Source organism: Brevibacillus borstelensis, assembly GCF_036700025.1.
In the GTDB taxonomy this organism is placed as follows: Bacteria; Bacillota; Bacilli; order Brevibacillales; family Brevibacillaceae; genus Brevibacillus; species Brevibacillus borstelensis.
Window position 1 is genome coordinate 4398788 of record NZ_CP144922.1, and the last position, 57671, is coordinate 4456458.

Annotated in this window: 50 protein-coding genes and 1 other annotated feature (2 of these 51 running past the window's edge); of the genes, 9 read left to right on the forward strand and 41 right to left on the reverse strand. The window is 54.2% G+C overall.

From position 1 onward, the window contains the following. From V5G20_RS21105 to V5G20_RS21125, 5 genes are all read right to left on the reverse strand, one after another. Positions 1-805, reverse strand: the 5' portion of a protein-coding gene (locus V5G20_RS21105) for a sugar ABC transporter permease (protein ID WP_338462081.1). The gene continues 143 nt to the left of window position 1, outside the view; the window shows 805 of its 948 coding nt (coding positions 1-805); it begins with the start codon at positions 803-805; its stop codon lies beyond the left edge, outside the window. A 75-nt stretch (positions 806-880) separates the two neighbouring features. After that, positions 881-2203, reverse strand: coding sequence for an ABC transporter substrate-binding protein (locus tag V5G20_RS21110; protein WP_122958637.1), 1323 nt, complete (start codon positions 2201-2203; stop codon positions 881-883). A gap of 38 nt (positions 2204-2241) precedes the next feature. Continuing rightward, positions 2242-3288: a serine hydrolase domain-containing protein gene (locus V5G20_RS21115; RefSeq protein ID WP_338462084.1), complete on the reverse strand. Its 1047-nt coding sequence runs from the start codon at positions 3286-3288 to the stop codon at positions 2242-2244. Positions 3289-3305: 17 nt separating this feature from the next. Continuing rightward, positions 3306-4157: a MurR/RpiR family transcriptional regulator gene (locus V5G20_RS21120; protein WP_024983159.1), complete on the reverse strand. Its 852-nt coding sequence runs from the start codon at positions 4155-4157 to the stop codon at positions 3306-3308. Positions 4158-4301: 144 nt separating this feature from the next. Further along, on the reverse strand, positions 4302-5561 hold the full coding sequence (locus V5G20_RS21125; RefSeq protein WP_024983158.1) for a PQQ-binding-like beta-propeller repeat protein: 1260 nt from the start codon (positions 5559-5561) through the stop codon (positions 4302-4304). A 297-nt stretch (positions 5562-5858) separates the two neighbouring features. Here V5G20_RS21125 and V5G20_RS21130 point away from each other — a divergent pair, with 297 nt between their 5' ends. Continuing rightward, entirely contained in the window at positions 5859-7151 is a 1293-nt protein-coding gene (locus tag V5G20_RS21130) for an amidohydrolase (protein WP_122958636.1), read from the forward strand. 202 nt (positions 7152-7353) lie between these two features. Here the strand turns inward: V5G20_RS21130 and V5G20_RS21135 are convergent, their stop codons facing one another. After that, positions 7354-8616: an MFS transporter gene (locus V5G20_RS21135; protein WP_243014681.1), complete on the reverse strand. Its 1263-nt coding sequence runs from the start codon at positions 8614-8616 to the stop codon at positions 7354-7356. A gap of 161 nt (positions 8617-8777) precedes the next feature. On the opposite strand from V5G20_RS21135, the gene V5G20_RS21140 reads away from it, so the two are divergent. Beyond that, the gene (locus tag V5G20_RS21140) at positions 8778-9557 is read left to right on the forward strand and encodes a MerR family transcriptional regulator (RefSeq protein ID WP_171506218.1); all 780 of its coding nucleotides are present in this window, start codon (positions 8778-8780) and stop codon (positions 9555-9557) included. 93 nt (positions 9558-9650) lie between these two features. Here the strand turns inward: V5G20_RS21140 and V5G20_RS21145 are convergent, their stop codons facing one another. Then, on the reverse strand, positions 9651-10109 hold the full coding sequence (locus tag V5G20_RS21145; protein ID WP_003388042.1) for a TspO/MBR family protein: 459 nt from the start codon (positions 10107-10109) through the stop codon (positions 9651-9653). Positions 10110-10195: 86 nt separating this feature from the next. Further along, a complete protein-coding gene (locus tag V5G20_RS21150) occupies positions 10196-10927 on the reverse strand; it encodes an ankyrin repeat domain-containing protein (RefSeq protein ID WP_422387983.1) in 732 nt (243 codons plus the stop codon). Positions 10928-11049: 122 nt separating this feature from the next. On the opposite strand from V5G20_RS21150, the gene V5G20_RS21155 reads away from it, so the two are divergent. Further along, a complete protein-coding gene (locus V5G20_RS21155) occupies positions 11050-11919 on the forward strand; it encodes a LysR family transcriptional regulator (RefSeq protein ID WP_039071192.1) in 870 nt (289 codons plus the stop codon). Positions 11920-11923: 4 nt separating this feature from the next. On the opposite strand, the gene V5G20_RS21160 is transcribed toward V5G20_RS21155, so the two are convergent. From V5G20_RS21160 to V5G20_RS21175, 4 genes are all read right to left on the reverse strand, one after another. Further along, the gene (locus tag V5G20_RS21160; protein WP_311067697.1) at positions 11924-12616 is read right to left on the reverse strand and encodes a metal-dependent hydrolase; all 693 of its coding nucleotides are present in this window, start codon (positions 12614-12616) and stop codon (positions 11924-11926) included. Between the two features lie 106 nt (positions 12617-12722). Next, positions 12723-13358 (reverse strand): cyclase family protein, encoded by a 636-nt coding sequence (locus tag V5G20_RS21165; RefSeq protein WP_024983150.1) that lies wholly within the window; start codon positions 13356-13358, stop codon positions 12723-12725. Between the two features lie 223 nt (positions 13359-13581). Then, positions 13582-13794: a hypothetical protein gene (locus V5G20_RS21170; protein ID WP_039071194.1), complete on the reverse strand. Its 213-nt coding sequence runs from the start codon at positions 13792-13794 to the stop codon at positions 13582-13584. Positions 13795-13944: 150 nt separating this feature from the next. Continuing rightward, positions 13945-14778: a sugar nucleotide-binding protein gene (locus V5G20_RS21175; RefSeq protein WP_171506192.1), complete on the reverse strand. Its 834-nt coding sequence runs from the start codon at positions 14776-14778 to the stop codon at positions 13945-13947. Between the two features lie 157 nt (positions 14779-14935). On the opposite strand from V5G20_RS21175, the gene V5G20_RS21180 reads away from it, so the two are divergent. Further along, the gene (locus V5G20_RS21180; protein WP_003388050.1) at positions 14936-15610 is read left to right on the forward strand and encodes a MerR family transcriptional regulator; all 675 of its coding nucleotides are present in this window, start codon (positions 14936-14938) and stop codon (positions 15608-15610) included. 131 nt (positions 15611-15741) lie between these two features. Here V5G20_RS21180 and V5G20_RS21185 read toward each other — a convergent pair whose 3' ends face one another. From V5G20_RS21185 to V5G20_RS21230, 10 genes are all read right to left on the reverse strand, one after another. Next, entirely contained in the window at positions 15742-17217 is a 1476-nt protein-coding gene (locus tag V5G20_RS21185; RefSeq protein ID WP_003388051.1) for a sodium:solute symporter family protein, read from the reverse strand. Continuing rightward, on the reverse strand, positions 17218-17415 hold the full coding sequence (locus V5G20_RS21190; protein ID WP_003388052.1) for a DUF3311 domain-containing protein: 198 nt from the start codon (positions 17413-17415) through the stop codon (positions 17218-17220). 76 nt (positions 17416-17491) lie between these two features. Then, entirely contained in the window at positions 17492-18673 is a 1182-nt protein-coding gene (locus tag V5G20_RS21195; protein ID WP_003388053.1) for a M20 family metallopeptidase, read from the reverse strand. Between the two features lie 34 nt (positions 18674-18707). Then, positions 18708-19937 (reverse strand): Zn-dependent hydrolase, encoded by a 1230-nt coding sequence (locus tag V5G20_RS21200; RefSeq protein ID WP_251255766.1) that lies wholly within the window; start codon positions 19935-19937, stop codon positions 18708-18710. A gap of 314 nt (positions 19938-20251) precedes the next feature. Further along, complete coding sequence (locus V5G20_RS21205) at positions 20252-21046, reverse strand: CPBP family intramembrane glutamic endopeptidase (protein WP_003388055.1); 795 nt, start codon at positions 21044-21046, stop codon at positions 20252-20254. Beyond that, positions 21043-21690, reverse strand: coding sequence for an SdpI family protein (locus V5G20_RS21210; RefSeq protein ID WP_003388056.1), 648 nt, complete (start codon positions 21688-21690; stop codon positions 21043-21045). The genes V5G20_RS21205 and V5G20_RS21210 overlap by 4 nt, the downstream gene beginning before the upstream one ends. A gap of 5 nt (positions 21691-21695) precedes the next feature. Then, positions 21696-21971, reverse strand: coding sequence for an autorepressor SdpR family transcription factor (locus V5G20_RS21215; protein ID WP_003388057.1), 276 nt, complete (start codon positions 21969-21971; stop codon positions 21696-21698). 144 nt (positions 21972-22115) lie between these two features. Further along, positions 22116-22586 (reverse strand): hypothetical protein, encoded by a 471-nt coding sequence (locus tag V5G20_RS21220; protein ID WP_003388058.1) that lies wholly within the window; start codon positions 22584-22586, stop codon positions 22116-22118. Between the two features lie 72 nt (positions 22587-22658). After that, a complete protein-coding gene (locus V5G20_RS21225) occupies positions 22659-23957 on the reverse strand; it encodes an ArsR family transcriptional regulator (RefSeq protein WP_243014673.1) in 1299 nt (432 codons plus the stop codon). Between the two features lie 128 nt (positions 23958-24085). Then, positions 24086-24634 (reverse strand): HXXEE domain-containing protein, encoded by a 549-nt coding sequence (locus tag V5G20_RS21230; RefSeq protein WP_172921056.1) that lies wholly within the window; start codon positions 24632-24634, stop codon positions 24086-24088. A 142-nt stretch (positions 24635-24776) separates the two neighbouring features. After that, positions 24777-25039: a binding site (T-box leader), on the forward strand. Positions 25040-25098: 59 nt separating this feature from the next. Here V5G20_RS21230 and trpS point away from each other — a divergent pair. Both trpS and V5G20_RS21240 read left to right on the forward strand, forming a co-directional pair. Continuing rightward, entirely contained in the window at positions 25099-26085 is a 987-nt protein-coding gene (gene trpS, locus V5G20_RS21235; RefSeq protein WP_003388062.1) for a tryptophan--tRNA ligase, read from the forward strand. Positions 26086-26384: 299 nt separating this feature from the next. Continuing rightward, entirely contained in the window at positions 26385-28097 is a 1713-nt protein-coding gene (locus V5G20_RS21240; RefSeq protein ID WP_024983142.1) for a hypothetical protein, read from the forward strand. Between the two features lie 332 nt (positions 28098-28429). Here the strand turns inward: V5G20_RS21240 and V5G20_RS21245 are convergent, their stop codons facing one another. The 6 genes from V5G20_RS21245 to V5G20_RS21270 all read right to left on the reverse strand — a co-directional run bounded on the left by V5G20_RS21245 (position 28430) and on the right by V5G20_RS21270 (position 38510). Continuing rightward, positions 28430-29266, reverse strand: a complete 837-nt coding sequence (locus tag V5G20_RS21245; RefSeq protein ID WP_338462100.1) for a helix-turn-helix transcriptional regulator — start codon at positions 29264-29266, stop codon at positions 28430-28432. A 185-nt stretch (positions 29267-29451) separates the two neighbouring features. Next, a complete protein-coding gene (locus tag V5G20_RS21250; protein ID WP_338462102.1) occupies positions 29452-33870 on the reverse strand; it encodes a lamin tail domain-containing protein in 4419 nt (1472 codons plus the stop codon). Positions 33871-34176: 306 nt separating this feature from the next. Continuing rightward, positions 34177-34665, reverse strand: a complete 489-nt coding sequence (locus V5G20_RS21255) for a ferritin-like domain-containing protein (protein ID WP_024983139.1) — start codon at positions 34663-34665, stop codon at positions 34177-34179. Between the two features lie 83 nt (positions 34666-34748). Then, positions 34749-36122, reverse strand: a complete 1374-nt coding sequence (locus V5G20_RS21260; protein ID WP_024983138.1) for a class II fumarate hydratase — start codon at positions 36120-36122, stop codon at positions 34749-34751. A 198-nt stretch (positions 36123-36320) separates the two neighbouring features. Further along, positions 36321-36635 (reverse strand): antibiotic biosynthesis monooxygenase family protein, encoded by a 315-nt coding sequence (locus V5G20_RS21265; RefSeq protein ID WP_024983137.1) that lies wholly within the window; start codon positions 36633-36635, stop codon positions 36321-36323. A gap of 579 nt (positions 36636-37214) precedes the next feature. After that, complete coding sequence (locus V5G20_RS21270) at positions 37215-38510, reverse strand: NCS2 family permease (protein WP_338462106.1); 1296 nt, start codon at positions 38508-38510, stop codon at positions 37215-37217. A gap of 133 nt (positions 38511-38643) precedes the next feature. On the opposite strand from V5G20_RS21270, the gene V5G20_RS21275 reads away from it, so the two are divergent. Both V5G20_RS21275 and V5G20_RS21280 read left to right on the forward strand, forming a co-directional pair. Next, positions 38644-39528: a LysR family transcriptional regulator gene (locus V5G20_RS21275; RefSeq protein WP_003388071.1), complete on the forward strand. Its 885-nt coding sequence runs from the start codon at positions 38644-38646 to the stop codon at positions 39526-39528. Positions 39529-39682: 154 nt separating this feature from the next. Then, positions 39683-41206, forward strand: coding sequence for a glycine betaine uptake BCCT transporter (locus V5G20_RS21280; protein ID WP_338462108.1), 1524 nt, complete (start codon positions 39683-39685; stop codon positions 41204-41206). Between the two features lie 88 nt (positions 41207-41294). Here V5G20_RS21280 and V5G20_RS21285 read toward each other — a convergent pair whose 3' ends face one another. The 8 genes from V5G20_RS21285 to V5G20_RS21320 all read right to left on the reverse strand — a co-directional run bounded on the left by V5G20_RS21285 (position 41295) and on the right by V5G20_RS21320 (position 50438). Then, on the reverse strand, positions 41295-41744 hold the full coding sequence (locus V5G20_RS21285; protein ID WP_338462110.1) for a DUF523 domain-containing protein: 450 nt from the start codon (positions 41742-41744) through the stop codon (positions 41295-41297). A gap of 22 nt (positions 41745-41766) precedes the next feature. Continuing rightward, on the reverse strand, positions 41767-42702 hold the full coding sequence (gene coaA / locus V5G20_RS21290; RefSeq protein ID WP_338462112.1) for a type I pantothenate kinase: 936 nt from the start codon (positions 42700-42702) through the stop codon (positions 41767-41769). A gap of 597 nt (positions 42703-43299) precedes the next feature. Further along, positions 43300-43740: a Dps family protein gene (locus V5G20_RS21295; RefSeq protein WP_338462114.1), complete on the reverse strand. Its 441-nt coding sequence runs from the start codon at positions 43738-43740 to the stop codon at positions 43300-43302. A 120-nt stretch (positions 43741-43860) separates the two neighbouring features. After that, positions 43861-44790 carry a S66 peptidase family protein gene (locus V5G20_RS21300; protein WP_024983132.1) on the reverse strand — a complete coding sequence of 310 codons (930 nt, stop codon included), beginning with the start codon at positions 44788-44790 and terminating at the stop codon, positions 43861-43863. A gap of 144 nt (positions 44791-44934) precedes the next feature. Beyond that, a complete protein-coding gene (locus V5G20_RS21305; RefSeq protein WP_422387984.1) occupies positions 44935-46638 on the reverse strand; it encodes a peptide ABC transporter substrate-binding protein in 1704 nt (567 codons plus the stop codon). A 160-nt stretch (positions 46639-46798) separates the two neighbouring features. Continuing rightward, complete coding sequence (locus V5G20_RS21310; protein ID WP_039071201.1) at positions 46799-48166, reverse strand: sigma-54 interaction domain-containing protein; 1368 nt, start codon at positions 48164-48166, stop codon at positions 46799-46801. 28 nt (positions 48167-48194) lie between these two features. Continuing rightward, complete coding sequence (locus V5G20_RS21315) at positions 48195-48953, reverse strand: response regulator (protein WP_003388082.1); 759 nt, start codon at positions 48951-48953, stop codon at positions 48195-48197. Between the two features lie 6 nt (positions 48954-48959). After that, the gene (locus V5G20_RS21320; RefSeq protein ID WP_003388083.1) at positions 48960-50438 is read right to left on the reverse strand and encodes an ATP-binding protein; all 1479 of its coding nucleotides are present in this window, start codon (positions 50436-50438) and stop codon (positions 48960-48962) included. A 235-nt stretch (positions 50439-50673) separates the two neighbouring features. On the opposite strand from V5G20_RS21320, the gene V5G20_RS21325 reads away from it, so the two are divergent. After that, positions 50674-51879 carry a TRAP transporter substrate-binding protein gene (locus V5G20_RS21325; RefSeq protein WP_039071202.1) on the forward strand — a complete coding sequence of 402 codons (1206 nt, stop codon included), beginning with the start codon at positions 50674-50676 and terminating at the stop codon, positions 51877-51879. A gap of 68 nt (positions 51880-51947) precedes the next feature. On the opposite strand, the gene V5G20_RS21330 is transcribed toward V5G20_RS21325, so the two are convergent. The 5 genes from V5G20_RS21330 to V5G20_RS21350 all read right to left on the reverse strand — a co-directional run. Next, entirely contained in the window at positions 51948-54056 is a 2109-nt protein-coding gene (locus V5G20_RS21330; protein WP_338462119.1) for an ABC transporter ATP-binding protein, read from the reverse strand. A 5-nt stretch (positions 54057-54061) separates the two neighbouring features. Beyond that, positions 54062-55813, reverse strand: coding sequence for an ABC transporter ATP-binding protein (locus V5G20_RS21335; protein ID WP_251255154.1), 1752 nt, complete (start codon positions 55811-55813; stop codon positions 54062-54064). A gap of 284 nt (positions 55814-56097) precedes the next feature. After that, positions 56098-57066: an MraY family glycosyltransferase gene (locus V5G20_RS21340; RefSeq protein ID WP_024983124.1), complete on the reverse strand. Its 969-nt coding sequence runs from the start codon at positions 57064-57066 to the stop codon at positions 56098-56100. A gap of 155 nt (positions 57067-57221) precedes the next feature. Continuing rightward, positions 57222-57536, reverse strand: coding sequence for a DMT family transporter (locus tag V5G20_RS21345; RefSeq protein ID WP_003388089.1), 315 nt, complete (start codon positions 57534-57536; stop codon positions 57222-57224). After that, positions 57536-57671: the 3' end of a DMT family transporter gene (locus V5G20_RS21350; protein ID WP_003388091.1), read on the reverse strand. It continues 212 nt past the right edge of the window; only the last 136 of its 348 coding nucleotides appear in the window; the start codon falls outside the window, past its right edge — the gene reads right to left on this strand; its stop codon occupies positions 57536-57538. Before V5G20_RS21350 ends, V5G20_RS21345 begins: the two co-directional genes overlap by 1 nt.

The window sequence follows — 57671 nt, forward strand, 5'->3', positions numbered from 1 at the left end:
GATAAAAGTAGACCGCGAGCGTATCGGTAGAGTGGAACGGCTCTCCCATCGAGCCTTGCATCGCATATACCAGCTCAAAAGCTTCAAACGCCTGAATAAACGTGAAAATGGTCATGATCGTGATCGACGGCATCATCAGCGGCAAAATGATGCGTCCCAGCATAGTGATCCCCTTGGCTCCATCCAGCCTCGCCGCCTCGATCAGCTCCTCCGGGATGGATTGCAGGCCCGCGAGGAAGATCAGAACGGCAAAGCCGATCCCGAACCAGCAATTGACCAATATAATCGCAAGCAGTGCTGTATCCGGGTCCCCCAGCCATGGCTTGGCCCACTCCTCCAGCCCCAGCTTTGCCAGGAACGTATTGAGCGCCCCGTAGTTCGGATTCAGGATCAATTTCCACAAAAACCCAACCACAATGACGGAAAGCAGCTGCGGCATGAAGTACGCAATCTTGAGAAAGCCCGCTCCGCGAATTTTGCGATAAATCAGAAAGGCGAGGATAAACGCAATTCCGTTCTGGACGACCATCTCGACGAGAAAATAGATGACGTTGTGTCCAAAGGCATTCCAGAACAGTTTGTTAAACGGCTCCACCTGAAACAGCGTCAGGAAATTTTGCAGGCCGACAAACGCTCCCCGGGCTATCCCTTTCCACTCGTACATGCTGTAGGTAAAGGCAGAAAGGATCGGATAGACAACGAACAGTGTATACAAAATGAAAGCAGGGAGAGGGAACAGATGCAGCAGCCAGCGCGCCTTCGATTTCCTTTTTGGCTGTACATGCTCCCGCTCGGGTACGCCCATGACGACCACCCCTTGTATGTCGGCGGCAAAGGGCTGAGTGACCAGCCCCTCTACCGGCCGAATCCATTCTCTTTGTTATTTTTTGAATGTGGGGAACCAGCTCGCCGCCGATTTCTGCACCTCTTGGCTCACCTGCTCCGGTGTCAATTTGTTCAAGTACATGCCTTGCAGCGCGTTTTCAAGCGTTTGCTTGGTCGTCGGATTGCCTTCTGCAAAGTGGACCACCATCAGGTAAGGGGTCGAGCTGCTGGCTGACAGCTCCGCCATTTTGTTGACGAGCGGATCGCTTGTCGTTACACCGGGGATGGCACTGATGCGTTTGAATTCGTTGGCAAACAGCTCACCGAACTTCTTGCTGGCCATAAACTCGAGAAACTTGAGCGCTTCCGCTTTATGCTTGGACTTTGCGTTGACCGCGTAAGAACCGTCTACCCACGTCGTCAAAACGGTTTTTCCGTCATCCGTCGGCATCGGGAAGAAATCGAGCGGCAGATCGGGATTCATTTTCTGCAATCCTTCCAGCTCAAAGCTTCCGTTAATGAACATAGCGGCTTTCTCCGTGAAGAACATCGTCCGGGTGTCATTCAAATCAAGTCCAACAAAATTTTCCGGGAAATAAGGAACCAGCTCTTGCATGCGCTGAATGGATTTGACGAATTCAGGGCTGGTAAAGTCAGCTTCTCCATTCAGGATTTTACCTACGAAAGCATTGCCATTGTACGTTCCGGGAGCGATGACGCCGTGGCTAAGCGAGAGCAGCCAGCCTTCCTTGGCTCCGAAGGCAAATGGCACCACACCTTTGTCTTTCAGCGTCTTGGCCGTATTGATCAGTTCGTCCCAGGACTTCGGTTCACTCAAACCGTTCTGTTCAAACAGTTTCTTGTTGTAATAAATTTGTGTCGAGTTGAGTGAGAGGGGAACGCCGTACACTTTTCCATCTTTGCCGGTAGAAGCTGCAAGTACGTCCTTCGAGAAATTCTCGATGCCTGGCAGTTGATCCAGCGGCTCCAGATGCCCTGCTTCGGCAAGAGAAATTCCGGGAGCGTACGGGCGAAGCTGCAAAATGTCAGGGCCGCTGTCGCTCTGCAGAGCAGTGTTGAGTATGGTGTTGTACTCCGTTGCCTTGAACGGCTTGAAGTCAATCTTGATGCCGGGATTCTCTGCTTCGAAAGCCTGAATGATTTTTTTGTAGCCCTCAGCGTCCTCCACGCGCCAGCTGTGCATGGATAACGTCACTTGCTCAGCCCCGCCGCCAGCGCTGCTGCCTGGATTGCCGGTCTGCCCCCCGCTCTGTCCATCTCCGGCAGGCGAACTATTCGTCCCTCCGCTGCATCCGGCGAGCACCAGCATAGCAGTCAGCATAGCGGAAACAAATGCGCGAGATCGGTACCTCCTCATCCTCTTTCATCCCCCTTTTTTCCACTGCTTTGGCTTTATTAGGTCAGGCTCTTTTTGAGTTGAGCCGTGACTGCGTCATGCAGAACAGGACGAAGCTTGCGCAGGCTGTGGTCCCGTCCCAAATGAACCGCATTGGTCAAAAAGACGACTGCCAGCTCCTGTTCCGGATCGATCCAGAGACTCGTTCCGGTAAATCCCGTATGCCCGTAGCTGGAGGGAGAAAAGCCGGAGCCGCAACTGTTGCCGCCCTCATGACCGTTTATCTCCCAGCCGTACCCGCGGTTTCCTCCCTTGCCTTCCGTGTGGTTGCGGATCGCTTGGCTTCGGATTTCCCCGGAGATTAGCGGCGGTGCGCCGGTCATCCACATCTGTGCATAGCGGCAAAGGTCATCCGCCGTCGCGAACAGGCCGGCGTGGCCTGCTACCCCGCCCATGACAAAGGCTTTTTCGTCATGAACCTCACCGGAAATGTACCGGTTTGTCAGACGGCAAAACTCTGTAGACGCAATATTCGGAAAAAACTTGGCATACGGACGGAAACAAGTCTGTCTCATCTGGAGCGGCGTCCATACCCTTTTCTCGAGAAACTGGTCAAAAGGCTCATGGGTGATCTTCTCGATCAACAGCCCCAGCCAGATCATGCCAATGTCGCTGTAGACGACGCGCTTTCCCGGGGCGTGTGCCAACGGAATTTCATAGAGCAAGTCCGGCAACGCGATAGAGCCGTCACGCCTGCGCTCCGCAAGGTCTGCGGGCAATCCGGACGTATGCGTCAACAACTGGGCGATCGTAATTTCCCGCTTTTCTTCCGGGCAATCAGGGAAGTATCGGGAAAGCGGATCGTTTTCGTGAAGCAATCCTTCCTGCAGCAAAAGCAGTACGGCAGGTAGCGTCGACGTCACCTTGGTAAGAGACGCCAAATCGAACAAGGTATCCGCTGAAACGGGCCGCCCCTGCGGGGTACAGCTTGTTTTGCCGACATCGGCGGCATAGATTACTCGTCCTTTTCGCATAATGCGCAAGGCAGCGCCCGGCACTAGTCCTTCCTCCACCCACGTCCGCAGCAATTGTCCAACCGCTTCCATCCTCTGCTCCCCTTTTCTCACGACCGCTTGGTACGGCTGACAGCCAACCGGGTCTTTTCCAGTAGTGGAATCACTTCTTCCTGCTGTCTGCTGACGAGGGTAATAAACAAAATATCAATCACATTCAGCTGCGCAATGCGGGACGCCATGGCCCCGCTGCGGATGCTTTTCTCCACGGAGCTGGTGAACAGCCGGATATCGGCCAGCTCCGCGACCGGCGAGGGACCGAATTTTGTCAGCGTAATAATCGTCGCGCCCTGCTGCCTGGCCTCCGTGAGCGATTGGATGATGTCCTCTGTTTGTCCCGAATAGGAAATGCCGAAGGCCACGTCCCTCTCGGACAGTGTGACTGCCGAGGTCAGCTGCGCGTGAAAATCGGAGTATGCTTCGCACCACAGATTGATGCGGGAAAACTTTTGCCGAATATCGGCGGCGATGACGGCAGATGCGCCGACTCCGTACACGTCAATCTTGCGGGCTTTCGCCAGCGCATCGACGGCCCTGGCAACCTCTTCTCCCGACAGAACGGAAAGCGTATCCTGAATCGACTGGATATTGTTCCAACTGACCGCCTGCATGATCGACTCTACCGAGCCTTCCATCATGATTTCCTTATAGCTGCCCGTCGCCGTCTGTTTATTCAGATCACCGGCGATGCGCAGCTTCAACTCCTGGTAGCCCTTCATGTTCAGAGAACGTGCCAGCCGGATAATCGTCGCCTCCGAAACACCGCTCAACTCCGCAAGCTTTTGTACCGAAAGCTTGACCACCTCTTCCGGATGGGCGAGAATAAAATCCGCCACTTTCCGTTCGGATGGCTTCAAGTCCTCCAAAATGGCCTGCAAACTGACAAGACCTCCATGTAGCATCCTCACACCGACCTTTTACCAAATCTTACCTACATTGTATGAAATTTTATTTCCATCGTCAATTAGTCGATAATAAATAATATTACAGCACCGAACAAAAAATGTCCCTCTTTATCAAACGCAGAGGGACATTTTTTCGCTATGCTAGTTTCTTTTTTGTTGGATCGAAATGATCCCCATGCCATCCGCAGTCATGAGCACCGCGCCGTTTTTCCCGGGCCAGACTTTGCTGAAAACAAACTCCGGATCGTTTCGCACCAGAATAAACCTCTCCTTGCCATCCTTGTCGAGTCCGTACAAGTTTCCGCCGTAATCGGCAAAGTAGAGATTTCCCTCTGCATCCGAAAATCGTTCCCAACTGACGAACCCTGTCTCTCCCTCAGGTGTGTGATAGCTCCACAACACCTTTCCCGTCCGGTCTATTTTTCCTATGGTGTTATTGCTGAGGGGAATGTAGTAACCGCCCGTTCCATCATTCGGGATGCCCAGCTTGGACAGGATGTCATGATCTACGGGTGCCTCAGCGATATCCTTGCCGTCGGCGGCGTTAAAGAAGTGAAGTCCTTTTTCCCCCAGTACGTAAACGATACCATCGGACGAATAGTACTGGTCTCCCCAGTCGAGCCCTTCTCTTTTCCACCTGATCTTGCCAGCTTCGTCCAACCCGATAAACGTTCGCCCGTCCAACCCGACGACCAGCGTGCGCTTGGACTCAACCCAGTCGATACTGTGCACGCTTGGGAACAGTGCTCCCTCCTGCAATGGGACTGTACTCAGAATTTCTTTGTTGCTCCAGCGTACGTTTCCTTCCTTGTCCACTGCCGTAACGCCTTGATCGGTGAGCAAAAAGAACGTGCCGTTACTGGCCACATCGAAATCCCGGTAGCTGCGGCTGAGCATATATGGAAACTCGATCGCCCGAAGCTCTTTTCCTGTTTTATCCACTACAATCACATAGCCGGGCGCTTCCCATTCGTACTCCAGCGTGTTGTCCCAGATGACGTACAGCAGTCCGTCACGCCCCATCTCCAGATAATGGGCCCAGTACATCCACAGATCGCTTTTGCCCAGCAGCTTTCCTTCTTGATCGAGACGATAGAGAAAACCGTCCGCCCCGGTCACATACATGATCCCTTGTTCGTCGGTAACCACGTTGGAGAGATATTCGTTTTCCAGCGAGTTTTGCCACTTTACTTCGTACTTGTCCCCACCCTTGAGAATTAGCGCCTTGCTTTCTCCATTTTGCGAGACGATAACGGAGGTCTTCACCTCGGGCAAAGAGACCGTTTCCGCAGTTTGCGGCTGCCCTGCTTGAGTCTGGCCGTGTGCAGCAGTCGGCAGAATCAAGGCGAGCGCAAGCGCGAGCAGTGCGACTTTTGTCTTTGCCCCTGTCCTTATGTTCATCAACGCAGCCCCCAATGCCAAAAATTTCCGTTCCTTACTCCATCTTACTTTCCTCCCGGTTTGCTTTATTCCTGCTTTGCTTCCTCTTACTTTTGCTTTTCCGCTCCTTTCCTCCTGGTTTGCTCCCGTTTTTTTCCTGGTTTGCTCCTGGTTTATTCCTGCTTTGTCCCTATTTGTCCCTGCTTTATCCCAGCCGGCTAATCCGGCGCAAAAACCCGATTTTTCCGATACTCTTGACCTTTCCGCCGCGTCAACCCTTACACTTGAGCTCGCAGAATGGACGAAGGAGGAAATGGAATGAAACGTATCTTGATTAAAGAAGGCACCATTTTGAGCATGAAGGAAGGCGAGCAGGCCTTTACCGGCGATCTGCTGATTGAAGGGGATAAAATCGCGATGGTGGCCCCGATGATCGACCAACCCGCGGATCAAGTGATCAGCGCCAAAGGCATGGCAGTCATGCCCGGTCTGGTCAATGCCCACAATCACGGGGCGATGTCGCTTCTGCGCGGCTTTTCCGACGATCTGAAGCTGATGGATTGGCTGGACAAAAAAATGCTTCCGGCCGAAGCGAGGATGACGGAGGAAGACGTCTATTGGGGGACGAAGCTGGCGATCGCGGAAATGATCCGCTCGGGCACCACCACGTTTGCCGACATGTACGTCTGCATGGATGCTGTAGCGAATGCGGTCGTGGAAAGCGGCATGCGGGCCTCGCTCACTCGCGGGCTGGTGTTCCTGCAGGATGACGGAGGCAGGAGAATGAGGGAAGGAATCGATCTGGTGGAAAAATGGTCTGGTGCCGGAGATGGCCGCATCACCACCATGTTCGGTCCGCATGCCCCCTATACCTGCCCTCCTGAACCTTTGCGCGAGGTAATTGCGCTTGCGCGTCAGCGGCGCATCCCGCTTCACATCCACCTCGCGGAAACCAAGGAGGAGACCGTGAAGATTCGGGAAAATTACGGCGAGACCCCTACCGAATACCTCTACCATCTCGGCATGTTCGAGCATACGCACGTCCTGTTGGCCCACGCCGTCCATCTCACCCGCAAGGATATCGGGTATTTGCGCGGCATGCGCGGCGGTGTCGCCCACAATCCGGTGAGCAACCTCAAGCTTGGCTGCGGCATCGCGCCAGTCATGGAGTTCAAGCGGCAAGGCATCACGGTCGGGATGGGCACAGACGGGGCGGGCAGCGCCACGACACTCGACATGTTCGCCGAGATCAAGGCAGCCACCTGGATGCAAAAGCTCGACTACGGCGATCCGACTCAGCTTTCGGCAGAGGAAGCGCTCCGCATGGCGACGATTGAGAGCGCCAAGCTGCTCGGCATCGACCATGAGGTTGGGACGCTGGAAGCGGGGAAAAAGGCCGACCTGATCCTGATCGACTTGAATCAGCCGCACCTGCAGCCCATTCACAATCTGTTTTCACTAGTTGCCTACAGCGTCAATGGCTCAGACGTCGACACCGTTATCGTAAACGGACAAATTCTGATGAGACAGCACCAACTGACGACCCTCTCCTGGGAGGAGATTCAGCGGGAAGCCGCCAGTCGGGCTGCCCGGTTGGTAGAAGGGCTGTAGGGGAAAACGAGAGAACGAAACAATGCCGTCCTGTCGCGGGACGGCTTTTTTCATTTATGATGGCGGTATTAATATATGGCCTCACCCTTTTCCTCTCTCCCGACGGTACCGGCTCGGGCCATGCTATTCTCGATATCCCGTTTTTTGGTTTTGCTTTTGCACGGACGTTTGTTTGACTCCGATGATCTGCTTGTTCCCGTCGTTATTCTCGGGATCGGCATGGTGCTGAAGCTGCTCGTCCATCTTCTCTATTTGCAGTGGCAGGCCTCGCTTTGCAAAACGGCAAAACGATCAGTGCTGCCAACAGAAAGCATATCCCTGCCGCGCCATAGATGAGTTCCAGCGGGAGCGTCCTGGCTGCTATGCCGGATACGCTCATCATCACTACCATCGAACCGGTCATCAGCGGCGTCCGAATGCCGGTAACCCGGCCGATGTATGCTTGTTCGGTGTGCATCATGACCAGAGCGTTGTTCCCGATGAAAATGGCAGGCTGCAGAAGCGCGATCAAAAACTGGGCCGCCATCGTCAGCCATAATACAGTAGACAAGCCAGACAGGATGATGCCAGCCGCATTCACAGCCAGCCCAAGCATGAGAAATCGCTGAGGCGCTATCTTGGCGGCCAAGCGAAAGGTCAACAGCCCTCCGATGATTTCGCCGACACCGTATGGGATTGTCATCCATTGCAAATCCTGTGCGGACAAACCCAGTCTTTCCGTGACGAGAAAGATTCCGAGCGGAGATATCAAACCGGCGCCGAGTCCAACTGCCAAGAAGCACAGGTTTAAGGAGACGAGAACTTTTTTCGCCGCGACGTAACGGATACCGTCCACCATGTCTTGCATCACCGATGTCTGCATGCCCCTCTCGCCAGCGCCAGCCTGGTTGTCAGGCGGGATAAAAACCATCGCACACGCCGAGAAAAGAAAGGCTATCCCCGTCAGCAGGATAGAAAGGTAGATTCCGAGAGCTTGATACGCGATTGTGCCGAGAATCGGCCCGAGAACCATAAAGATGGAAAATACGGTTTGCAATAGCGACATGCCAGCCTGGGCCTGTTCGGCCGGCACGTGCAGCTTGAACAGCTTCATCCCGGCAGGCTGCGTGATTTGCGATAGGACAGCGGAGCCGCATGTCGCAAAAAACACAGCCGCCCACATCCCTGATTCGAGTGCAAGCAGCACGACGCCAACTGAAAGGGCGCTTGCCAGTTCAGACCAAATGATCGTCTTTTTCGGACGCCACCGATCCGCCAGCACCCCGCCAATCAACGAAAAAAGAAAGATGGGCGCGTATTCGGCAACCGAGATCATGGATACGGCAAAAGCGTCTCCGCCGGTTCTCTCCATGACATAAAAGAGGATGGCGAAATTTCGTATCCATATTCCGAGCTGGGAAAACACGTTTGCGATGAGGACCATCCGTATAAACGGGTTGCGCTGCAGCATTCCGAAAGTCGGCATGTTCATATTCCTCCCCTTGCTGCCATCTGGCAGGTGAATGTCGCATTCACTCTACCTCCTCCTGCAGCAGGAGAGTCAAACGTTTTTTTCCGTATTCAGAATGTCTTGACTCTGACCTAGGAGGAGCCTTTACGCTATGAACAGAGAGGAGTGGGATGAAAATGCTCTACACGGTAAAAGAAATCGCCGCGCTGTCAAACGTAACGGTAAAGACTTTGCATCACTATCACTCCATCGGCCTGCTGCTGCCATGTGAGATTAGCGAAGCGGGGTACCGCCTGTATGGAACAAAAGAGCTGGAGCGTCTGCAGCATATTTTGTTTTACAAGGAGCTTGATTTCCCGCTGGAAAAAATCAAGCAACTGCTCGAAGGCGCCCCTGATCGGCTGTCCATTCTGGCCAGTCAGAAGGAGCTTCTGCTCGCCCGCAAGCAACGGCTGGAAAGAGTCATTCAAACGCTGGACGAATCGATTTCACATGCAGAGAACGGTGAACAGATGAATCAGGCAGAGATGTTCAAGGGGTTTTGTGACGAAGAGGAGTGGATGGAGGCACTGGCCGAACAAAAACGGTATTTGGAGGAGACCTATGATTTTTCTCTTCCTTCCATCGACTCGTCCGAGGTCCCGGCGATGAACCAAATGGCGCGGGAAGCGAAGCGATTTACGGATGGAATGGCGGATTTTCTGGCGAAGGGCGTCAAATTTGACGATGAGAGTGTACACAGGCTGATTTCCGAGCATATCGCCTTCTTGAATCAGAGCGGACATGCGACCAGCGCTGACGATTTTGCGGCACGAACGCGCTTTTTCCTGGATGACGACTTTCACCGAAAGATGCTTGAGGAACAGCAGACAGGTCTTGCTTACTATTTATCCACTGCTGCGGAATCATTTGCAGCCAAGGAAAAAAGTACGACTGAAGCGAAAAAGTACGACTGAAGCGAAAAAACCGCCGCAACGACTGATCGTTGCGGCGGTTTTCCATGCTTCCAAGCATCCATGCAATATTCAAACAAGGTGAGAAACATCCACCTATCGATTGAGCAAAAAGACCCCCCAAGACAGATACACCGTGTACAATGCCCACAGCAAATAGGGGATGAGCAGATAGGCCGCCGCCCGCTTGCGGGGCCGGATCATTTTGATCAGCAGCCAGGTGGAATAAGCGACAAGCACGGTGTCTGCCGCCGCTGGCAAGAGCAGATGCTTCTCTACGAAAAGCCAGGTAAACACCTGAACGACTGCCCAGTTGATAAAAAACAGCAGCAGGGTTTCTCCATCCATTTGCCGGCTTCTGGCCAATTGGACAATCGATAACGATATAAGTGCATATAAGATTCCCCACACGACGGGAAAGACGCTGGCGGGTGGAGTGCCTGGCGGTTTGGCAAGCGCCTCGTACCAGGCCCCACCCTCCGGATAAAGAAAGCCTGCCCATGAGTATATCGCATAGAGGGCGAAAAACAACAGCGCGGAGGTACCGATTTTCACCGCACATCCCATCCTTTGACATCTGATCTTCTTGCCATAGTTTATGAGACGTGCCTTCGTTTCATCACGATTTGTCCAACGGGATTTTAACGTCCTCCGGCTTTGATCAGCATCTCTTCGATTTCGCGGTATCCGCGCTTTTTCGCATGGGCAAGCGGCGTTACCCCGTCCTTGTCGGGAATATTCACGTCGGCTCCGTGATCGATCAGCAGCTGCACGATCTGCTGATGGGCCTCTCCTCCGTCGCTGAGCACGATCGCTTCCATCAGCGCTGTCCAGCCCAGATTGTTCACGTGATTGACATCTACACCAGAGCGGGCGAGCAGCTCCTGTACAACTTCTACATGCCCTCTTTCCGACGCAGGGATCAGAGCTGTCCCGCCGTATCTGTTGGTGAGCTTCGGATCGGCACCCGCATCAATGGCCAGCTTGACGATATCCAGAAGTCCCTCTGCCCCCGCATACAAAAACACGTTATCCAGGCGGTTGTCCCGGATATGAATATCGGCCCCGGCTTCGATGAGCGCTTTGACCGTTTCCGCGTGATTGCCATGCGTAGCTGCCAGCACCGCCGTCCGTCCTTTTTCATCCGCAGCATTGATGTCCGCACCTTTTTTGAGCAGCTCCAGCACCGCAGCCGTTTCCCCTTTTTCCGCCGCCTTGATGAGCTCCTGGCCCATTTTTTCCTGCATCACTTTTTGCACACTCTCCTTTGCCATATTCTGTGCATCTTGCAGAACTTCCCCTGTGCTGGCAGGCTCCTCGCAGCCTGCCAGTATCAATAAAGAAGAAAAGAAGGTCACAGCCAGACGGATCATGAATCCTTCCCTCCCTTTGCTCGTTCGCTTCCTTAATGCTATCATGGCAATTGATATACGAAAAATATTACTTTCATTATAAATAATTACTTTTCCCATATATTATTGAAAGGGGAGTCTCGGTGGATATCAAACAGCTTCGCTACTTTATCGCCATTGCAGAGGAGAAACAAATTTCTGCGGCTGCCAAGCGGCTTCATCTCGCGCAGCCGCCGCTTAGCCAGCAGTTGATCAATTTGGAGAAAGAGCTGGGCGTCGCCCTGGTCGTCAGGCACGCCAGAGGTCTGGAGCTGACAGAGGCGGGACGCATCCTGTACAAGCACGCCGTCAAAATTGCCAGCCTTGTGGAAGAGTCGGAGATCGAGGTAAAAGAGGTAGGCGAGGGCACGAAAGGGACACTCAGTATCGGTGTCAACACGCTCTCTTCCGAGCTATTGCCCATACTGTTGAAGCGGTTTCAGGAAAGCTATCCCCACGTAACGTACAAAATCCAGCAGAATGAATCCGATCAGCTTCTGAAAATGGTAAAAGAAAAAGCCATTGAGCTGGCGATCATCAGGCTGCCGCTTGAACTCAATGACTTTTCGATCCTGCATCTAAAGACGGAACCGCTGCGCTTCGCCAGCTCCACTCGCATTCCCGGCTCATCCGCGACAATCACCTACGAGCAGATTTGCCATCATCCGTTGTTGTTGCCCAGCATCGAAGGACTCGGCGTGTACCACTTGATCCTCGAGGAATTCTCCCGGCGCCGATTGGAGCCTGTCATCCTCGGCGAATGCTCGGATATCGCGGTCCTCTTGCAATTGGTTTCTTCCGGCTTTGGGGCGACGATCGTACCGGAAGTCGTTCTCAGGATGCACCCCGGGCATGATCTGCAGGTGTACGAGATTGCGGATGCGACGATGGCTGCTTCATCCGGCGTCATTTGGCTGAAGGACTACTACTTGTCAAAGGCGGCACAGAACTTCCTCGATCTTTTGAGAAAGTAACGCCTTACAGACGTGTCGACTCTCCCGGCTTCAGCGCGGCCCCGTCGATTCCTTTTTCTTTCAGGCTGTCGACAAATGCCTTCCCGTCCTGCTTGATCGGCGGGAACGTATCATAGTGCATCGGCACGACGAACTTGGCTCCTACCCACTCGGCCGCGGTTTTGGCATCCTCCGGTCCCATCGTGAACACATCCCCGATCGGAAGGAAAGCTGCGTCGATGTCGTGGCGCTCGCCGAGGAGCTTCATATCTCCAAACAGTCCGGTATCGCCCGCATGATAAACCGTCTTTCCGCCCATCGTGACGATAAAGCCGCCCGGCATTCCCAAATAAACGATACGCTTATCTTCTTCAAAAACCATGCCCGAGCTGTGGAAGGCTTGGGTCATTTTTACTGTACCGAACGGAAAGGAAGCGGAGCCTCCTAGGTTTAACGCCATCGTCTTGGCACCTTGCCATCCCAGGTAGTTGGCCAGTTCAAACGTAGCGACGATGGTAGCGTCATTTTGCTTCGCCAATTCTACGGCGTCCAAAATGTGATCCTGGTGTCCGTGCGTCAAGAGAATGTACTGAACCCGAATATCGGACAGCTTCGTGGCAGCAAGCGGGTTTCCGGTGATGAACGGATCGATGATGATTGAATGTCCTTCGCTGGTCAGTTGGATGCAAGAATGGCCGTGATACTGGATTTCCAACATGTGCATTCCCTTCCTTCTTCGCAATCTACTATTCATTCCTGATGATAGGTGGGAATGTCAGCCATGTCAAATCAGTTGGCGCATGTTGTTTCAAACATTTGAATAATCAGTCAAACAGAACCGCAAAGGCTCTCGTAAAAGCGCCGTCGCTCCCTTTAATCTTGAGCGGCGCAGCCGCGAAGAAGACGCGCTTGCGGTCAATTTGCTCCAGGTTTTTCAGGTTTTCCACGATCCCCAGCTTGTTGCCGAGAAAAATGTGGTGAGCGGGGAAGTTTTCAGTCTCGATCGGGTCGGGAGAGATGAAGTCGAGCCCGACTGCCCGAACTCCGCGCTCCACCAGCTCCTTGGCCAGTTCTTCTCCGAAGTAAGGGTAGTCGGTTTCGTAAGCATCCGTCCCCCACTGCTTGCTGAGGCCCGTACGGAACAAAACGATGTCTCCCGGGCGAATGTCCGCGCCTTCCAGAACAGCCGGACTCATTTCCCGCTGTCCGTCGAGGTGGACGTCCACGATCACTGCTTCGCCGACAAAACGCTCCAGCGGGATTGCCTCGATGGTCTCGCCATTTTGAATAAAATGGGCTGGTGCATCGCAATGCGTTCCAACGTGAACGACTGCGTGAAAGTCGGTCACCTGAAACCCGTCCGACTCTACTTGAGAAACCTGCTTGAACTCAGCAACCTGCTGACCCGGGTACTGGGGCATTCCTGACTCGAGCACTTGCGAAAGATCGATAATGCGCATGAGACCCTCCATTTTCCCAACCTTACAAGTCGGAATAGTATGTGTTTTGCTAATATTATCCAATCTCAAAAGCGCTATCGCAAGTGTTTTTTCTGCCCTCCGCGTATGTTTTTGCTCTTCCGTCCGATTATGTAAAAGGCTGCGAGAGCCGACAGCCAGTCCGTTCCTTCACGGCTTTCGCAGCCAGTCCATTCCTTGCCGGCTTGCGTTTGACACTACCGGCTTACGAGAGGAGATTGTCTTTGTGATGGGGATCCTTCAATTCGACGAGCGCGATGATTTTCGAGTCCCGAATGACAACGCGCTTGCCTTCATTGTCCCGCAGAATCAAGGTAGAGTTTTTCACATCCACCAGTTTGCCGACGAAGGTGCCATTCACTGTATCGACCTTCACTTTTTCCCCTTCGAGCTTTTTGGCCTGATCACGAAATGCCATGGTTGATCCCTCCTTTACCTGCATCCTATGTACATGCAACGCCATTCAACCAAAGCAAACGTGGATTTTTCTCCAAAATGTGCAGCCACCCTTTGGCAATGATCCCGGGTGACATTTGGCCGTTTACTCTGCCTTGCTGGACGTTCGGCACTATACAGAACGAAAGGACGTATGCAAGCTGCGGCAGGCCAATGATGTATCCAGCCTGAGGTCGAGCTTGATCCCTTTGTTTGCCGCGTCTTCCCTACTTATTTGGTCTTCTTCTACCAGGGCCGGGTCGTATCCAAAGCGAAGCGCTGTCTTCTGTGCAAAGGTGTAATAGCTCTCAAAGCTGCTCGGTCCCACATGCAAAGTGCCCGTCCACTCGCTTCCGGCCAGCTCCAGCAAAGCGTTCGCGAGATCATCCACGTGGATAAACGTGCGAAGGACATTGCTGCTGCGGACAACCCGCTCCCCTTTTTCCCATGCCTCTGTCAACTGGCGCACGCGATTGTCCCAGCGCCCGTCCGCATCCGGCCCGTAAATGGGACCTGATCTGACGATAGCATGATCCAAATGGCCGCTCCTCACCATCTCCTCGCCGGCAAGCTTGGCATTGCAATAAGCCGCCAAGCTGCTGTCCCTGTTCCAGAAGGAAGGAGCGTCCCGTTCCTGGTACGGCCCTTGAGCCCCTTCAAAAACGCCATCAGTCGACACGAACAGCAGCCTTGTCGCTGGCGAAATATGGGAGAGAACTCCGGACAGCCCCTTCTGAATCAGGGCAGTTTCGTTCTCTCCGCTCATCACTGCCCATATCACCACATCAGGATTCGCTTGCCGGAGCAGCTCTGCACAGGCGCTTTCTTCCCTCAAATCTACCTGACTGTACTGCGCATGGAGGTTTTGAAAGCACGTCCCCGTCACTTCCCATCCTTGCTTTTTTCCGTTTTCAACGATCTTGGAACCAAGATAACCGCTCGCACCGAGGATCAATAGTCGTGACATGAATCCTTTCGTTCCTCTCTTTATGGGTTATGGGACGAACCCTGATAGAATTTGTCGTACGTTTGCAAACAGGAGTTTACTTAGTGTCAGCGAAGTGTACAAGCATAATCATTTCACAATGTTCGGAATACTTTTGTCAGAACGGGAGGGAAGTCATATGAAGAACGTGATCGAACTGGTTGCCAAGGAGAAAACCTACTCCGGACGTGAACTGGCCGAAATTCTCGGAGTCGGAGCCAGCACGCTGCGAAAGTGGAGCATGCTCCTGGAGCAGCAGGGGTACCGGTTTTTGCGGGACAGTCAAAACCGCCGGGAATACAGACAGTCGGATGTCGACGCACTGCGCTCGTTTTATCAGTTGACAAAGGAAAACCTGATGCCGCTCGAGGAAGCGGCGCGGACCGTAGCCGGACGCACTTCCTTTCAACAGACCAAGCGGGAAACTGCCGCTTCGCTCAGCCTTGTTCCCCCGGTCGTGCCCTCTGCCGGCTCTGCGCCTTTCCCGTCAAACCATTCGGCTGCACTGTCTGCGAGCACATCCGCTGCTTTGGCTCTTCGGACCAGCGCCCATGTCGATCGGCTGGAAGAGAAAATCCACTCTCTCGCCCAGCATGTACAGCATCAGGATGCAGTTCAGATGGAGCTGATGGAACGCTTGGAAAAGCAGGAAGCGTACATCCGCAATAGTCTGAAGGAACGCGACCGCCGCTTGATGAAAGCCATGAGCGACATCATCGAAGCCAAGCAGCAATTGGCCCAGCTCCGCGACGAGCAGCGAAAAAAATCGATCTGGCACCGCTTGTTTCGGACACAGTATGATTCGTCGCTTTGAATCGAAAACCTCTTGCTGTTTTTGTCCCTCCGTATCGCTGCCGACCCGCATAGAAACAGGGCCGCTCCGATTGTACAGTCATCTCCAATCGGAACAGCCCTGTTTTGTTGTTTGTCTCGGAAAGCCAGTGTCTACGCTGCGTTGATAGTCTCGTCGTTTGCCCTCGCGCTGCCTTTTGTAGCGAGGCTCACAACCGTCGTCACTGCAAGATTGACGACCAGTGCGATAATGCCGACGTTCAGATCTTGAATGGACTGCGGCAGGAATGGGAAGAGGGTGCCGATCGTGATGCCGCTGATCGTGACGATCGCAACCGTTGCCACACCGGCGATGATACCGGCTGCCGCTCCCTGCTTGCTGACAAAATTGCGTTTGGACAGGCTGAACAGAAGCGCAGGGAAGAGCTGGGTAACGAGACTGTAGCCCATCAGCAGCAGGGTGACGAGCGTATCTCCGCCCTTGAATGTAAAGTAAAGCGAGATGAGCGCGACTACAGGCACCAGATAACGGGCCAGCTTGGATACCTGTTCGTCCGTCGTCTTCGGTGCGAATACCTTGTACACGTTTTTCGCAATCAGCGTCGACGAGGACATCAGAATCATCGACCCCGGCACGATCGCTGTCAACAGCCCCGCCGCGCCGATCACCCCGACAAACCAGGGATCGAAGGTTTGGATAGACAGGCGCAAGAGTGACATGTCGCCATCCGCCCCTTCCAGTCCGGGCACCTGCAGGATCGCGGCAAACCCTACGAAGAAGACGAACAGCAGCACCAACTGGTAAAGCGGCATGACGATCGCGTTTTTCCGGAAGACCTTCTCATTTTGAGCAGAGTAGACCGAACCGAAAGTATGAGGCCACATATAGAAACCAAGCGCTGTCAACAGAACAGTAGAGACAAACCAGGACGGACTGAGGCCTTTTTCCGGCAGAGCGACAAATCCTGGCTTGGCCGCTTCGACAGCCTGAAACATTTCGGTGATGCCGCCATAGTAGTGGAACGGCAGATAGAGACCGAGGAACACAACCACAAACAGAATCATGATGTCTTTGACCACAGCGGTCCACGCCGAGCCGTGGATTCCGGAGATCATCACGTATACCGTGACAGCCATGGTCCCGATCCAGATCGCCGCCGTGTTTGAGATGCTTCCGTAAGAAGCCTCTGCCACGATCAGCCCCAGGCCTTTTAGCTGGAGGACCAGATACGGGATGAGCGCCACTACCCCGACGATTGAGACGAGGACACCCAGGTACGGGCTTTTATACTTGCTGACAAAGAAGTCGGACTGCGACATCAGCTTGTTCTCTTTTGCGTAGCGCCAGATGGCGGGCAGCAGCCAGTACGACATGATATAGGCGAGACAGCCATAGCCGAGAATGTAGAAGGTCGGCCCGCCTTTGCCATATGCCCAGCCGCTGCCGCCCAGGAACGTAAAGGTGGTGTAAATCTCGCCCGCCATCAGCAGGAATACAAATATCGTTCCGAAGCCGCGTCCCCCGACGGTCCACTGCTCCAGGTTCATATCCTTGCCGCGTTTTGCCTGAATCCCGAGAAAGAGAGACAATGCCAGGAATCCGAAAATGATCATCAACGCTGCATTCATCTAGGAGTCACCTCTCTTGTTCGCCGGGTCCAGCTTGTAGATGATCGCCATAATGACAGAGGTCAGGACGACCCAGAGGACGATCCAAAACAGAAGGAAGGGCAGTCCGAGCACGTAAGGCTCTACTTTATTGACAAATCCGATGCAACCGAGTATTCCGATAAACGGCAGCAAGGCTAATAGATGAATCAGTTTCATGGGCAGCAGATCCCCCTTTGTCTGTCGATTCCTGCGATTTGCAACCGTTCGGAATCTTCGGTTTTTTCATGCAAATCTATGCCATGACGATTTTATGGGCGGCATTGACGAAGATCTTCACGCCTACCTCCAGCGCATCTTCATCTACCGTGAAGCGCGGGTGATGGTGCGGATAGACGATGCCCTTCTGCTGGTTGCCTGCGCCTACGTAGAAGAAGCAGCCCGGAGCTTTTTGCTGGAATGCCGAAAAGTCCTCTCCCCCCATGTTCGGCTTCATGTGGTCGATCCATTCCTCTCCCAGCGTCTCCGTGACGATGCTCTCCATCAGACGGGTCACTTCCTCGTCATTGATCACAGGACGATAGCCGTATTCGTATTTGAATTCATAGGTGGCTCCGTGGGCCTCGGTAATTCCTTTGACGACGCGTTCCATCAGAGCCGGAACGGAATCGCGAAGCTTTTGGTCAAAGCTGCGAACAGTGCCGCAAATGCTGACCGATCCCGGGATGACATTGTGTGTCGTTCCGCCGATAAACTGGGTGACGGAAATGACCAGATTGTCCAGCGGATCGGTATTGCGAGAGACGATGTGCTGCAGGTTGGTGACCACCTGTGCCGCTATGGCAATGCTGTCGACCGTCTGATGCGGCAGTGCTGCGTGCCCTCCCTTGCCGGTGATGGTAATGTAGAAGGTATCCGGTGCGGCCATCATCGGACCTGGGCAAATCCCCACTTTGCCAAATTCCATTGGCGCCCACAGATGGGTCCCGATGACCATGTCCACGCCGTCCATGACCCCTGCCTGCACCATTTCCTCCGCCCCGCCGGGGAAAAGCTCCTCCGCGTGCTGGAACAGGAAGCGGACCTCGCCTTTGATCCGGTCTTTCATCCCTGAGAGAATTTTCGCCGTGCCGAGCAGCATCGCCGTATGTCCGTCGTGACCGCAAGCATGCATCACGCCGGGATTCGTGGAGACAAACGCAAAGGTGTTTTCCTCCGTGATCGGCAGGGCATCCATGTCGGCCCGCATCGCCAGAACACGCCCGGGCTGTGAACCGATCAGCCGCGCCATCACGCTTGTCTTGGTCGGTCTGGTCACGTCCAGGTTGCCGAACGAAACGAGCGTGTCGTAGACGAACTGGGCCGTTTTTTCCTCGTGAAACGAAAGCTCCGGATTTTGGTGCAAATAACGCCTCCACGCGATTACCTGCTCCTTGAGCTGTTCCGCTTCTTGATTGAGTGTCGCTGTCGTCGTCATTCAAATACGCCTCCCTAATGAAATTCGTGCTTTCCTACGCCTTCCCGGCGAGTGAGAGAACCGTGCGGTACAGCACATTGGCTCCGTCTGCACAGTCTTCCTTGGTGGTATATTCAGCCGGATTGTGGCTGATGCCCTTTTGGGAACGGGCAAAGATCATGCCAACCGGACAGAGGCCGGTCAACTGCATGCAATCATGTCCGGCACCGCTCGGTATCGTAAACGGTTCAAAGCCAAGCGACTCGCACGCGTCTTTGGCAGCCTGCTGAATTTCTTCGGAGCAGATGACCGGCGGTATGCGCTGCAACAGTTCGATCGCGAGCTGAATGCCTCGCTTTTCGCATATTTGCTTGGCAACTCTGACAATTTCGGCTTCGACGCGGTCAAGTACCGCCTGATCCACATCGCGAAGGTCCAGCGAAAACTCCACTTTTCCCGGGATGATGTTCACGCCGCCGGGATATGCCTGCAGCTGTCCTACCGTACCGACGGCTGTTCCCGTTTTGCCCGCCTCCTGCTCGATCGCCAGCATGATTTCTGCTGCCGCCGCCAGCGGATCGCGGCGAAGCGTCATCGGTGTGGCTCCCGCGTGCCCGGCTTCCCCCTCGAGGATGAACTTCACCCACAAAGGACCGGCTACACCGCTTACCACCCCGACCGACAGATTGCGGCTCTCCAGCACCTTGCCCTGCTCGATATGCAGCTCGACGTACGCCTTTACGCTCCCCTTCGGACGAGCGGCTTTGCCGATCGCATCGGGATCCAAACCGTTCTGTCTCATCGCCTCGGCAATCGAGATGCCGTCCTTGTCGCAATGCTCCAGCTCGCTTCCCTCCAATAGACCGGCGATGCCGCGGCTTCCGATCATGCCGTAGCTGAAACGGGTCCCCTCTTCATCGGTAAAGGCGATCACTTCGATGGGATGTTCGGTGGCGATGCCTTGCTCGTTCATCGCGTGCAGGATTTCCACGCCAGCCAAAACGCCAAGCGGACCGTCGAAGTTTCCGCCGTTGAACACAGAATCGATGTGCGAACCGACCAGGACGACAGGCGCTTCCGGATTGCCGCCTTCTTTTCTGCCGATCAAATTGCCTACCTCGTCCTCCCGTACGGCAAGCCCCGCCTCAAGCATAAAACCGCGAACGAGATCTTTTGCAGCTCTCTCTTCGGGTGTAAAAGAAAGTCTGGTAATGCCGCCCGACTCTTGTTTGCCGATGTCACTCAAACGCATTAACCGATCCCACAGCCTGTCCGGATTGATCATACGCTTTCACCCCTTTTTCTTTACGCAATTAACGGTTGATTTACGGTTGTGTCCATAATTGTATAATAGTCTGTCAATTTTGAAAAGAGGGAAATATTTTGGGGATTATTGGAAGTCCTTTCCGGTGTTGCGTGTTCTTCCTGGCGACTGAGGAAAAAGCGGTCCTCTTGATTTCAGTCGTGGTTTAAAAAAACGGTCAATCAGGCCTTGGTGAAGGGGATGAAAACGGCTGAGGAAGAAAAACGGTTTGGACATAGTAAAAAAAGAGCCGGGACTGCTCTTCACGAGCGCTCCCAGCCCTTCCGCAGGCAAAATCATCCTAGAGCAGCAAGCACAAGCGCCATAAGCGTCATCACGACATGTGCCGCCGCGTGGGCGACCATGGCTGCTTCCAGGCTATGCTTCCAAAACAGCCAGCCGAAAAGAATTCCGCCCACGGCATTCAGCAGGATGGTACGGATGATCAGCATAGGCGTAAGCGGAGCGAGGACGGCCACCGCTCCCAGATGTCCGATGCCAAACAGCAGAGCGCTTATGACAATAGCGGTGACCATAACCGCAGCTCCCGGAATCTCTCTCCCCCGCTGGAACAGGCGCCAGCCGAGCCACGCCAGGAGCGACATCATGCCCCAGCGCAGCAGCAATTCTTCCGTAATGCCTCCGTACAGCATGGCGCTGATGGTAAAGGAGAGATCCCGCGGAGGCGCCCCGCCCGCAAGGCTTGCGGGCAGCCACGGCTGAAAGAAAATGTCGAGCAGAGGCAAAATGACCGCTGCCGCGATGCCAAAAACGATGGCAGCAGGCATCTGCGGACGCAATCGGCTCCAAAACGGCTCGCCTTTCGTCGCCTTGTCGGCGACAAGCGATGTCAGCCCGACCCGTGGAGCCAGCCATGTTCCCACAGCAACCGAGATCGCCAGCAGGATCAGAGGCTGCAGCATGGACAGAGCGGCCAGCACCGCTACCGGCATGTCAGGCAATCCGGGCACATTTTGAAGCTGCCTGACAGATGTGGGAACGAGTGCAATCACGCCGATCAGTCCGGCAACAAACAGGGGCACATATGCTTTGCCGTATGAGGGGTAGCCGTGCATGCTTCCACTTTTCATCCCTTCGTCCCCTCCAGCCTGCGATACGCCATGTAAGAGTAAATGACCGGTACCCCGACGGACAAGCCGATCACGACCAGCAGCGGCCAGCTCGCGTCACGCATGGCAGGGAGGAATGCCGACAAGATCGCAAACAGTCCCGCAATTACCCAGAGCGGCCCCGACATCCGGTGGGTTTTGCGCCACACCTCTTCGCTCGCCAGTGTCCATGGCGTTTTGATTCCAATGAAATAATTGCTTCTCACCTGCGGCAGATAGTTTCCGATCACGAGCCAGAGGACCCCGATGATCAGGTTGGCAAATACGTCCGCGCCTATCGCCCGCATCCCGAGGTTATAAGCCAGCAGATGGCTGAAGGCTGCACTCAAAATCAGGACGGTGAGCAGCCGGATGATGCCGTACGCTTTCTCGAATTTCTCGTAATTTTGCTTCTTCGGGTCAATTTTGCGGGTATATGCAACGATTGCAAAAATCACGATGCTGATCAGAATGTAGGTCAAAAAGAACGTTCCTTTGCTTTGAAAACCGTCCGGCTCCCCGCCCGGCCCAAAGTGGATGACCATCTGTTCGGGCAAGTCCTTGTACGTAAACAATCCGATGAGGATGGGTACCAACAGGATCATGATACTGACCGCTTGATTCATGCCTTTCACTCCTTCTCAGGTTTCCGGTCCCCAATAATCTCCAAAAACCAGCCCATGACATCCTGCACAACTGTCGTATTCAAGGAGTACACGATGTTCTGCCCCTGCCGCTCATCCAAAATCAGCTTCGCCTGTTTCAATGAACTGAGATGATGGGAGATGCTGGGCTTTGTCATGGCAAAGTGATCGGCGATTTCGCCTGCTGTCATATCTCTCTCCTTCAACAGCCGGATGATTTGTCGGCGCGTAGGGTCAGCCAGCGCTTTAAAGGTATCATTCACAAAACCACGACCTTTTTGGGAACATAAAATCTTGGTTATTAGACATTTAGACAATCATCTAAATATCTAATTTAAAAGTATGCCATTTCTCGGCTGTTGTCAATCGCTGTTTTGTTCCTCCAGGAAATGGCATCTGTTTTTTGTTTAAGAGATTGGCGCGCTCTGCTTCGCATCCTTCCGTTCCGCTTTCCGAAAACACCCGATAAGTATATAGCCGAAAACGATCCCGCAGATCGCCGGGAAAGTCGAACCGCCGAAGCCCAGTACGGTGGAAGCAAATGGCAAATTGCTTCCGACAGGAGAAAAATACAGCCAGATAAAAAGCGAACCGTACAGAGACGGGACTCCGACAGCAATGAATTTCACCCAGTCAAAGCTCCAGGCCGCTGGCTGTCTGCAGGTGCGGACAAAGCCGGGTATCCCGAGCAATATCCCGATGATGACAGGAAAAAACGCAGAGTAGACAAGAAGCGGCATCGACTTAAATGTCACTCTGACCTGCTCCTGGAGAAGAACTTGCACACGCAGCATCTGCAAAATAAGAATGCCGCAGAAAATCGAATACGCCAAATAACTGACAAAACGCCGCCACTTGCTCCCCTTCCACGTGCCCACCCTCGTTCCCCCTTTCCACTTTCCGCCGAAAGTCTCGTGAGGACCTGTTCAAAAACACGCTCAAACTCTCTCTCAAAGCTCGATCCGATACACCTTTCGCGGCCTTCCTCGCGGATGCGGACTCTCTTCACCGACGACGGTCGCAATACCCTTCGTCTCCAGCTCGATCAGGATGCGGCGGGCGCTGCGCGGCATGATCTGCATGTGCATGGCCAGCTCATGCGCGTTGATCTCGGCCGAGCCGCGCTTCTTCAAAATCGATTGAAGCTTGCTGAGCGTCTGGACGCTAAGCGACGTCTGCCGGCTGATCTCCTGGATCTGGCCGGAAGCGCCGCTAAACGTAATTTGCTCGCTTTTCCCCAGAGGTCCGGCGATTCGCTTGTCGTCGAAGAACACCATCCAGGAGCCCGGTCCGCTCTCCTTGGCGTGGAGCAGCGCCGTTCCTGCGTGGATTTCCGCTTCGTAGGCCGTCTTGCCGATCCCGATGCCGCAGGTGACCATCTCGTCCTGGATGCCCGACAGCTCTTCCAGGCGGGGAGCCGCCACAAAGTCACGGGTAAAGTCTCTCAGGATGCCTCTTGTCGTAAAAATGACGTACCGGCCCGGCCCCGCAATCTTCAGGGAGCCTTGCAGCTGCTTTGCGTAGCGCAGCAGCTTTTCCGTCGATTTGATCTCCAGATTGTACAGCTCGTCTGTAGAAAATGTTCCGCTGGTCAAGCCTTTGAACGAATCGATCTCCATCATCTGGACGGCAATCTGCGTATCCTTGAACTGAAGCATTTCATAGGTCCGCAGCAGCATACTGAGGACGGCCTCTACGCCTGCGCGGGTCGGCAATACGCGGTAAACCGGCACCCCGCGTCTTTCCAGTTCCATCTGGGCTGTTCGCAGGCAAGTGACGGCCGCCTTCGTCTTGCCTTCCCGCCACAGCGTCTCGTGGTAGTCAGCCAGCTCGCTTGCATGAATCGCTCCCGCGTACGATTTCAGCCAGATTCGGGAAGTGGAAAGACCCGCCTCCTCCAGCAAACGCGAAAACTCGTCAGACGAAAACGTATCAAAGCTGAGCTCGCTGACAGTAATGCTTTTCTCGTGAGAAATATGGAGCAGTGTCCGGTACAGGCTGGCGCCGATATGCGGAACATAGGCCATCGGCGTCTTGATCCTGCCCCATTCCTTTACCATGGAATACGGCACCTGGCCGGAGAACAGCCACATGTCCGCCTGGCCCACATGAGGCTCGAGCAGGTCAAAAATTTCCTCTTCCGTCCAATAAACGATGGGAAGGCATTCGATCTCGGCATAGTCATTTACGACGGAACGGATGATATCCAGTGAATCATCGGCTCCCATGATCCCCAAACGCAGCTTCAAGTAAGCTCCCTCTTTCGTGCTGGCAGTCTTTTTATCCTTCCTCTTACCATAGCAAATTTGCGGCTGAGAGGGAATCAAGTCAAAGACCAATGAACAATAAACAATGGACAATGAATATTGATAATCGCTTATTGCTTCACCAGACGCTCGCCTAGCCAGTGAGCCGAGAACAAAACCGGGATGATCAAAAGGACAAACGGCAGGGTGGAAAACAACAGCTCCCAACTGACCGCTCCCGATGCCAGCAGGCGATAATAGGCGTACAAGGAGTACGGCAATATGACCACTACCGCCGTCACAACTCCGGGGGTATAGCTGCCAAGAAGGATCGACTGCCCCACATGGGTAAAGACATGCAGGAACATGACATGCACGCACACCAGGTAAAAGGGCAAATAAGCTCCGGTCGACAGCGTTGTCACTGCCAATACCGTAGCGCTGGAGATGACGAGAAAGATACAGGCCACTGCGGCAGCAAACTGCGCGGTATTCATCGACAGGGACGGCTCTAAAAAACGGGCTGCTTTGGGCGGAAGCACCTTGAGCACTCGTTCCCTGTTTCCGGCCAGCCATTTTTCTACCGTGATGATCTCCTCCAGATCGTGGCAAATAAAAGCGATCGGCAGCAGCCATAAAACAACGGATAGCTCCCATATGGAATCAAGCCACGCAATCATGTCCTTTCCCCCTTTACTTCCTTAAAACTAACTTTTGAGTTATATAACTTATGAGTTAGTTTTATACCTGATGAATCTTGCTGTCAATAATCCGGTTGATTTTTTTTTCAGTTGAGAGTAAAATAACTCCTCAAAGGATGACAACTCGGCGATGAGGAAGAAGAGTAGACATCACAGGAGACTTAAGAGAGCTGATGGTTGGTGCGAATCAGTGTCAAATGGATGTTGAATGGGCTTCCGAGCTCCAGACCGAACCCGGGCTTACCGGCAGTAGGCTCTGGCGTGAATAGTCCACACGTTACAACGGGCACCGTATCACTGGTACGGGTAAAGAGATTCCACGCAAGCACGGTCTGTGTTTGCCCGGAATAACAAGGGTGGCACCACGGTTCATTCGTCCCTATTCGGACGAATGGACCTTTTTTATTTTTCGTTCCCATTTTGGAAAGGAGAGAAATGTTGACATGAAAACGATTTTTTCCGGCATTCAGCCCAGCGGCATCCTCACGCTAGGCAACTATCTTGGAGCGATGAAGCACTTTGTGCCGCTTCAGGATGAATTCAACTGTTTTTACTGCATTGTCGATCAGCACGCGATCACCGTGCCGCAAGAGCCTGCCGTACTGAAGGACAATGTGCGCCGTCTGGCCGCGCTCTATTTGGCTGTCGGCCTGGACCCTGAGAAGGTCACCCTGTTTGTTCAATCCGAGGTTCCTGCTCATGCCAAGCTCGGCTGGATCATGCTCTGCACCTCCTACGTCGGAGAGCTGGAGCGCATGACACAATTCAAGGACAAAGCTTCGGGACGGGGCGAATCGATCCCGGGCGGCCTGTTGGCATATCCGCCGTTGATGGCAGCCGACATCCTCTTGTACAACACCGATTTTGTCCCTGTCGGCGAGGATCAAAAACAGCATCTGGAGCTGACCCGCGATCTGGCTGCCCGCTTCAACAACCGCTACGGCGAAGTCTTCAAAATTCCGGACATTCGGGTGGCCGAGGTCGGCGCTCGCATCATGTCGCTGCAGGACGGCACCAAAAAGATGAGCAAGTCCGACCCCAACCAGGGCGGCTTCATCTCGATGCTGGACGATCCCGACACCATCGTCAAAAAGGTGAAACGGGCGCAGACGGATTCCGAAGGCTCGATCCGCTTCGACAAAGAGAACAAACCGGCAATTTCCAACCTCTTGACCATCTACTCCCTCTGCTCCGGCAAATCGATTCAGGAGCTGGAAGCCATGTATGACGGCAAAGGATATGGAGCGTTCAAAACCGAACTGGCCGAAGTAGTGGTCGAAACACTGAAACCGATCCAGGATCGCTTCCACAAGCTGTTTGGTTCGCCGGAGCTGGACGATATTCTCACCGCTGGCGCCAAAAAAGCGGCAGATGTGGCAAACGAGATGCTGTACAAGGCAGAGAAAGCGATGGGCATGGCCCGTCTGTAATAGACCATTTTCCGTATACGACAACCGGATTGAATCATTCAGATACAGGGCTGCCCCTCTTTTCCTTCGCCGTGACTGCTGTCGCGGCGATCCGGGAGGGTCGGCCCTGTTTTTTTGTTCCGTCTGCTCTTTGGGTTCTTTTTCACAAGAAACTAGTCTTTTCTGTGCTTGTGAGCCATTGCCTCCCTGTACTACGATGGTAAAAATTTGTTGCCGAGACTCTTATTCGTTTCGGCCGACACGGCAAGAACTTCACCTGATGACAGCCTACTACGCATTTTTGATGGAGGAACAAAATGATGAGACAGTCCCGGTTTTTGTACGTGCTTCTCTGTGTAGCAGCGAGTATTCTCTTCGGCTTTTCCTCTCCCGACAAAACCAAAAAAGCGACGTGGATTTGGCAAGCAGAGCTGATCGATGCCAAGCGGCAGGACATTCTCGGATTTGCCAAGCAAAACGGCATCAACACGATCTATCTTCGCATCGAAAGGCAAAAGCCGTTCGACTACTATCGCCCGTTTCTGCAAGAGGCGCATGCAGCCGGTATCGAAGTGCACGCCTTGGGAGGACACCCCGCCTGGGCTCTTGCCAGCCACCGCGGACGCATGCTGGACCTGCTGGATTGGGTATCGCGCTACAACAGCGAGGCCGACGCCAAAGAACGAATCGATGGGGTGCACCTCGACATCGAGCCCTACCTCCTGCCCGAGTGGAACACCGATCAAGCAGAGGTGCTGAAGCAGTGGACGGCCAACATGAAAGCTTTCGTCGAGCAAGCCCGGAACGATCCGGCGCTGGAAGTAAGCACAGATCTCGCCGTTTGGTTCGACAACATCCCTGTACCCGGGGTTGCGGACACCACTCTTAGCGAATGGATGATCGATACATTCGACCACGTTACCTTGATGGCTTATCGAGACAGTGTGGATGGACCCAACGGGATCGAGGCGCTGGTCTCAGATGAGCTTGGCATAGCGGATCGGCTCGGAAAACAGGTTCTCGTCGCGGTAAACGTAAAGGAGATGCCCAGCCAGCGGCACACTTCCTTTTACGAAGAAGGGCCTGAGGTCATGGAGCGGCAGCTAGACCTGGTGGAGAAACGACTGAGCAAGCACCCTTCTTTTGCCGGAACAGCCGTTCATGATTACCGCTACTGGCAGAGTCTGAACCAGACAGAAACACCGCCTATCCAGCCGCTGCCTCACGACAAGCCTTTGCTCGGTACATACGTGTGGCATGCGGATGTAGCCATTACCCAAGCGGATGAAATCGTTTCCTTTGCCAAACAGGAAGGCATCAACCTGTTGTATGTCCGGCTCGATCTGGAGCAGCCTTTCGAGGCATACCGCGAACTGGCAGGAAAAGCGGCAGCGGCGGGTATCGAAGTCCACGCGATGGGCGGCCACCCGGTATGGGCGCTGGAGGCAAACAGGGAACGAATGCTGAGGCTGGTCCGCTACGTAAAAGCGTACAACAGGAGTGCCGCACCCGAAGAGCAGTTCCGCGGCATTCATCTGGACATCGAGCCGTACGTCCTCCCCCTTTGGCGGGAAGATCCGGAGGGCGTATTGAAGCAGTGGATGAGCAATATCGAAGCGTTCGTGTCCGAAAGCAAGGAAGGCGGCGGCAGCCTCGTGACCAGCAGCGACCTTGCAGTCTGGCTGGACCGCTTTCACGTGCCAGGCGATCCCGACACGTCTTTCAGCAAATGGATGATTGAGCAGCACGACCACATCACGCTGATGGCTTTCCGCGACCGCGCCGAGGGTGCAGGAGGGATTGCCGCCATTGTCCAGGATGAGCTGCGGTTTGCCAATGAACTCGGCAAGGAGATGATCATCGCTGTGGAGATGAAGGAAAGCCATGAGGGGAATTATGTCTCTTTCCACGAGGAGGGAAAAGCGGAAATGCGGCGGCAGCTAGACATGCTTCCCGGGCTTTTGGAGGAGCATTCTTCTTACAAGGGGAATGCGGTTCATGCTTATGAGTATTGGCAGAGAGCGAAAGAGTAGGCTTCTCAGTCGGGTTTAAAGAAATTTGCTTTAGCCGGGCTTTGAAGAAAAAGCGCTTGGATCGGGCTTTCGGGGAGGAGATGAAACGAAAGAGAAAACGCTCAGGGTACAGTGGGACACTTGCCGGGGGAGTGGACTGGCCGGCTCCACTCCAAAAGCGGAACGCGTCCAAAAGCAGCGATTTCTGGGGGTGTCTCAGAGGTTGGACGCTAAGTGCGTGTTCCGCTTTTTCCATTCCGCCTGGGTAGGTGTCCCAAAGACCTTTGCTTATTTCTCTTTCGTTTCATCTCTACAACTGCAGGTCTTTCACGGGCTTATTTAAAGTCCTCTAGTCAGATTGCACCGATGGCCTCTTGTCTGTTTCCGTCGTCTGGCAGACGCTCGGCCTCGTCCAAAAATCGCGTGATCAAAAGGGGCAAAGAGACGAGAACGGGTGGGTCATACGCCTTTGGCGGCCGCAGGAAAATCCGGGTGTCGCCAAAGAACTGCCCTTCTTTCACGCGAATGGCTCCCGCCGCTTTTCCGCGCAGATTGTTGCGGGGAAGGAAATACTCCATCAGCGGTTCATCCCAAGTGAACGCCGCCGCCAGCAGGTAGTAGGTCCCATCGGCAACCGGTGGCAGCCAAAAGGAGCCGGATTGAAACACCATCGTGCAGGCTTTTGGCGTACCCATGGGAATGGGCTTGGCGAAAAGCCCGATACAGATCAAGCCGTCAAAGCTGTCAGGGGCCCATACACTGCCGCTGATTCCGACCGAAGGCGATGGCGGACAAACGGCTTCTCTTTCGTTCTCGTAGTGCTTTCGTACACGCTCCTTGCAGACGTCCATATGCTGGCGGAATTTTTGCGGCGAGATGCCGACCAGCTTGGCAAAACGGGTGGACAACGTGCCAAAGCTGCTGTACCCCACCCGCTGTCCGATTTCCGTAATGGGCAAATCGCTCGTCGCAAGGTATTCCTTGGCCCGGTCAATCCGGAGGGCAGCCAAAAACTGACGGGGCGGGACGCCGGTGACCGATCTGAACATGCGGTCGAAATGGAACGGGCTGTACATCGCGATTTTCGCCAGCTTGTTCAGAGTCGTGGAGGAATCATCCATTTGATTTTGCATGGCGCCGATGACTTGTGTAACCGTTTCGGTGTGTGATTCATTGTGATGATCCGTCACTTGGTTTCCGCCTCCATTTTCCCATGTTCCAGTATAATCGTTTCTCTCCCATTTCTATCACACTCCGCAAAAATTGTCCAAATTGTCTTGCGTTTGAGGTAGTCGTTCATTGTGCCTTCTTTGACAGCAAAAAGGGTCCCCCTCCGTCTGCGCGAGACGTTGGGACACCCTCTGCGTTTCCCACTCTATTTCTTTTTCACACTGACCTGGACATCGACTGACTTGCCCCCGTAGGTAATCGTGATCACGGCCTTGTCCTTGTCCTTGGCTGAATCCGAGACCTGGATCAATCCTTCGTCGCTGACGGCGACGAGCTCGGGATGATCCGATACATACTCGATCTGGGCGTCTCTGGTCACATCGTGTTTTCCGCCATTGCCCAGATTGGCTGTGACCTGGAGCTGTGCTTCCTCGCCGGGCTTCAGCTTGTAGTTGCGATCCTTGACGATCAGGGCCCGCACCACCGGCGGCTTTTCCTGCTCTTTTTGCTCCTCTCCCAGCACCAGAAGTCCCGCCTTTTCCGTCGTAAATACGGCGACATCATGGGTCAGGGTTACTCTTGCCGGATTGCCTCTTTTGTCTGTGAGTGGTTTCCATTTTTCATTCTCATACAGAAACACCTTCACATTCCGCGAGGCTTCCGTTTTCACGGGAATTCCCAGCATGGCGGCGCCTTCGTCAAGGCTTTTGACTGGCTCTCCGTTTACCTTAAGCTCCCACGTATATACTTCGCTTGCCGCCTTGAAAGCTGCAGGGGCCTCGGGAGAATCAGACGGCTCTACTGTAATGCCCAGACGCTCGCCCTCGAAGCTGTCGATCGCGTCTTTTGACAGCAGCACCCATGCTCCGCTGGCGTCCTCCAGACGGGCGGTCGCTTCGATCTCGGCCAATCGCTCCGTCACCTCTTTGCCGAGCGTGACCGCAGCTTCGGATTGGTCTTTTTCCTCATCCGCTTTCAGCACCTGTATGGACAAGGATGGCTCGAATCCGACTTTTTCGTCCCTGTCATCGAACGCCTTATCGAGGGCTTCCAGTACCAAGAGAACAAGCTTCACCTGTTCGTCCCCGGCATCCAGCTCCTCGCCCCGCTCCACAGCAATGACGCCGGCCTTTGCAAGCAAAGTATCGGCAACAGATTGCAGTTGTTCCAGCAGGTCGTCAGTCCGTTCATCCTCGTCAATGGACAGAACGACTGTCTCCAGGAGAGCCTGCAAGGCCCCAAGCGCCTGTTGGCCAGCTTCATCGTCTGTCAGGGCTCCTGAGCGAATGGCAGGCTCAAAAGCCCGTTGCAGGAAGTCCGCTGTGAGTGCCGACAGCGTGCTCTCGTCGACGATCCCTCTTTTTGTTTGCTCGACGACTGCCTTCAGCACGGTCTGGATCGTATCCTCGATAGCTGCCCATTTGTCCTCAGCCTGTACGCTTTCCGCTCCAATCAGCTTTTGCAGGCTTTTTCCTGCAAGGTCTGCCTGGCTGAGGACGCTCTCCTCATCTGCAGCCGAGAGAATTTCCCTTGCCGCTTGCCTGTTCAACGCCTTTTGCTTCTCCAGCGTGACATCTCCGGGGTTCGTGTCAGAACCGGATACCTTGATTTGCACCAGCACCGGATCATGATCACTCACCCGTCCGTCCTCTTTCGTAAAGTCGGCATTGATGTGAACGATGTCGATCTTGGCTTTCTCGGCGAGATGGTTGCTTACGAGAATATGGTCCAGCACCTGTGCGTTGCCTTGATAGTTGTACGTGTACTGCTCGCTCAAAGGCAGCGTGGTTATCATGTTGGTCAGTTCGTCTCCTTGGAGCACCTGCAGCGGACGGGAGAATTGAAAATCGTTGAAATCGCCCAGCACGACTACGTTTGCCTCGGGATCTGCCTCGTAAATCTGTTTGACAAAGCCGTTGACGACCTTGGCGATCTCGACGCGCTGCTGTTCGCTGACCAGGACAGGCGGCTGCCTCACGCCAAACAGAGCATCGTCTCCGCCCTTTGAGTTAAAGTGGTTGGCAATGACAAACACCGGCTTGCCGTCAAAAATAAATTCGGCAGCGAGCGGCTTGCGGCTTTCATGAAAGGCCGGGTTGAGCGGGTCGATGCGTCCAGGATTGTGGGAAAGGCGGGCTGTCCCCTGTTCGGCTTCGACCTGTACCGCTGTCACCGCATCACCCGCCGGCCGGTCCGCCAGACTGACACGGTCTGGATTGTAGAGGAAGCCGACGCGAATATTGCCGCCCGGTTGTCCGCCGTCCTTTTTATTCTCGGGAGCGATATCAACGTAGCGGTATGCTGCTCCCCCTGCCCGCACGATGGCGTCGATCAGCGCCTGGCCCGACTGGCTGGCGTCTGTCACGCCGTTGTCTGCGGGTCCGTTGTTGTCCTGCATCTCCACTACGCCAACGATGTCAGGCTGCTTCAGATTGTGAACGATAGATTCCGCGATTCCGTTTATCTTGTCGGCATTGTCCCGGGCAGAGAAGTTCTCGATATTGTAGGTCGCGATGCTCAAGCGGTCTTCGGCAGGCTCGAGCATGGTCACCTCCCGCTCGTAGCCGCTGTCTACGACGGCAGGCAGGGGCTCCGTGTTGTACAGCTTGAAGTTGGCAAAGCTGTAGTCGATCACCCCGACGATCGGCCCGGCGAACGCATCCCCCACCTTGACCTCGGGAGCTCCCGCAACGAGCTTGTCGGCAATGGTAATTCGCTCGGGATTGTAATTGTCTGCCGCAATCGGGATACCTCCGGCAGGAGTGCGTTCTTTATCGGGATTCGCCTTGTCAGAGAGAATGACGAATTCCACACTCGGCGGATTGGCAAAGGTCTTGGTCGCCCCTACGACGCGCGGCTGATCGACCCGAACGAGCATTCCCTCCAGGCTTTCCCAGAAGTCGATGCCGTCTTCTTCGGGATCAAAAAGGGAGAAGCTGTCATTGTCGATCACCGTTTTCGGGTATGGATAATCGCCCTCGCCCAGAACGACCGGAGCAGGGAGCGGCAAGCCCCTCTCCTTGACTGCTACGGAAGCGGCGTCGATTTCCGTCAGCGTCAGGTCGGTCGCTTCCCGGCTCTTGCTGACGTATTCCTTGACCGCTCCGCTGACCTCTACTCTGTCGCCCGCCCGGACATTTGCACCCGGTTCGTAGACATAGATGCCTTCCGAAGTGCGAGGGTCGTTGTCCGGCTCAGGGTCCTGCATGTAGAACCCGACCGTTCCCGAATTGCCGTTTACCACTGCTGTCACTATGCCCTCCACGCGGGACACGTTTGCTCCCTCATACGGAGAACGGTGCCCTTTGCCCTGAATGTCGCGGATGCGCAGGGCGTCCGGCTGGCTTCCACCATCGCCGATCACGTCTTCGGCCAAGCGGGGGACCAGCTTATACTCGTTAAAATCGTAGGTGACGACCCCGGTCAAGCGTTCGTAAAACGCCCCCGGCTTGAGCAGAGCAGCATCGTACGGCTTGGCAATGAAGGCCCCATGCGGATCGGTCAAAGTGACATTCCCTTTGCTGTCCCTTGCGCCTGCGGTCACATTTTTGATTGTGACCAGCTCGGCCTCGAACTGTTCCCCGGCTGCAGCGCTAAAGTCTGTCGAGATGACCTCCTGCGGCTCGGGGACGCCCGCGTTCTCCTGTACGATCACGACATCGCTTGTGCTGGCCGGCTCGATCTGCGGCAGCCCGTAGTAATCATTCACTTTCCCGGTTGCCCGGACTTCATCGCCGATCCGAACGATATTGCCGAGACCCGCCGCACGCACCAGCATGCCCGCCGTCTCGTCCTGCAGAAAGACGTTCGTCTTGCCGCCAGCTTCGAAAGCGGCAGTGACAATGCCCTGGACGGATGCAAGCGTTCCCGAAGACGACGTCCGCACCTCGCTGATCGGCTTGACCTCCGGCACCTCTCCTCCCGGCTCTCCGCCGCCTTCTCCCGGCTCTTCCGGGGAGCTCTGGCTGTTCTGCGGCTGCGGCTCCCAGGCGAGAAAGTCAGCGCCGTTATGATCCGTATCCCAGGCGCTGCCTTTCCCGGGCACGAATCCGGACTCGCTGCTTTTCCGGACAATGCTTTTCGCAGCCGAAGGAGCGGGGGCCGGGCTTTCTCCCTCGTGCGCATTTGCCGTTCCGTAGCCGACAAAATCGATCACGGCCAGATCAGTCACGGGATTGCCGGAAAGCGCTGTCGCATGACTGACCAGCGCTACTTTTCCTCGCGTGGCGGAAATGTTCGTGCCGCCGGTCGCATCAGCGCTGGGGAGGGCACTTCCATTGGCTCCGCCGCTCGCCAGCCGGACGAGGTAGTAGCTGTGGGCGGAAATACTGCCCGACAACGGCGTTACGAGCCAATTTTCCCTGTCTGCAGCGGCGTACTGAACGGACCAGTTGTTCAGCGAAACGGCTTGTCCGCTCGGATTGTACAGCTCGACGTAATCGTGCTGGTAAGTTGCCCCGCTGTTCCCGCCAGCGCCGTAAATCTCGCTGATCACTACGTGCCCGGCGACAGCGGCCTCGGCTTTTGGCGCAAGTCCGAACGGCAGCACTGTCGCAATCATGAGCACTGCGGCCAGCACCAGGTGACGCCAGCTCCGTTTTCCCTTCCTCATCAACGGATTCATCGTGTACTTCCCTCCTTGATTGTTTTTGCGGTTCTTATCCTGATTCTATAGAACTTGTCTAAATGTTATGTAAATTTTACGCAAAGATTTGTACACTCCTCCTGTTTCCAGCAAAAAACCGCCTAAAGCCATGTTCTGGCTTCAGACGGCTATGACTGTAGCACTATCGCACGATACCGCCAGCTCCGACTTTCTTCCGTTGCGGCTCTCCCACCAGCCCGTTTCGTCGTTGCATGGCCGTGGTCAAACCGTATGTGCTCCCCTGTTGCGAAGGCTCCTCCTCGGCTGGCCGCCTCAGACACGCCATCACTTGTTTTTGGCATACAGCCAGTTGTAGTAGCTGGCATGTTTTAACTCATCCGTCATGATTTCAAAAATCGTGTCCCGGTACTGCTGCGGTATATACCGGTAGATGGTGCGATATTTTTCAAAAGCCTTTAATTCGCCCAGCAACGCTTGTTCAATTCCCTCCAGATAGCTGGCAGGTCTCTGAAACGTCTCTCCCTCTTCGCTCATCCCGGGACGCTGCCCTGCCAATTGGGTATACAGCTGCCGGAAAAGCCTCCGATGCTTCCGCTCGTCATCGCGAATGCCGGTGATGACGTCCTTCTCCTGCTGGGTCGGCGCAACAGTGATCAGGTAGTCGTAAAAAAGCTCGTCGCTGCGCTCACCTGAGATGCCTTCCTGAATCATCCGCAACACAACAGCTGCCCGATCATCATGGCGGTCCATCGCCACAGGCCAAATCGGCGCATAAGTGGCATAGCCATACGGTCCCCACCAATATCCGTTCATATATCCTGACTCCTTCGCTTTTTCCCTGTCAGGATATTCGCCCGCTAGGCTGATGGAGCATGTTTGAAAACGAAAAAAAAATATCAAACCATTTTTTCCGGCCTTAGCGCCTCCTCAATGTCCGGCGACCAGAGCCCTGCTTCCCGGATAACCTGCACAAGTGTCTTGTTTTCCGAAAAAGCTTGCTTGGCCAGAGCAGCTGCCTTGTCGTAACCGATCAGCGGGTTGAGCGCCGTCACCAGAGAAAGACTCGCTTCCATCCACTTGGCGCATTGGACTTCGTTTGCTTCCAGCCCTTCCAGACATTTTTCCCGCAGCACATCCAGCATATTGCTCAGGATCGTGATGGATTGCAGCAGGTTGTAGCCGATCACCGGCATCATGACGTTGATCTCCAGCTGGCTTCCGCATCCCGCCACCGTCATCGTGGCGTCATTGCCGATGACTTGTGCCGCCACCATGTACGACATCTCCAGCATCACCGGGTTGACTTTGCCCGGCATGATCGACGAGCCGGGCTGCACCGCGGGCAATTGAACCTCAGCCAGGCCGGTGCGGGGACCGGAGCTCAGCAGACGCAGGTCGCTGGTCACCTTGATGACGTGCACGGCCAGCTCCTTTAACGCAGAATGAACCTCCAGAGCGGCAGCCGTATTTTGCATAAAGGCAAAGCGGTTGCGCGGCTGGGCAAAAGGCAGGCCGGTTCGTCTGGCAATTTCCTCGATGGCGAGCTCGGCATACTGCGGGTGGGCATTGATCCCGGTGCCGACAGCGTTTCCGCCGAGTCCGATCTCATACAGCCGCTCAGCCGTCTGCCGGATGCGTTCACGTGCATTTGCAAAGCTTTGCGCGTAGCCGGAAAATTCCTGTCCCATGCGAATCGGGACGGCATCCTGCAAATGTGTGCGCCCGGCCTTGATGATCCCCATAAACTGCTCAGACTTTGCCCACAGCACTTTTACCGTACGGTCCAACGCAGGCAAGAGCTCGTGCTGGACCAGCTCTGCACCGGCGATGTTGATCGCGACATGTATCGTGTCATTGGTAGATTGGGCCATATTGACGTCATCGTTCGGGTGCACAAGCATCTGATCGATTTGTCCGCCCAAAAGCTGGGTCGCGCGGTTGGCAATCACTTCGTTGGCGTTCATGTTTTGCGAGGTTCCCGCCCCCGCCTGAAAAGCGTCGACGACGAACTGGCCGTCCCACTTTCCCTCGATCACTTCCTCTGCCGCCTGGATGATGGCCCTGGCCTTCCGTTCATCTAGCTGGCCGCAGGTCATATTGGCATGAGCCGCGGAAGCCTTGATCAGTCCCTGCGCACGGATAAAAGCCCGCGGCAGCCTGAGTCCGCTGACAGGAAAATTTTCGACTGCACGCTGTGTCTGCGGGCCGTACAGGGCATCTGCAGGGATTCTCACCTCTCCCAGGGAGTCTCTTCCGATACGTACTGACATGCTGTCCACTGGTGTTGACCCTCCTTTGCGATCGCTCTATGATGCACACCCTATTCTTCCCAGCAGCATTTCATGATATGTTTGGCTTCTGGGAGCTTGCAGCTTATGGAGGGGCTTTTGGGATCGTTTTGGCAAAGCTTGAGGAGGAAAAGGACATAGAAAAACGCGGGTGTTCCCTGAACGGGCTCCCGCGCTGTTTTACGCTTTCTTGACCGCTTTTACATCGTAGACGCCGTGTGCGACGCTGATCACATGCTCCGGCTTGGGCTTGCCTCTGCTCTGTCTGTGGCCTTCCAGATGAGCTTCGCTCGTTTCCCACTTTTTCCACGCTTCTTCCGATTCCCAGCGGATCATGACGATTACTTCCTCGTCTCCTCTGCGCACCTTTTTAACCAGAACGCTCAAATCGATGAAGCCTTCGGACTTCTCAATCTCTCCCGCCTGGCTGAACCGGTTCACGACCAGATCGGAGGTCCCTTCCTTGACCGTAATCGTTTTCGTTTCTATAAACATGAAGCACACTCCTCTTCGCACAATTGAAAAAATATGGTGTGTCTTCATTTTAATTGATAAAGATTATCATTGTCAACAAATAACCCGGGCAGCTTACACTTCTCGCCCGGGGCCTATCCTTTACGTTGAAAAGAAATAAAATGCGCCATATACAAACAAATTTGGCAATGCCGCAAGAAAGAAGAAAGATGTCCACCTGATCCTGCTCTTGTTGTCCTTGTGCTCTTGCTGGGGCTGTTGAAAATAGGCCGGTGGCTCGGCGGTTGACTGAAGCGAAGAGAAGCTGACTAGCGCACCTAGTGTAAACAGAATGGCAGCCGAATAGAATGTCCAGGTCATAATCCATTGGTAATCGTTTTTTAGAAGTCCGGCGAGAACAATCAAAAGCGCTATAGCGCAGCCTGTAGTTAAGGATTTTCTCATAGCTCTGCCACATCCCTGTTTTTATTTCAATCCCTTCTCTCTACCATAATCGTTTTTGTAAATAATGTAAATATTTAGAATTACAAAGAAAGCAAAAACGTCTCGCTTTCCACAGGAAGTCCGAGACGTTTTTAACAGCAGCCGTGCAGCAGCCTATCAAGTCAGCATCGGCAGTACCATATTGAGCAAAAACAACCCTGCAACGACGTACAAAAGCGCGGGCACTTCCTTGCTTTTCCCCAATGCTACCTTCAGCAGCGGATAAGCGACGAATCCGAAGGTAATCCCGTCAACGATGCTGTAAGACAGGGGAATCAGGGCAATGATGAGGAAAGCGGGAAATCCCTCGGAAAAATCGCGGAGATTGATGTTCTGCACGTTTTGCAGCATCAACGCCCCGATGATGATCAATACCGGAGCGATCGCGCTGTCCGGAATCAGCTTGATGGCCGGCAAGAACAGCAGCGACAGCAAGAAAAGCACTCCCGTGACGAGAGAAGCTAGTCCAGTACGAGCTCCCGCTGCGATTCCCGCAGCAGACTCCACGGTCGAAACCGTCGGACTGGTGCCCAGGATGCCGGACAAGGCGGACGAAATTGCGTTTGCCTGCAGACTGCGGCGAAACTTCTCGGGCTGTCCTGCCATTTGCGTATGTCCGTGAACCAGGCCGATGTTTTCAAACACGATCACCATCGCCAAGGAGAACGTCGCCACCCAGAACGGAAGCGTTGCGATGTGCGAGAACGAAAATGCGGCAAACACCTCACCGTAGGAATCAAAGGAAATCCCGGACATGCCTTGTCCCGGATGAACCAATCCGGCAAGCCAGCCGATTCCTGTACCTGCGGCGATCCCGATCAAAAAGTTTCCGGGGACGTTTCGGACAAACAAGACAAGCGTCAATAGCAGAGTCGCAAGCGTAACCCATACCTGTGGATGGGAAAGGTCACCGAGCGCTACAAAGGTGGAGGGATTGGTCACGACCAGGCCGCCTTTTTGCAGCCCGATAAAGGTGAGAAACAATCCGATTCCAACCGTAATCGCTTCCTTGAGCGAATCGGGAATGGCGTTGGACAGCACGGTTGCCGCTCCCGTAAAGGCAATGGCGGCAAAGATGACCCCCGACAGAAAAACAGCGGCCAGCGCTTCCTGCCATGGCAAGCCCATCGTATTGCACAGCGTGTACGTAAACAAGGCGTTGATCCCCATCCCAGGGACCAAAATCATCGGGGCATTGGCCCAAAAAGCCATCAGGATCGATCCGATAAAGGCGGTCAGCACAGTCGCCAGAATGCCGGCTTCGAGCGGGATGCCGGCATCCTCCAAAACGGAGGAATTGACTGCGACGATATACACGATCGTGACAAAGGCGATAAAACCGGCCATTATTTCTTTTTTTACAGTGGTTTGACTCGCTTGCAGATGAAATATCCTCTCCAACAAACTGCGCACATATGTCCCTTCTTTCTCTCTGTTGTTGCTCATGTAAGTTTCCGAAACATATGCTAACATAGCTCTATCGATATAAAAAATATTTGTTTTATCTCCGTATCATACGTTTTACATATGAAAGGCAGGCAGACTCATGGATATTCGTCAATTGCGCTATTTTATCGCGATCGCAGAAGAAGGCCAAATCACCGGAGCAGCCAGACGCTTGCGTATGGCCCAACCACCGCTCAGCCAGCAATTAAAGCAGATGGAAGAGGAGCTGGGTGTCGAGCTAATCGAGCGCTCTGGAAAAAAAATCGCGCTGACACAAGCGGGCGTCACCTTGTACAAGCAGGCATTAAATCTTGTCCACCAGATGGAGGAAGCCATATCCGAGGTGAAGGAAACGGGCGAAGGCGTTCGCGGGACTCTGTCTGTCGGCGTGAGCGCCCTTTCCTCCTACCGCTTGCCCGAGCAAATCCGCCAGTTTCGGGAGCGCTATCCGTTGATCACCTACAAGGTGTGGAAAGGAGACACACAGCTTCTCAGCCAATGGCTGGAGCAGCGAACGGTCGAAGTCGCCATCGTCAGGCTCCCCCATTCGCTGGCGCATTGTACGACAATCCCGCTTTTGGAGGAAACGTTTGTCCTGATCGTTCCCGTTTCTTCTCCGCTCTCCCAAAAAGATAGTATCCATATGCGGGAAATCGCTGACCACCCTTTGATCATGCCCAGTACGCCCGGACTCGGCATCTATGAGCTTTTGGTCAAGGAATTTGGCCGCCTGGGCGTGACTCCGCATGTGATCTGTGAATGTCCTGACCTCTCGCTGATCGTCAGTATGGTCGGGGCCGGGGTTGCCGCTGCGATCGTCCCCCGCTCTGCTTGGGAGACGCAGGGAAACGCCAATATCAGCCGTCTGGAGATCACTGGCACCTCGATCACCTCGTCGTCCGCCATCGTCTGGCAGACGGAACGCCATCTCTCCAAGGCAGCACGCCATTTCATCGAGATGTTTGCTCCGATTCCGGAGCAATAATCGGCCCGCATGTGAAAACGAGATGGTTCTTTTTAGCCACAGAGGATAAACAAGCCCGGTTCGTGGGATTCTATACCACTGATATCTTCCATTTTCGATTTCGGCTTCCTGACATTGCATTTCATCTCGCAAAGTCCGACAAAGGAGGGCTCCCATGACCTTTGCCATCTCATTGGCGGTGGTGCTGCTGTTTGTTCTCTGGGGCTTTTTTTCACCGTCTCAGCTTACAGAAACAGCGACCAATGTCCTGCATGCTACGACTTCCAATTTTGGCTGGTTTTATCTTCTGGTTACCTTCTTTTTCCTCGTCTTTTGCATTTTCCTGGCCTTCAGCAAATACGGCCAGATTCGGCTCGGGGACGATGATGACGAGCCGGAGTATTCGGCGGTTACCTGGTTTTCCATGCTGTTTAGCGCTGGTATGGGAATCGGGCTTGTCTTTTGGGGCGTCGCCGAGCCTGTGTCCCACTATTTTTCCCCGCCCGTCGGCGTTGAAGCCGAAACATCCGAGGCGGCCCGTACAGCCATGCGGTACGCTTTTTTTCACTGGGGGCTTCATCCCTGGGGGATTTATGCCGTCATCGCCCTTTCCCTGGCCTACTTCCAGTATCGCAAAGGCGCAAAAGGCTTGATCTCCTCGACGTTTTACCCCCTCCTGGGTGACAGGGTAAACGGTCCCATTGGCAAGTTGATCGATATTCTCGCCGTGATCGCGACCGCTTTTGGAGTCGCAACCTCCCTCGGATTGGGAACGCTGCAAATCAACGGGGGATTGAGCCACCTCTTCCAGATTCCGAGCAATATCACTGTCCAGATAACGATTATTGCCGTCATTACCGTCCTGTACCTGTGGTCTGCTACCTCCGGTCTGGACAGAGGGATCAAAATCTTGAGCAATACCAATCTGGTATTGGCCTTGGCCCTTTTGCTGCTCACTTTGATTTTTGGCCCGACCGCCTTTCTCTTCGACAACTTTACCAATACGCTGGGAAGCTATTTGCAAAATCTCGTCTCCATGAGCATGCGGCTCATGCCCTTTACAGAAAGCAACTGGATCGCCAACTGGACGCTGTTCTACTGGGCGTGGTGGATTGCCTGGGCACCTTTTGTCGGGACATTTATTGCCCGGGTATCCAAAGGCCGGACGATCAAGGAGTTTATTATCGGCGTCCTTTTGGTGCCGACTGTGCTCAGTTTTATTTGGTTTTCTGTCTTCGGAGGAACCGCGCTCCATCTGGAGATCTACGAGCACGCCCCCATCGGCAACGCGGTAAAGCAGGATGTCTCCAGCGCTCTTTTCATTACGCTGGAACAGCTCCCGATGGGGATGATCCTGTCGGTGGTCGCCACCCTTTTGATTATCATTTTCTTCATTACCTCGGCCGATTCCGCCACATTCGTCCTGGGGATGCTCTCCTCGGGCGGCAAGCTGGATCCGTCCAATCCGGTAAAAATAACCTGGGGCATCCTCCAATCCTCTACCGCTGTCGTCCTTCTGTTAAGCGGCGGGCTGGAAGGACTGCAGACCGCATCTATCGTCGCTGCGCTGCCCTTTGCGGTTATTTTGACCCTGATGTGCTTCTCTTTGCTGCGAGCGCTGCAGGAAGAGGATCGCGCGATAAGGAAAAAGCGGCGGGAGCAGGAAAAGAAGCTGCGGCGGCTGCTTGAACAATTGTAGGAAGGATCGCAAACGCAAACATGACCTGTCGATTGACATAAGCAATCAACAGGTCTTCTTTGTCTATGCCCAAAAGGCATCGGGTCGTTTATTCGGAACGGCTTAATTCAGAGCGAACGTCAATCCCGTTTTTTATAAGCAGAGCCGCTGTTACCCCTACGCCTGCTTTTTTCTGTCCGGTAAACGTACCGTCGTACACGTTTGAACTGCCGCAGGATGGACTGTTTTCCTTCAGAATTGCCGACACGGCTCCTGCCGTCCGGGCCAGCTGCAGTGCCTGCAGGGCTCCTGCTTTGAATTCCTCCGTGACATCTCGGCCCGTATTATCGACAACCTTGGCGCGGCCCTCCCAGACGTCAAACCCGTCTCCCCCGATGATCTCTGCCGGCGGACGGGGCGTAGGCAAACCGCCAAGCTGCTCCGGGCATACAGGAATCGCCTTGCCTTCTTTCAACAGATTTTCAATCGTTTCATCCAGGCAAGCCCCTTGATCATAGCGGCATCGACAGCCGATCAAACAGGCGCTCACGATTTGCATCGCAATCACTCCTACCGGGAGATTACAGCCTTCTCAGCTTGACTTTCTGGATCATATGGTCCTCGCCCTTTTCCAGAATGAGGCGGGCACGTCCGCGAGTTGGCAAAATATTTTTTCGGAGGTTGGTACCGTTGATCTCATTCCAAATGCTGGTCGCCACCTGGGTAGCTTCCGTATCGGACAAGCTGGCGTAGCGTTTAAAATAGGACGCGGGGTCGGAGAAAGCCGTCTGGCGAAGCAGCTTGAAGCGGTCAATGTACCACTTCTTGATCAAGTCCTCCTGCGCATCCACGTAAATGGAAAAGTCAAAGAAATCGGAGACGAATACCTCCGTCAGCCTCCGCTGATTTTCATCGAGCGGGGTTTGCAAAACGTTCAGTCCTTCGACGATCAAAATATCCGGCTCCCGCACGATCTGCCATTCGTCCGGCACGATGTCATAGACCAGATGGGAGTAAACAGGAGCAGCCACTTCGGAAACTCCCGATTTGACGTCAGACAAAAAAGAAACGAGACGACGGGTGTTGTAGCTTTCGGGAAATCCCTTGCGCTTCATCAATCCGCGCTCTTCCAAAATGCGGTTCGGATAGAGAAAACCGTCGGTCGTCACCAAATCCACCTTGGGGTGATTGGGCCAACGGGATAAAAGCGTTTGCAAAATTCGGGCTGTTGTACTCTTGCCTACTGCAACACTGCCGGCGATGCCGATGATAAACGGCACTTTCTTTTCCAGATTCCCCAGAAATGTATGTGTGGCCTGATACAGCTCCTGTGTGGCTCCTACATGCAGATTTAGCAGCCGGGAAAGCGGTAGATAGATGTCTGCTACTTCCGTCAGGGACAGTTTTTCATTCAACCCCTGCAAACAGGCCAGTTCTTCATCGGAAATGGTCAGCGGCGTGGATGCCCGCAGTCCTCTCCACTGCTCGCGACTGAACGTAACATAAGGCGATGCCATCGGAGTTGTACATCCTTTCTTCGTTCGGTATGCTGTCTTGCCGTTATTCCTCGTTTATTCCTTCCATAGTGTAACACCTGTGTCTTCTCTTGGGAACAATCCGTTTGCACTTTGGCTTGCCGGTTCGGATTGGCGGAACTATGTTGCTTGGGAGAAAATGGCGGTTGGACAGGCTTTTGTGGAAGAGATGAAAACGGGAGAAAATACTCAGGTTCGGTGGGACACTGCTTGGAGGCAGCACTGTCCGGCACCAGGCCAAAAGCGGAACCGCGTCCAAAAGCGGATGAGTCAGGAGGCAAATCAGGTTGGACGCTGAAGGAGTGTTCCGTATTTGGCCTGGTGCCTGGGATGTGTCCCAAAGACCTTTGCATTTTCTCCCGTTTTCATCTCTACAGCAGCTGGTTTCATTCGCTTATTTCGCTTTTTTCTTGAGGGTCAATGGTTCCCAGTAAAGATTGCCGAATTGCGTGAAAGCATGATTGGCAAGACTTGCTGAGAAAGGGAAAAACCCGCCGCCGTTTGTAGGCTGACGGGCTGCTAGGTCAATCGTATTGTTGGCGTTATACGGTTCGTGTTTTGAATACCTGCATTTGTTTCCTATTTGCCGAGAAACGCCTGGAGCATCCATACATGCTTTTGCAGGCTGGAACTTATTTCCAGAAGCATATCCGAGGTGGCTTCGTCATTTTCGTTTTCTGCTACAGACATGCCCTCCTCCAGCTCGCGGATGACTGTTTGGAAGTCGGCGACCACAGCTTGCACCATTTGCTCGGCGGACTCGCCCCCTTTGCCTTCCTCGAGGCTGGCCGCCTCCAGACAGGCTTTCATCGTTGAGACGGGCTTTCCGCCGATCGCCAGGAGGCGCTCCGCCAACTCGTCCACATAGCCGGCTGCTTCGTTGTACAGCTCTTCAAATTTGGCGTGGAGCGTAAAGAAATGGGGCCCGTTCACGAACCAGTGATAGTGGTGCAGCTTTATGTACAGAACGGACCAGTTGGCGATCTGCTTGTTTAAAATGCCGTGCAGGGTGTTGCTCATTTGTCATTCATCCTTTCGGGGTAGTGGATAGTGTCTACACTTCAGGAAAACATCTACAGACAACTAGTAGTCTTTCGCCCCGAGCAAATGATTATACCTTCCAGAATGGGTGATCAAGTGTCATCTCGTCACAGCCTCTTCGATCACCAGTTTGCACGCATCCGCATCCAATCGCGCCTGCACGCCGAATGGCAAAGCGATATTGCAAGCGCCGTGCCCGGCCTGTAAATTCCAGATCGTCGGCTTCCGATAAGGCACGACGATATTTTTGAAGACATCGAGAACGGAAAAGCCATCCCGTTTTTTCGGAACGCAGTTTTCCCACGTACCGATAATGATTCCGGCGCAATCCTCGAAGGTTCCGGCAAGCGCCAATTGCATCAGCATTCTGTCGATACGGTACGGCTCTTCGTCCACGTCCTCCAGAAACAGCAGCTTGCCCCTCGTGTCCAATTGATAAGGCGTACCGGCCAAAGCTGCGACCAGCGAAAGATTGCCGCCCACGATCGGACCGCAAGCCGCGCCGCCGACCAGACAACTGATCTCCTCTCCCTCGGGATTGATGATCTCGCCTAGCGGATCGGGACAGGTCATCGCCCGGAGCAAATAATCGCGCGACCACGGGTCCTGCTCGCTGGCAATTCCCGCAGAGGCCATCGGGCCGTGCAGGGTGGCAAGACCCGCTTCCTGCATAAACACGGTGTGCAGGGCCGTGATGTCGCTGTAGCCGATAAACAGCTTGGGGTTGGCAGCGATACAATCGTAGTCAAGCAGGGGCAAAAGCTGCGGCGTACCGTATCCGCCCCGCAGGCACATGATCGCATCTACCTCCGGATCGGCGAACATGCAGTTGATCTCCTCTGCGCGAAGCTGTGGGTGCCCTGCGAGATAGCCTCCGTATGTTTGACGGCAGCTCTCGCCCACTTTCACCTGAAACCCCAACGCCTCCAGATCGGACTGCGCCTTGGCCAAAACCTCCGGGGTGGCAGGACTGGACGGTGCCGTGAGCCCGATCGTATCTCCGACCTGCAGTGCTTTTCCTTTTCTCATCCCGTTTTCTCCTCTCAGTATGGACACGCGCCGGGAGGATAGAGCCAGCTTCAGCAGACGACATCCGCTTCGCGCTTCCAATGCGAAGCTTTGCTACTGCTGCTTTTGGCCATACCACAATTTCTCGTGCGCGAGTCTTGCATTCTATTCTTTATAGGCCCATTTGAAATCGATTTTGCTCAGCGGATCGACGCGGACCCCTTTTACCTTTTCGCTCTGAACCCAGGCATTGACGTCGCTGAAAATGCCGGTCAGCGGCATCTCCTCCATCAGGAGCGCCTCGGCCTCCAGCAGGATTTGCCTTCGTTTTTGCTCGGCTGTCTCCCGATACGACTTTTTGATCAGCTCGGTGTAGACCGGATTGTGCCAGCGGGTAATGTTGCTGGAGCTGTACTTCTCGATAAATTTTTGCAGGAAATTGACCGGATCATTGTAGTCAGCCGTCCAACTGGAGCGGGCAATCTCAAAATTGCCCTGCTCCTGGTCGTCGAGGTATACCTTCGTTTCCTTGTTCACCAGCTTCACATCCACGCCCAGCTGCTTTTTCCAGACAGCTTGCAGGGCTTCGGCAATCGCCCTGTTGCGATCATTGGTATTGTACAGGTAGCTGATCCTTGGCAGCCTGGAGATGCCCAGCTCCTTCATCCCTTCGGCCAACAGTCTTCGCGCCTCCTCCGGCTGGTTGTCTGCGAAAAAACCATCCGGCTTTAGCGAAGCGGTGATCGGCGTGATGCCCATCAAGGGCGTCTGGCCTGCCTGCCCGATGTTGTCAGCGATTTCCTTTCGGTTGATGGCATAGGCAAACGCTTTGCGTATCTTCGCATTGGTAAAGGGCGGCCGTTCGGCGTTGAAGCGGATATAGTACGACGTCGCTTTCGGTTTGGCGACGAGCTTCCCCTCCCGACGCAGCGGCTCCACGGCATCCACAGGCAAGCTGCTGATCGGCCCGCCTGCCCAGTCCAAATCGCCGTTCTCAAACATGGCAAGCTCCGTATTGGCATCGGAAATCATCGAGAATTCGATTCGCTCCAGCTTGACGACGTCACGCTCCCAATAGGTGTCATTCTTGACGAGGACCAGCTTGTTCTTGTGCTCCCACGTATCAAGCTTGAACGGGCCGTTCCCGACCAGTGTTTTCGGGTCCTTGGCCCAGTCCGGGTTTGATTCTGCCACGTTTTTATTGATCGGCATCAAAAAGGAGACCAGTGTCGGAAAGAAGGGCATCGGGTGCTCCAGCACAACCTGCAAGGTTTTGTCATCCAGCGCCTTCACGCCCACATCGTCTCGCACAGCCTTCCCTGCCGCAAACGCCTGGGCGTTTTTCAAGCTGTAAAACTGATACGCTGCCTGCGAGCCTGTCTTCGGGTCCAGGGCGTGCTTCCAGGCAAACTCAAAGTCATGGGCTGTAACCGGATCGCCGTTGCTCCACGTCGCATCCCGCAAGGCAAACGTATACGTGGTTTTATCATCCGAGACCTTCATGTCCGACGCGATGGAATTGATCGGGTTTCCCGCTTCATCCAGCCTTGTCAGGCCGTCAAAGATGGCGCGGATGACAGCACCGGAGACAGTGTCCTCGGCAAACGTCGGGTCGAGCGTAGCCGGCTCCTCCATGTTCATCCTGAGTACCTGCAAATCACCGGTGGCGAAAACAATTTCACTATCAGAAGAAATTGTTTCATTCACAGCAGAAGCCGATTCGCCGGTGGGCACCGATGGCTGAGCTGAGCCTGCCGCCCCCGGCGCCTGACTCCCGGCCGGTGCAGAGCTGCTGCTGCCCATGCAACCGGCCAAACATACTGCCAGCACAAGCAAGGAACTGAGTCGAAACGAAGCTCGCCGTCTCAAGATCACATACCTCCTGCTTTTTCGTGTTGAAATATTGCAAAAACTGTACCAGGATCATCGGCGCTTCCAACGACTCCCCTATTATTCACAATCGAATAGACTTTGGCACAATAAAGCAAAAAAGAAAAGCAGACAGGTATGCATATTTGCATGGATCGATTCAGGGAAGAATCGCGTGCTTCCGCAGTTTTCTGCTCGCGCTCGGCTGACTGATCCCCAGTGCTTTCGCCACCTTGGTGGTCGTCTTGTGGACGTCGTATGCACGCTGCAGCAACTGCTTTTCCACTTCTTCGATCGCCTCCTGCATCGAAAGCATCCGCTCGACCTTGATGCCTTTTCCCGCTCCTTTGGCTGCCTCACAAATATATTGCGGAATTTGATCCGGCATGATCAGCACATCGTGAGAAGTAACGACCAGCCGCTCCATCACGTTCTCAAGCTCGCGGACATTCCCCGGCCAGTCATACTCCTCCAGGATCTGATGGCACTGATCGCTGAGCTTGCGGTGAAGACCGTACTTGTCGGCGAACAGGTTGAGAAAGTAGTGAACCAATACGGGAATTTCCTCTCTTCTCTCCCGCAGCGGCGGTATTTCCAGCGGAACGACGTGAATGCGGTAATACAGATCCTCGCGAAATTTCCCTTCATCCACCATTTGCTTCAGGTTTTTATTCGTCGCTGTGATCAGCTTGATGTCAACCTTTTTCGGGCTGGTGCCGCCTATCGGGGTGATCGTTTTTTCCTGCAGGACATTCAACAGCTTCACCTGAAGATTGAACGGCAGCTCCCCGATCTCGTCCAAAAAGAGCGTGCCCCCGTCTGCTTTCTCAATCAACCCTGCCTTGCCGTCCTTGTCAGCCCCTGTAAAAGCCCCCTTCTCGTAGCCGAACAGCTCTGATTCCAGCAGGCTCTCGGGTATCGCGCCGCAGTTGATGTGAACAAAAGGCCTGTCTTTTCTCGGACTGCGCTCATGTATATACTTTGCCAAAACGCCTTTTCCCACTCCGGATTCGCCGAGCAGGATGACCGAGGAGTCTACCTGTGACAGCTTGTCCGCCATAGAGGCCACCTGCCGCATGCTCGGACTTCTGTACACCAGGCCGTTTTCGCCGCCGGCCAGCCTGTTCTGTTTGGCGATTTCCATATGGTACAGGGTGCCCAGATATTTGTTTTCCTCCAATTCCTGCTGCAGCTTTTCCTGATCGGTAATGTCTGTGGAGGTATTCACGACGCCAAGCAGGCACCCCTGACGGTCGAAGATGGGCGTCCCGACCACATACAGCTTGCGTTTTTGCTGTGTAGTCTGAATCGTATGAACCTTTTTTCGCTCCCGAATCACTCTCATCGTGATCATCGGAGTAAAATACCCCTGCCGGTAAAAGTCTTCGATTGGCTTGCCGATCATCTCGGCTGGATCGATCCCGAAAAACTCCCCGTAGCGTTCGGAGCAGTACAAGGTTTTTCCTTCCGCGTCCGTAATATGGACGATGTCGAACAGCGAGCCCAGCACATCTTTGTAATCGATCATTGGTGTTTGACACTCTCCTTCGTTTCGCTCAGGCCTTCTGCCCGGCCTCTGCCAAAACGTAGCGGTTCGTCGGCCGGCCTACTCCGCCGTAAGACACATCTCTTTTGACGCGTCCGGACTTCTCCAGGAATTCCAGATAGCGCCTCGCCGTCACCCGGGCAATGCCTACCCGCTCGGCCACCTCTTCGGCAGACAGCGGCGTCTTGTTGGCCCTAAGCTGACGGGCGATTCTCTCCAATGTATCCATGTGCAACCCTTTGGGCAGGTCTTTTTCCCTAAAGGCTTCGCCAGAAGAAACGCCTTCCACACCAGACACGGCGTCTGTACTCCGTCCCTCGATACTTGTCCGGAACAGCAGCTGATCGACTTCCTCCTGCGAGACCGTACCGTCCGCCTCCAACTGCTTGCGATACAAGCGGTAGCTTTCCAATGCCTGCTTGATCCGCTCAAACGTAAAAGGCTTGATTATGTAATCCACAACGCCGCTCCTGAGCATCGTCTGAATGGTCGGCTTGTCCTTGGCCGCTGTAATGACAATCACATCCACCGCCTGATTGGACGCCCGCAGCTCCTGAAGAGTCCGTACGCCGTCCTGGACGGGCATGAATACATCCATAATGACGAGGTCTGGATTCAGTTCCTGGACCAGTTGCACCCCTTCGACCCCGTTGGAGGCAACCCCCTCGACCTTGAACGGTGAAACGCGCTCGATAAATTGCCGGTTTACCTCCTGCACCATCGGGTCGTCCTCGATGACTACTACGCGAATGGCCGTTTGATTCTCCATTCTATGCTACACCTCCTTCATCGGGAACGTGATCAAAAAGCTCGTCCCTTCACCGGGCTGGGATTGGCAGCTCAGCTCGCCCCGTCCTTTTTTTACGATTTGATCGACCAGGTACAGCCCCAATCCGCGATGTTCCGTTTGCTTGCTGGAAAAGCCCCGCTCCAGCATGTGCTGCTGCACGTCATGGTCCATCCCGATTCCGTTGTCATCGACCAGCAGCGAGCACGATTCCTCGTCTTGCGCAATGCTGATGAACACCTCTTTGTGTTCCCTGTCGGACTGCTCCAGGGCATCAAAGGCGTTTTCGATCAGATTTCCCAGAATCAAGACGAAATTATGATGATCCAAATAGGGCGGAAAGCTCTCCAGGTGGCTCCGCCTGTCGATGACGACGCGTATCCCCAGCTCCTTGCCCCTGCTTACTTTTCCCATCAAAAGACCTGCGACGTTGTCATCTGCAATGCGCGCGCTTAAAAAGGAGGTCAGCTCCTCCTGCTGGACATTCATGTCAAACAGGTACTCCAGCGCTTTCTCCTGCTGGCCCAGCTGCAGCAGTCCCGCGATCGTATGCAGCCTGTTCATATGCTCGTGATTTTGAACACGGAGGGCCTCGACAAATTCCCTGACCCCGGTCAGCTCCTCCGCCATCCGGGCGACTTCCGTTCTATCCTGAAAGATCGCCATCGCTCCGACTACCTTTTCGTCCACTTTGATCATAAACCGGTTGGACCACAAGAGAGCGTTGCCGACGTGAAGCTCGTGATCAAAAAAGTTCTGCCTTTTCTCCAGTACCTCCGGCAGGGCTGTATCGCGGATCACTTTGCGAATCGGCTTTCCCAGCACATCTCCCTCGATATGAAAAATTTGCTTGGCTTTGTCATTGCAGATCGTGATGCGCTCCTGAATGTCGATCGCAACCACGCCTTCCCGCATGGCGTGAAACGCGGCGGTCCGCTCGACGAGGATGCGGGAGATTTCCTCGGGCTCCAGATTGAGCATCTGTTTTTTGATGTGGCGGGCGAGCAGATACGATCCCCAAATCCCGAAAAACAACGAGAGGAGAAATGTGATGACGATGTTCTCCCGCTGTTGGTAAATGATCTCCCAAATGCCGGGCAATACATGTCCGACGATCACGACGCCGACCTGCTGATGCTGCGAATCCATCAGCGGGACATATGCCCGCAAGGCCGTTCCCATTTCTCCCCCGACCTTCTGCAGGTAGCTGTGCTCGGCAAAGGCAGCTTCCGCATGCTTGTCCTGAAAAACCGTGCCGATCCTCGATTCCAGAGGGTCAGAGAAGCGGATGCGGTCCATGTTCAATACGACGATATAGGTGACGTCATTGACGATCCGGATACGGCGGACGGCGGGATTAATGGTTTTCCAGCCGTCCGGCTCCTGTATGCTTTTCTGGATGGACTGGATTTGGGCCACGGTCCGGGCCGTCGTCATCAAGCGCTGTCCCAGCTCACTTTCCGTCATGCGGATAATGCTTCCAAGAAGAATAATGCCGCCGATCAGCAGAGAGAACAAAACGATTCCGACCGATAGAAGAGTGATTTTTCCCTTAATTTTTAATTGTTTAAACAGTGAGGTTCTTCCTTTCCCATGGGGTTACCTGTTACCATTATATCGTATCCGCCGCATACGTCCTCGAGAAAAGAGAGGTTGAAATCGAAAAAGCATTGGCAACCAAAAAAGTAAGCAGGTGTCATTCATGAAATCATTTCTCAGCATTACGTTGGTCGTCGTTCTCGGATTTTTGAGCGCGATCCTGATCGGGTTTCGCACCGACCTGCCTTTTTCTCCACTGGCCTATGACGAGGAGCAGGAGGGCTTGCAGGATCGGCTGATTATCAAATTCAGTCACGTTGTCGCGGAAAACACGCCAAAGGGGCTCGCTGTCGAGCGCTTTTCGCAGCTCGTCAAAGAAAAATCCAACGGACGTATCGAGGTGCAGGTCTTTCCAAACGGCATCCTGTACTCCGACATTACGGAATACGATGCCCTGCGAAACGGCGACATCCAGATGATCGCCCCCGCCTTTTCCAATCTTGCCGACAAAATTCCCGAGTGGTCGGTTCTCGATCTGCCATTTGCCTTTCGGGACGAGACGGATGTGGAGGAGGCCTTCAACGGGGAAATCGGAAGACTGCTGTTTGAAAGCCTGGAGCCTTTCGACATGAAAGGAATGGCCTTCTGGAACAACGGCTTCAAGCAGATGACGAGCAATCGGCCGATCCGCAGGCCGGAGGATTTCAAAGGACAGCGTTTCCGGATCATCCAGAGCAAGGTGCTGGAAGCCCAGTTTCAGGCGCTTGGGGCGAAAGGGTACGGGGCCCCGTTTACAGACGTGTATCAAAAGCTCGCCAGCGGCCAGGTGGACGGCCAGGAAAACACGATCTCCAATATTTATACGAGGAGACTGTATCAGGTCCAGCGGTACATGACGCTGAGCAATCACGGCTATCTCGGCTATGCCGTCATCATGAACAAGCAGTTTTGGGAAGATCTCCCGCCGGAAACGCAAACCATCATCCAGGAGGCCTTGAAGGAAACGACCGCGTACAGCAACCAGCAAGCTCTCGCCATCAACGAGCAGCAGTGGAACCAGCTCCAGAAAATGCCGCTGGAGATCCACAAGCTGACAGCGGAAGAAACGGAGGTATGGCAAGCGGCGATGAAGTCGGTCTACGATGCTTTCGCTCCGGTCATCGGCCCCGCCATTATGAAAGAGCTGGAAGAGCTGCATGCGAAACCAAAAAGACGCCGCATCGCCAGAAAAGAGGGCAAGCGCTTTCCTGAAGTAATTCCCAATTTATGGAATCAAGAATCGAAAGCGCTGTCATTATCGCAGTCTGAACTGCTCCTTGCGAGCAGCAAAACGGTTGGTTCCCGCATCTTATTGCGGAACTGCGGGTAGTCTTCTCATGCGCAAAAACAGGCAAAGGACCGGGCAGCTTATTGTCCGGTCCTTTGCCGATTGCGTCGCTATACGGTTCGCGGTGACAGCGAGCCTGCCTCCACCGCAGTCAACTCCTGCTCCCCCTGCTGAAGCTGATACATCTGATAATACTTGCCCCCAAGCTGCATCAGGGTATCGTGGTCACCCCGCTCGACGATTTCGCCTCGGTCCAATACGAGAATCAGATCAGCGTTTTTGATCGTCGAGAGCCGATGCGCGATGATAAACGTCGTCCGGCCCTTTTTCACCACTTCGAGCGCATCCTGGATTATCGCTTCCGTCTCCGTGTCGATGTTGGAGGTGGCTTCATCCAGTATGAGAATCGCCGGGTTAAAGGCAAGTGCCCGGGCAAAGGAGATCAGCTGCCGCTGCCCCGCCGACAAGGTGCTTCCCTTTTCGATCACCGGCTCGTCAATTCCTTTGGGCAAATGCTTCAATACCCGCTCTCCGCCGACTTCAGCCAACACCTTTTCCACCTGTTCCCTGGAAATCGAATCGTCTCCGAGCGAGACATTGGATGCGATCGTGCCCGTGAACAGGAACGGGTCCTGCAAAACGATTCCCATGTGATCGCGCAAGGTTTGGCGAGGGACGTCCTTAATATCGACCCCGTCTATCGTGATCCGGCCGCGCTGCACGTCATAAAAGCGGAACAGCAGATTGAGGATGGAGCTTTTCCCCGAACCTGTATGGCCGACGAGCGCCACGGTCTGTCCGGGCTTCGCTTCGAATGCAATGTCTTTGAGAACGTACTCGTCGTCCTTGTAGGCAAACCATACGTCCTCAAACTTGACGTGTCCTTTGTATCGCTCGATTTTCTGATCCGACACTTCCTCCCCTTGCTCGTCAAGCAGGACGAATACCCGCTCTGCCGACACTAGCGCCGTCTCCAGATTCGGCAACTGATTGACGATGCGTACGACGGGCTGGAACAGCCGGTTCAGGTAATCGACGAAGGCGTACAGCACGCCGAGCGAAATGACGCCTTCCACCCCCGAGATGGAAATGCCGCCAAAATACCAGATCAGGGCGATAAAGGCGATATTCCGAATAACCCCGACCAGATTGTGACCGGTCATGGCATTCAGGCTGAGCAGCTTGCTTTTGTACGTAAAATGCCTCAGATTGTACGTTTCAAAATCCTGCTGCGTCTTTTTCTCGGTGCGAAACGCCTTGATGATGGTGATGCCCTGGATCGTCTCGTTGATCATTCCATTGATTTCGCTGACGGTCGCCCGAATCACCTGGTTGAACCGCTTGGCGAACCGACGATACACGTAGATCCAGACGCCCAGAAGGGGAACCATAAACAGGCAAATGGCCGCAAGCTGGCTGTTTAGCATGAACAAGGCGGCGAATACCCCGATCATATAAATGATACCGGAGAAGAAGTTGGCCAATACGGTAACGTACAGATCGCGAGTTGATTCGGTGTCGTTTGTAATCCGCGATACGACCTTTCCTGCCGGCAAATTGTCGAAGTAGTGAATCGGCAGCTTGTTGATGTGGGCAAACACGTCCATCCGCATTTTTCTGATAATCCGGTTCGCGGTAGCCTGAAGCAGGTATCGTTCGCCATAGCTGAAAGCAGCGGAAATGATCAGCAGGCCAAAGTAGAACACGCACAACTGGATCAGACCGCTCATTTCCGGTTGAAAAAACGGGTAAAGCTCCCCCGTTTCCAGCTTTTGTGCCGCGTAAGTCCGGGTTTCCGTTCCCTTCGTGATCGCGAGCTGCCCTTCCGGCGTAATGGTCCTTTCGCCGTCAAGCAGCACGGGTTCGCCGACAAAGTAATATTCCTGCTGCACCTGAAGCACCCTTGCTTCCGCACCGCGGGGCTCTCCCTCGGAAAAGTGGTCGGCGCGTTTGTACAGCTTGCCGCCGTAGGATACCGCATACGGACCTTGCTGCTCTGTCACATACCAGGGCTGCTCAATTCCGGAGATGTGCACATCGATCATCTGCTTGGCGATCAAGGGGCCTGCCAGATCTGTTCCCACCGCCACGGCGAGCATCAGCAGCGCGGCGAGCAGTTGCCATTTAAAAAGCAGCGCATAGCGAACGAGCCGCTTGCCCGTTTTGGCCACATTGCCCGGGGTCCGGTCTATCTCCAAATCATACAGTTCCGCATCCATCTCCCTCACCTGCTCCCTGTCAGTTTTTCTTCTACCTGCTGGCGTGTGAACTGTTCCTTGTACCAGCCGCCCAACGCCATGAGCTGATCATGTGTTCCTTCCTCGATGACACGTCCTTCATCCAGTACCAAAATGTGGTCCGCATGCTGTACAGCCGAGAACCGGTGTGTCGTAATCAGCGTGGTTTTGCCAGCTCTGGCCTTGCGGATATTGGCGATGATTTCCGCCTCTGTGCGCCCGTCGACCGCCGACATCGCATCGTCCAGAATGAGGATGTGCGGGTCGGAAATGAGTGCCCGGGCAATCGAAACGCGCTGTTTCTGGCCGCCGGAAAGCGCTACGCCTTTTTCCCCGACCAGCGTTTCCACTCCTTTGGGCAGGTACTGCAAATCCTTTTGGAATGCGGAAGCAGCCAGGGCATAGGCAAACTCCTCCTCGCTCGCATCGCTGTTGCCCAGCAAAATATTGTTCTTTACGGATCTCGAGAACAAAAACTGCTCCTGAGGGACATAGCCGTACCATGATTTCAGCTGGTCCATGTCGATTTTCTCCAACGGAACCCCGGAGATTGTGATGCTGCCTTCTCCAGGCGGATATTCGCGCAATAGCTGCTTGACCAGCGTTGTTTTGCCGCTTCCTGTTCGCCCGACGATCCCCAGCGTTTGCCCTCTCTCCAGCGTGAAGCTGATCTGCTGCAAATTGTCGACAGTCGAGGTCGGATAACGAAATGTTACGTTGTGAAACGCAATCTGTCCGGGTGCCTCGAGCGGTATCGTCTCTGTCGGTTCGGGAACATCAGGCTGGTAGCTGAGTGTCTCGTTTACCCGGTCGAGCGAGGCATTTCCCCGCTGCATGATGTTGATCAATTCGCCGATCGCGAACATCGGCCAGATCAGCATCCCCAGATAGACGTTGAAGGAAACGAGCCCGCCGATTGTCAGCTCATTATGAAACACGAGATGTGCCCCGTAGCCGAGTCCGATCATGTAGCTGACGCCGACCAGTATTTTGATCGTCGGTTCAAACAGCGCATCGATGCGGATGACAGCCAGGTTCTTTTGGAGAACATCCCCTGTGACGTCGGCGAAATGCCGCTCCGCCGCCCTCTCCTGGACGTACGCACGGATCACCCGGATGCCCGAAATCGTCTCCAGCACACCATCGTTCATCTCGCCGAACGCATTTTGAGCGGCCGTAAACCGCGAGTGAATCCATTTGCCGTACATTCTGATCAAAACCGCCATGATGGGCAGCGGCAGGATCGCAGCGAGCGTCAGCTTCCAGGAAATGAACGCGACCATCGTCACGAGCAGCGTCGCCATCCAAATGGTGGAATCGAACAAGGTCAAAATCCCGATGCCGGCCGTTTGCGCTACTGCCTGCAGATCGTTCGTGGCGCGGGCCATCAGGTCGCCCGTTCGGTTTCGTTCAAAAAAAGTGGGCGTCATCTTCAAAAAGTGCCGCATCAGCCGTGAACGCATCAGCCGCTCAATGGTAAACGCCCCTCCAAACAGCTTGTAAAACCACACGTAGTTCATCCAGTATGTAACGATGGTAATGCCCAGGAGCAACAGCAGCGTTTGCGTCACCCCCGCCCACGTCAGCGCCCCGAGCTGAATCGAGTCAATCGACTTGCCCACCAGCATGGGCGGAACCACCTCCAGAATGCTGGTGATCACAAGCAGCGAAATGGCAAGCGTGTACCGTTTCCATTCCTGCTTGAAAAACCATCCGAGCTTTTGCATAACCGTGATCATGCTTTTCACTCCCCTCTCTTTGGTCCTGCGTCAAAAAACAAAAAAAGCACACCACGCCACCGCAATGTGCTTTGTCTGAAAACGAGAAAAGCGCACGCCACGATAGGCCGTGACCTGCGCATAACAAACGGAAAGGAATTTTTTGTCACATGAGTAAGTTATCACGGATGGGAATCAATGTCAATGTTCTTCTATTAAAAATTGTTGATGGCCATCTCATAACAAAACAAAGAGCAGAATCGTCTGCATGATTCTGCTCCCCGTCCGTTGCGAGCGCCGCGCTTTCATACCTGCAGCAGCAGCAATATGATCGATGTCAAGCTGAAGCAAACACTGATCAGGCAAAGAAAGGCCACTACCTGTTTTTGATTCATCCCTGTCCGCAGCAAGCGGTAATGCGCCTGACTGGCATCCGCTTGATAAATCGGCTTGCCTTGCAAAAAACGCTTGGTGACCACGAACAGATTGTCAAAAATCGGCACTCCCAGCGCCAGGATCGGGATAAACAAGGAGAGAACCGTCGCCTGCTTAAAGGCTCCATCCAAAGCGATGACCCCGAGGATAAACCCGAGAAACGTCGCTCCCGCATCCCCCATAAACACCTTGGCTGGCGGCTTGTTGTAGCGCAGGTAGGCGACTGCCACTCCGACCAGAACGATAGCCATGATCGCAGAGGTGTTCTGCCCCTTTACCAGAGCCACAATAAACAGCGTTCCGGCCGAGATGGCGGAAAGCCCTCCGGCGAGTCCATCCATGCCGTCCGAGAAGTTGATGACCGTCGTCACCCCAAAAATCCAGAGGATGGTCAAAATAAACTGTAACCAAACCGGAAGCAGCACGTACTCACCACTGAGCGGATTGTAAAATCCTGTAAAGGCGATGCCGGACGCGTAGACAAGCACAGCCGCTGACAGCTGGACAATCAGCTTTGGCAAAGCAGAGAAGTCTTTGCCCTGCGTCTTGTACCAATCGTCAACCGTTCCAATGATCAGAAGCAGCAGGCCGCCCGCGAGTACGGCAATCGTCTGAACCAAGGTTTCGTCCGAAAACAGCACATAAGGCACGGCAAACCCGATATAAATCGCGTAGCTGGCCGTAAGCGGGATCGGCTCCCGATGAATTTTTCGCTCGACATCCTTTCGCGGCTTGTCCACAAAATCGAGCCGGAAAGCCAATTTCCCCAGCGGCGGAATCAACAAGTACACGATCACAAACGAAATCAAGAAAGAAAGTACGTAATAAATCGTCACCATCTCCTACAAAATAGGGACTGTCTTTTCCGTTCATTATAGGGAATATGCGGAATTTTGTCGATGCTGTTTGTCTGAAAAATCTTGCCTTGACCGTCAATCCGCCGTCGTGACTGTCTGTATCCGTGTTTGTGGATGAGATTGAGGCTGTCAGCGATTTACGAAATCGCCTTGAGTCCAATTGCGGCCCCCAGCACCATGCAAATGAACAGGATGCGCCGCCAGTCTTTCGACTCCCCATAAAGGAGCATGCCCAGGATGGCCCCGCCCGATGCTCCGATGCCGGTCCAAACTGCGTACGCAGTCCCCATCGGCAACGTCTTCATGGCCAGAGACAAAAACAGAAAGCTGGCGCCAAACCCGAGAAGCATGTAGACGGTAGACAGCCAATTTCGGTCGCGGTGCATTTTATTGATCATGGCCACCCCGATCATTTCAAAGATGCCTGCCAATACGAGAAAAACCCATGCCATCAGGACTCAGCTCCTTCCTGTTGCCGCTTTTTGTCATCGGTGACCAGCTTGAGTCCTACGACACCGGCCAGCAGCAGCAAAATCAGCAATATCTTTGCCCACTTAAACGGCTCGCCAAAGAAGGCGATCTCGGCA

Excerpts from the sequence above, each read along its gene's own strand:
- V5G20_RS21110 (WP_122958637.1), bottom strand. The coding sequence starts at position 2,203 with ATGAGGAGGTACCGATCTCGCGCATTTGTTTCCGCTATGCTGACTGCT.
- V5G20_RS21115 (WP_338462084.1), bottom strand. The coding sequence starts at position 3,288 with ATGGAAGCGGTTGGACAATTGCTGCGGACGTGGGTGGAGGAAGGACTA.
- V5G20_RS21120 (WP_024983159.1), bottom strand. The coding sequence starts at position 4,157 with ATGCTACATGGAGGTCTTGTCAGTTTGCAGGCCATTTTGGAGGACTTG.
- V5G20_RS21125 (WP_024983158.1), bottom strand. The coding sequence starts at position 5,561 with ATGAACATAAGGACAGGGGCAAAGACAAAAGTCGCACTGCTCGCGCTT.
- V5G20_RS21130 (WP_122958636.1), top strand. The coding sequence starts at position 5,859 with ATGAAACGTATCTTGATTAAAGAAGGCACCATTTTGAGCATGAAGGAA.
- V5G20_RS21135 (WP_243014681.1), bottom strand. The coding sequence starts at position 8,616 with ATGCCGACTTTCGGAATGCTGCAGCGCAACCCGTTTATACGGATGGTC.
- V5G20_RS21140 (WP_171506218.1), top strand. The coding sequence starts at position 8,778 with ATGCTCTACACGGTAAAAGAAATCGCCGCGCTGTCAAACGTAACGGTA.
- V5G20_RS21150 (WP_422387983.1), bottom strand. The coding sequence starts at position 10,927 with ATGATCCGTCTGGCTGTGACCTTCTTTTCTTCTTTATTGATACTGGCA.
- V5G20_RS21160 (WP_311067697.1), bottom strand. The coding sequence starts at position 12,616 with ATGTTGGAAATCCAGTATCACGGCCATTCTTGCATCCAACTGACCAGC.
- V5G20_RS21165 (WP_024983150.1), bottom strand. The coding sequence starts at position 13,358 with ATGCGCATTATCGATCTTTCGCAAGTGCTCGAGTCAGGAATGCCCCAG.
- V5G20_RS21170 (WP_039071194.1), bottom strand. The coding sequence starts at position 13,794 with ATGGCATTTCGTGATCAGGCCAAAAAGCTCGAAGGGGAAAAAGTGAAG.
- V5G20_RS21175 (WP_171506192.1), bottom strand. The coding sequence starts at position 14,778 with ATGTCACGACTATTGATCCTCGGTGCGAGCGGTTATCTTGGTTCCAAG.
- V5G20_RS21180 (WP_003388050.1), top strand. The coding sequence starts at position 14,936 with ATGAAGAACGTGATCGAACTGGTTGCCAAGGAGAAAACCTACTCCGGA.
- V5G20_RS21185 (WP_003388051.1), bottom strand. The coding sequence starts at position 17,217 with ATGAATGCAGCGTTGATGATCATTTTCGGATTCCTGGCATTGTCTCTC.
- V5G20_RS21190 (WP_003388052.1), bottom strand. The coding sequence starts at position 17,415 with ATGAAACTGATTCATCTATTAGCCTTGCTGCCGTTTATCGGAATACTC.
- V5G20_RS21195 (WP_003388053.1), bottom strand. The coding sequence starts at position 18,673 with ATGACGACGACAGCGACACTCAATCAAGAAGCGGAACAGCTCAAGGAG.
- V5G20_RS21200 (WP_251255766.1), bottom strand. The coding sequence starts at position 19,937 with ATGATCAATCCGGACAGGCTGTGGGATCGGTTAATGCGTTTGAGTGAC.
- V5G20_RS21205 (WP_003388055.1), bottom strand. The coding sequence starts at position 21,046 with ATGAAAAGTGGAAGCATGCACGGCTACCCCTCATACGGCAAAGCATAT.
- V5G20_RS21210 (WP_003388056.1), bottom strand. The coding sequence starts at position 21,690 with ATGAATCAAGCGGTCAGTATCATGATCCTGTTGGTACCCATCCTCATC.
- V5G20_RS21230 (WP_172921056.1), bottom strand. The coding sequence starts at position 24,634 with ATGATTGCGTGGCTTGATTCCATATGGGAGCTATCCGTTGTTTTATGG.
- trpS (WP_003388062.1), top strand. The coding sequence starts at position 25,099 with ATGAAAACGATTTTTTCCGGCATTCAGCCCAGCGGCATCCTCACGCTA.
- V5G20_RS21240 (WP_024983142.1), top strand. The coding sequence starts at position 26,385 with ATGAGACAGTCCCGGTTTTTGTACGTGCTTCTCTGTGTAGCAGCGAGT.
- V5G20_RS21250 (WP_338462102.1), bottom strand. The coding sequence starts at position 33,870 with ATGAATCCGTTGATGAGGAAGGGAAAACGGAGCTGGCGTCACCTGGTG.
- V5G20_RS21255 (WP_024983139.1), bottom strand. The coding sequence starts at position 34,665 with ATGAACGGATATTGGTGGGGACCGTATGGCTATGCCACTTATGCGCCG.
- V5G20_RS21260 (WP_024983138.1), bottom strand. The coding sequence starts at position 36,122 with ATGTCAGTACGTATCGGAAGAGACTCCCTGGGAGAGGTGAGAATCCCT.
- V5G20_RS21265 (WP_024983137.1), bottom strand. The coding sequence starts at position 36,635 with ATGTTTATAGAAACGAAAACGATTACGGTCAAGGAAGGGACCTCCGAT.
- V5G20_RS21275 (WP_003388071.1), top strand. The coding sequence starts at position 38,644 with ATGGATATTCGTCAATTGCGCTATTTTATCGCGATCGCAGAAGAAGGC.
- V5G20_RS21280 (WP_338462108.1), top strand. The coding sequence starts at position 39,683 with ATGACCTTTGCCATCTCATTGGCGGTGGTGCTGCTGTTTGTTCTCTGG.
- V5G20_RS21285 (WP_338462110.1), bottom strand. The coding sequence starts at position 41,744 with ATGCAAATCGTGAGCGCCTGTTTGATCGGCTGTCGATGCCGCTATGAT.
- coaA (WP_338462112.1), bottom strand. The coding sequence starts at position 42,702 with ATGGCATCGCCTTATGTTACGTTCAGTCGCGAGCAGTGGAGAGGACTG.
- V5G20_RS21295 (WP_338462114.1), bottom strand. The coding sequence starts at position 43,740 with ATGAGCAACACCCTGCACGGCATTTTAAACAAGCAGATCGCCAACTGG.
- V5G20_RS21300 (WP_024983132.1), bottom strand. The coding sequence starts at position 44,790 with ATGAGAAAAGGAAAAGCACTGCAGGTCGGAGATACGATCGGGCTCACG.
- V5G20_RS21310 (WP_039071201.1), bottom strand. The coding sequence starts at position 48,166 with ATGATCGATTACAAAGATGTGCTGGGCTCGCTGTTCGACATCGTCCAT.
- V5G20_RS21315 (WP_003388082.1), bottom strand. The coding sequence starts at position 48,953 with ATGGAGAATCAAACGGCCATTCGCGTAGTAGTCATCGAGGACGACCCG.
- V5G20_RS21320 (WP_003388083.1), bottom strand. The coding sequence starts at position 50,438 with ATGACGGAAAGTGAGCTGGGACAGCGCTTGATGACGACGGCCCGGACC.
- V5G20_RS21325 (WP_039071202.1), top strand. The coding sequence starts at position 50,674 with ATGAAATCATTTCTCAGCATTACGTTGGTCGTCGTTCTCGGATTTTTG.
- V5G20_RS21330 (WP_338462119.1), bottom strand. The coding sequence starts at position 54,056 with ATGGATGCGGAACTGTATGATTTGGAGATAGACCGGACCCCGGGCAAT.
- V5G20_RS21335 (WP_251255154.1), bottom strand. The coding sequence starts at position 55,813 with ATGATCACGGTTATGCAAAAGCTCGGATGGTTTTTCAAGCAGGAATGG.
- V5G20_RS21340 (WP_024983124.1), bottom strand. The coding sequence starts at position 57,066 with ATGGTGACGATTTATTACGTACTTTCTTTCTTGATTTCGTTTGTGATC.
- V5G20_RS21345 (WP_003388089.1), bottom strand. The coding sequence starts at position 57,536 with ATGGCATGGGTTTTTCTCGTATTGGCAGGCATCTTTGAAATGATCGGG.